Source organism: Clostridium sp. C2-6-12 (assembly GCF_009928485.1).
Classification (GTDB): domain Bacteria; phylum Bacillota; class Clostridia; order Clostridiales; family Clostridiaceae; genus Clostridium.
In genome coordinates this window covers 1-57,671 of the sequence record NZ_JAABNP010000027.1, presented here as the reverse complement: position 1 = coordinate 57,671, position 57,671 = coordinate 1, and the positions used below count along the sequence as shown (strand labels likewise).

Genomic DNA, 57,671 nt, shown 5'->3' with positions numbered 1-57,671 from the left:
CGATTGTTGCTAAATAAAATGTTGGATTTTCAGTTAAAAATTCAAATACTTCATTCATTATAATTGCTCCTTCCACTTCTATGTGATAAAATCATTCTGTACATTGATAATAAAATATTACAAAAAAATTAACAAGTACGATTATTTTTAATACATAGTATCTTTAGAGATACCAAGGAGATTAACCATGGAAGAAAAGTATGATTTATTTGGCAAATGTCCATATGTAACAGCACAAAAGATTATTTCTGGCAAATGGGCAGTTGTAATTTTGCATAATTTAAGTTCAAAAACTCTTCGATTTGGTGAACTGCAAAAGTTAATGCCAGATTTAACTCAGGCAACACTTACAAAGCAGCTTCGAAGTTTAGAGGAATATGGAATGATAAAGAGATATGTTTATCCACAGGTTCCACCTAAAGTTGAATATTCTTTAACAGATATAGGTAAGGAATTTCAATCAGTACTAGATAGTATTTCACTTTGGGGAGAAAAGTATATTGAGCACATGAAAAATGAATAATAAATTGTGAATGATTAATGAAGAAAAGGATGAGTGAAGATGGAAAAAAACTTAAGTGCGGAAGAAATATGGGAAAAGTTATACACTTATAAAAAGAGCAGCTATGCTGCAATCAGGAACTTTTAACAATCATTCATCATTAATTACACAATATCATTATAAAAAACTATTATTTAGAGCAAATATATTAAAATTAAAGGCATGAGTTTAGTAAAATTATAAATATTAAAGATAAGAAAAGGATGAAGTAAAGATGGAAGAGAACTTAAGCTTAGATAATTTAAGTGCGGAAGAAATATGGGAAAAGTTATATAATAAAGATTTGAATTGTAAGAAAAATATATTAGAATATATAGATATTGCCAAAATATTAAAAAAGGGCGAAGCAGACCCAGAAAAGATTCAAGACACTTATAATTTTATTTATGATAATATTGAGAAGATGTCAGATAAAGTTAAGCCTAATACTATTATGTATCTTCAAAATGAATTAAAAAATCAGTTCGGTAAATATGTAGTTGATAAAGAACCTAAAGAAGAAAGTGCCTTTATTAAATTTTTTAAAGAGGCATATCCTGTAAAAGATAGAAGAAAAGATTTTACTTGGGTTATGATGAATATTAACAACATAGTAGAGGAACAAATTTGGACTACATTAATTCATATTAACAGGGAATATGTATGTAAGAGAATTAAATTAGAAGAAGAAAAAGAAGATATAATTAAAATGATAGAAAAGATAACAAAGAAAAACAATATAAAATTTATTAATAAAATAAAAAGTTTAGATAAGTTACTAAATAATTTAAATATAAAAATAGTAAGTGATAAAGATAAATTTAAGGTTAAAAAACTAACCAACAATTAAAAGAGCTGCTATGCAACTATGGAAGGATTCGCTATGCCACAATTAGGAACTTCTCTGGAATAATGAATTTAAAATTAATTAAGAGTTAAAAGTAAATAGGTAAATTAGATAAATTTATAAGAAAATTTTGTCAAATAATAAAAAGAGAATTTTAATAATTCAAAATGGATTATTAAGATTCTTTTTTATTGAAATTTTTTAGATAAAACCACGTAAATATGGTAATATATCAATATACGATTAATAAAAAGAACATAAATATAAATATGGAGAAATTTATGGGCAGAGATAATTATATTGCAGATACAATTAATGAAATAAAAGAAGTACTAGAAAAAAATGAATATAGAACAAAAAGATATAACAAGGATATGGATTGGTTTAGAGAGCGAACAAAGATATTTGAAGGTGACATAATAAGAGTTGCTATTATGGGAATAACCAGCAGTGGAAAATCCACTTTAGTTAATGCGCTTTTAGGTGAAAAAATATTGCCAATGGCAATAAGACCAAGTTCAAGTATTATAATTACAGCAGCAAAAGGTGAAAGAAGACAAGCTACTGTTTATTTTAAGGATAAAAAGCCAGAAATATTAGAGGGAAGTAATCTAAATGAAGAAATTATTGGAGCTTATGCAGATGAAAGCAGAAACCCCGATAATAAGTTAAAGGTAACCCAAATTGACATCACTACTCCTGAATTTTTGTTAAATGAAAATATCCATATTATAGATAGCCCAGGACTAGATGCATGGGAGTTAGAAAGTCATGAAAAATTGACTTTGGAAATATTACTTCCAACTATAGATATCTGCATATTTTTAACTACTGTAAAAGCTAATAGTGATTTAGCAAATGCTGAAAAGATTAAAATTGTAAATGAAAAAGAAAAGCAGATAATTTTAGTTCAAAATATGATAGATTCCATTGAAGAAAAGCTTGGGAAAAATGGAATAGTTGAAGAAGATAAGTCTATTATTCTAAAAAAACATAAGAAGAGGGCGGAAAATCTTTTAAGAGAAGCAACTCATAATGGTGAGGGGTTTGATGTGATTCAAATATCTGCACTTAATGGTTTAAAGGGAAGGCTGAACAAGGATGAAGAAGTATATAAGTCTTCAAATATAGACTATTTTGTAAAAGGAATAGAAGATTGTACACAGAATATATTCCCAAAGCTTAATAAGCAAAGAACAGAAAGCTATATAGAAAGAATCAACGATATAATAAGTACTGATAGAGAAATAATAGAGGGAAACACAATTGAAGCAATAGAAGCTTTAAGAGATGTGAGAATTGGAGATATAAATGAACTTGCTGAAAGTTTCCAAAATGCACAAGAGAAAATATTAGAAAAGATTAAAGAAATTGAAGCTGTTATTTTGGAGACAATAAATGAAATAGCCAATACTACTTCGGAGGAATTTGAAAGTTACTTAAATATAGTTGAGAAAATCAATAATAAAAACTTATATATTGAAAGTGACATTTTAAACATAGTTAAAAAATGTGAAAAGAAGAAAAATGAAATTTATCAAAAGCTTAATTTAGATAGTAGAGATAGCTATTCTTTACCTAGCATGGAAGGCAATAGCATATATGTTAAGCATAAATACGAAGAAAAGACTATGTTATTTAAGAAAGAAGGCGTATTTAATAGAGGTAAGAGATTGCTATCAAATATATTCGACAAAGAGTGGGGATACACGGAGGTTGAATATGATGAAAAGGTGGTAGATAAAGAAGCTACCATTGAAATTGCTCAGGATGTATGTAATAAAAATATGATGTATTATTTGAGCATTTTAAAGGATTGGAGTACTCAATATAATAAGTCTATAAATATTTTTTATGATGAAGCGGCTAAAAGATCTGAGGAATACGAAGAAAAGAAAAAGCAAAAGATTCAAATTTATGATATTGAAGATGTAAGTAAGAATTTAACTCAAATTAAAGAAAAACTTAATTCTTTATGTTTTGAATCTGAAAAGCAAGTGAAATCAGATGGCGATTTAGAAGAAATGAGAGAAGCATACTTAATTTCAACAGCTCAATATAATCTTTATAAATTATCTAATGGAATAGTGGACAAAAATTATTTAATGGTGGGTAATTATTTAAGAGAAAAGAATAGGAAAAAATTAAAGGAGGAAGCTGTTGAAATACTATGGACATGGGATATAGAAGTATGTGAGCAATTTATTTCAAGAGTCTTTGGAATTTATTTAAGTGACAATGAATATGAAATCTTAAAAAATGAGGGAATATATTGCTTTGAAAATACAATAATAGTTTATGAATTATGTAAAAATAAACTTGATTTTAATATGGTTGTTAATAAAGTTAAAGAAAAAACGTATAACATTTTTATTGTATTTAATGGAATTCAAATAGCAAATTCTAAGAAGCAGATTATAGAAAGTACAGATTTAAATTATTTTATTAAAGATGAAAATAATTCAATTATTAATTTGGTCATAGATTCCTGTAAAGTATTTATAAATGCAGATAATGTACGTGAACTTTTGACAGAGGTGAGTAATTTAAAACAAACTATTAAAAGTAAGTATGAAAAAGTCCAATATGGATATATATTGATTAATTCTAAAAATCCAATATATAATATGGCATTAATTGAATGTGAGGAAAAAGACAAGTTTTTAATAAGTGATTATAGAGAAATAAAAGAAAGGCTATTTGAAAATCCATTATCAAGAGGTACAGAAGAAAAAGAAACCCTTGAGGAAATTCTAAGCTATTTCTTAAATAAAGAAAGTTAAAAGTTAACTGACTCAAAGGGGAGATAATGACTATGGACGATAAATCGATTTTAATTCAAAGCGATGAAGTTACAAAAAATATAATGAGTGAAATTCAAGAGGATATGATAAATTCTCTTTCAAAGGTATCTAGAAATATGTCTGAAGAGGTAATAGAAAAGTTAAGACCTATAGAAAAGAAAATTAATGATTTAAAAGGAAGTCTTCAAGAATTTCAGGAGGAAGATTTTCAAGAGAAAATTGAAGAATTAAATGAAAGTTTATTAAAATTGCCTAAATTTATTGAAAATTCTTTAGAAGGTGCAATAAATAATATTGTAAAGGAACAAAATAAACAGCTTTTTCAATCTATAGAAGAAAGACTAGCTATTTTAGGTTTGAAAATAGTAAAAGATACTGCTAATACTAGAGAAGCTATTTTAAGCAAGATGGATGAAATTAAGGTAGATAAAGTTGAAGAAAAAGTAGATGCAATGGAAAAGATTATTGAGGAAAAATCAGAAGCTTTAGAAAAGTCCTTTGAAGAAAACAAGGATAGCAATACTGTTATTTTAAATAAAATTAGAAGTATAGATGATAAAATAGAGGATAAAGAGGCTTTAATTGAACTTATAAATAATGTGCAAGAGGAACTTAGTATAAAGATGGAAATGATTCAAGAAGAAGTACAATGGGGAAATAAGTCCTTCTTTACTAGACTTTTTGGAAAGAGGAGATAAAAATTATGGCTTATATAGATTTAATACGAGATAAGAGATTTAATGATTTACTTGAAAAATATCTTAATAGAGAAAGTCAAGGAGTAGATTATAAGGAATATTTTAAGCACTTTTTTGAAAATTTAAATAAGAAAGAAATAATTGTTCCTGTACTTGGAATTCAAGGAGCAGGTAAAAGCAGTTTTTTAAATTCTATTTTAATGGAGGATAATATATTACCAACAGATGTAGATGAAACTACCTGTGTGCCAGTTGAAGTGAGATATGGAGAGAATGTAAATGAAGCTGTAATATATTATTTACATGGTCACAATGAAACTGTAAGTGTTGATAATCTAGAAAAGTATGTTCATAATGATTATAATCGAGCAAATAATCTTCAAGTTTCTAAAATAGTACTCCATAATAATAGTGAAGTTTTAAAGGATAATATTGTCCTTGTAGATTTGCCAGGGGTTGGAAGTTTAACACCTGAAAATCAAAGAACTACTTTAGAGTATGTAAATAAATTAGTTGCAGGGATTTTTATAATAAGAACTAATCCTCCAATTACAAGAACAGAAAAAAACTTCATAAATGCTTTATGGCCAAAACTATCTAACACTATTTTTGTTCAAAATAAGTGGAATGATGAAAGTATTGAAGATGCAAATGAAGCAAAAGAGCATAATGAAAATGTATTAAGTAGTATAAGTTATGCTCATAATGAGGAAAAAGAAATTAATGTTAATGTAGTAAATGTATATGAAGCTGTTAAAGCTAAATTTACTAATGATAATAACCTATATGATAAATCAGGAATTGTTAAGGTTATAGAGAAAATAAAAAATATTTCTAAGGAATATGATAAAGAAGTATCAGAAGCTTTAAATCAAAAAGTTAAGGAAGCCTTAAAAAATATTAATGATAAAATAGATACTTATAAAATCTTGGCTTTAAACGAAAATAATGAAAATCAACTAGAAAAAGAAGCAAAAATCAAAGAAATAAAAGAAATACTATTAGAAAATAAAAAGAAAATAAGAAGTAGTAGAACTTATGCAGAAGAAGAAATAGATAATATCATTGAAACCTCTTCTAAAATAATAAGAGAAAACATTGAAAATTTAAGAATAGACTTAAGAAGAGTTGTAAATAAAGGAATTGTAGATGGAAACAGGCTAAGTTTAATATATAAGGAAATGTCGGATAAAGCTATTAACAACATAATGGATGAGGTTTTAGCATTAATTACTAACCTTATTAAAAATTTAAATAATGAATTAGGAGAAATAACTATTAAAGGTTTTGACGGGACTTATGAAAATATATCCTTTTTTAATAGAGAAAGTTCAATTAAATATGAAAAGTCACTTCCAACAGTACTGGGAGTATCAACTGGTGTAGCTGGAACTATAGGAGCAGTTGGATTACTTGGACCAGCAGGAGTTCTTGTAGGAATGGGAATAAGCTTAGCTTTCTCTTTAATTGGAGATCATATGCGTAAAAAGATAGTAGAAAATAGGGCGAGCTATACCTTAAAGGATTTAGAACCAATGATAGAGGACTTTGAAAATTATTTAAAAGAAGAAATAATTGGTGATTTAAGAGCAAAAGCGCAAGAGGTAGATGATTCTATAAAAGAATTAAAAGACAGATTAGAAAGAAATTTAAAGAAAGATATGGAATTTATAGAAAGGCAGTATGAAACTGCTTATAGTGAGGAGCATATCTTAGTATTAGAAGAAGATTTAAAACTTTTAAAAGAATTAATCAGCGGCATAGAGAATTAAAAGGAGATAAAGAATGGATATTTTTAAAAGTTGTGTAGATAGACAAAAAAGAATTGACAAGGTAGTTGAAATTCTTGGAAATGATTATATTTCAGCTAAGAATTTATTAGTGAAAGAGAGAATAATAAATCCAACTCATTATGTTGTGATGCTTGGAGAAACCAGCTCTGGAAAAAGTGCTTTAATAAACAGTATTTTTGATAAAAAGGTATTAATAGAAAGTGTTAGACCTACTACAGGTATTGTTACTGAAGTTGTTATAGATAGTGATGCTGAAGAAGCTTTAATTGGAATAAAAAAGGATGCAAGTAGTGAAGTTTTGGATAAGGAGCAATTTGAAGCTTTTACAGCAAAACCTGAGGAAGCTTTAAATAGGTTAAGATATATAGGGCCATGCAAAAATGCCAAGTATGATGGTTTAAGACTTTTTGACACTCCTGGATATGGTTCTTTAATAAGTGAGCATGAAGAAGTCCTAAAAGAATTTATACCTGAAAGTGATATTATTGTTTATGTAGTATCATATAGAAGTGGCCTTGGAGATGATGATTTTCAATTTTTAAAATATGTTGGAGAAGTAATAAATGACAAAGTAGAAGTTGTATTAGCTATAAATATGTGTCCTAAAGAACTTGATGAAGATAATAAGAGAATAATAGAAATTCAAAAAGCTGTTAATGAATGTATCCATAAAGCGGTAAAAACATTTCTTATAGAAAGCAACAGTCAAAAGAATCCAGAAACAAGCAAGCTTTGGGATTATATTTATGAAAGAGTTAATGCTTCTGAAAAGATAGAAGAACTTTCTGAAACTCTGAAAAATTATCAAAATTATGTATTGGGAGAGTGTGACATAAAAATTAATTCTAAAATTGCAAGTATCCAATGTGAAAAGGAACAAGTTCAAGAAAAAATTAATATAATAAAAGATTTCTTGGATAAAAAGCAATATATTTTAGGAAATATAGATGATGAATTTGCAAGAATAAAAGTAAGAGCTATAAAACTTATAGATAAATCTGACATTAAGGTTAAAGAATTAATTGAACAATATATTTATGATGAAAGTAAATGGACTATGAAGGAAGAAACTTGCTCTTTAATGCAGCATTATTATGTTCCTAAGCTAACTAATGAAGAAACTGAAAATTTGCTTAATTATATAGAAGATGAAATAATTTCAATTGATAGAACAGTTGACAATATTCTAAATGAGGAAATTAAAAAGCTTGAAAGTAATGTTAGAGTGAATATGCCTTCTTATACAGAAGTTATGGAAGGGATTATTGAAAAACATATTGGTGATGCAATAAAACAAGCAATGGGAGAAATGTTCAGAAGAACTGTTAAAAAGAGACCAGGAAGAGTTAAAAGATATAATATATATAGCAGAAATTTAAAAAAGCTTTCTAGTGCTTTAGAAAAGACAACTATTGGAGAAATAAATAATAATTTAAATAACCTATTAAAAACAGTAAAAGCTACATCTATAAAAGGAATTACTGAATATTTAAATGTATTTACAGATTCAATATTTTTCTTACATGATTCATTGACATGGCAAAGCAAAATATTAGAAATCTCAAGGGAAGCCGTAGATAATTGGGCTAATGATTTAGATAAGGCTATAAGAAAATATTTGGATGAGTTAAAGGAATCTAAAAAAGAAGAAATTACAACTTTATTTGAAGAACTTAATGAAGAGTTCACAAATAATCAGGAAGAATTAAAGCATATAAGTTCAGAGGAATTAGTGAGACTTAAGAAGGAAATTGAATTCTTAATACATAAATGCCTGCTTATAACTTTATAATCATATTTATTAATCTCAACAGTATTGAAGATATTGTTGAGATTTTTTTATATTATGATTTGGCAGTAATTAGATTTTGTATATAATTTTAGCCAAGTTATCATAGAAATCTCTTTAGAAAAACAGGATAAAGATTACAACTGTAAAGAATTTTGGCTTTAACGGGTTATTCCAACATGTTATATTTATTCCAGATTAATCTAATAAATTATAGCTATAAAATATTATATTTGGAGAAAAGCTATGAAAACAGATAAAAATAAATTAATTTGGAATATAAAACCGAAGGAAACACCGTTAGTTATAAGAAATTGCAATAAGTGCAATAAGAAAATGGAGTTTTATTGCAGCGAATTATTTAGAGTAAATGCTCAAAAGAAAAGCATAGATATATGGCTTATATATAAGTGTACTCATTGTGATACTACTTGGAATATGCCAATTTTTTCAAGAATTCCACCCAATAGCTTAGGTGTGGAGCTTCAAAAAAGGTTTGAAAATAATGATAAGGATTTAGTTTGGGAATATGGATTTAATTATGATGTTTTGAAAAGAAATAATGCAGAAATTAAATATAATATGGATTATATAGTTGAAGGTGATGAAATTGATGAAGAAGCAGAAGGACAAGTTCAAATATTAATTAAATCAAAATATAATTTAAATTTAAGAATGGATAAGTTTCTACAAAATCATTTGGGAGTCCGGAGAAAAAATCTAGATAAGTTATTTGAAGATAATGTTATACAAATAAAAGAAAAAGATATTACTGATGTAAAAAAATATAAGATAAAAAATGATTTGGAAATATTACTAGATTATAAAAAAATAATAAATTTAAATTATTAATATTAAATTAAGGTAACTATTTGATTTTATATAAAGTTAAATGGTTACTTTTTTGTATTAGATTATATGGTAATATAGTTAGTATTGTGATAAATTAAGAATAACTTAATTTTAATTTAAGTCTAATTTAAAAATGGTACGATAATATATAATTAGAGAATTTATATTGTAATATTTATTTAAAAGGAATTATATATATTATTTTTTAATAAATTAATAAATAAAGAAAAACAGGAGAATGTTAAAATGGAGATGGATTATAATAATCAAGAAAAAATTATTAAAAAAGCAATGAAAAATGATTTTAATAAATTAGGAATATCATTAATAGCTCAAGGTGTAATTGCAAATGTAATTATATTTACAGTTTTCATAGGAGCAATGATAGTTAAGATGATAAAAGATAGAGGGATTGGTTTTGAAGAGTTAGATCAAATGACTAAAAATCCTAGTTATCTTGGAATGTTAAGCATATTTTCAGTTATAGTAGCATTTATTCCAATATTAGTTTATAGAGGAAATAAATTTTATCAATATGACTTAAAAGCTGAAAACAAAAGATTTACATTAAAAACTATATTTATAGGGTTTGTAGTAGTATTAGCAGTAAATAATGTTTTAGGAGCCTTTGCGAATGTTTTGGAATTAGGTCTTAATTCGATTGGATTAACTGCTGCATCTGCTTTGGAAGATTTAGAAATATTAAATCAATCCACACCATCAATGATTATATACACATGTATAATAGCTCCAGTATTTGAAGAGTTTCTTTATAGAGGTGCTGTCCTTAGAAGTTTTGAAAAGTATGGCAGAAGGTTTGCAATTATAGTTTCAGCAATGTTGTTTGGCTTAATGCATGGTAATTTTTATCAAATATTTATGGCAGCAGGTATTGGAATTATATTGGGTTATTTAGCAACTGAATATTCAATAAAATTAACGATTATATTACATATGATCAATAATACATTTGTTGAAATGACAACTTTGCTTAGTTCTCGCATAGGTGAAAACGCAAATAATATTATTAATATTATTATGATAGTCGTTTCATTTATTGTATTAATTGCAGGCATAATGTATAAAAGAAGAGCTATTAAGGAATGGCTAGAAAATAATAAAATGGAAAAGAAAATTATGCTTAGATTTATTACTTCAATTACAATACTTATTATAGTTGCATTTGATTTAATTATGGTTATAAGCAGTATTAAACCAATTTAAGCTTAGCTGAAAAGTATTGTTGTCTTACATTTTATTTTTGCACAGAGATGGAGGATATAACAGATATGAAACATAATAAATATATATTAGAAATACTGCTTATTTTAATAGCAATTGGGACAAGTGTATTAAATGTCAGCATTGCTTTGGCAGATGAAAATAAAACTTATGATGGTAAAAATATAATATATAATTATTATGTAAAAGAAAAAGGGCAATAGGTTAAATGGTGCATTTAACCTATATTTAAGCATTAGTGTGAATAAATAGTTATTTACATAAACATAATATTAGGATATAATTTTCAATGAAATATTACTAGGGGTGCCTTAAAAAGCTGAGAGAGCATTTGCTCAACCCTTCGAACCTGAAGTGGTTAGTACCAACGCAGGGAAGTGAGTTTGTCTATTATACTAATTTTACATTGAAAAATAGTAAATTTATATAAGAAATAGTTCAAGCTTTCTATCTTTGTGATGGAAAGCTTTTTTGCGTTTTTACAATAATATATAAAACATATTATTTTATTAGAATTTAGGAACATTACAATTGGTTATAGTTTTTAGTATTATATAGCTTACGAGATAAATCAGCGTAAGAGAAAAGTTACATAAGGAGGATGATATAAGTGCTTGAATTTAAGAAAGTTACTTTTAAATATTTAGAAGATGATTACACAATGCTTGATAACTTATCCTTTTCAGTTGAAAAAGGTGAATTTATTTCAATTATAGGTGCCAGTGGTTGTGGGAAAAGTACCATTTTCAGATTAATAAATGGATTAGAAAAAATGCAGAGTGGAGAAATATTAGTAAATAATACTATTATTGCAAATATGAAAAATTATAGCGCGTATATGCCTCAAAAGGATTTGCTTTTTCCTTGGAGAACCATAGGTGAAAATTTAGCTCTTCCTTTGGAAATAAAGAAAATTTCTAAAATACAAAGGGAAGAAAGTGTAGATAATATTCTAAAGGAAGTTGGACTTTTAGAATATAAAAATAAGTTTCCCAAGGATTTATCTGGAGGTATGAGGCAGAGAGTATCTTTTGCTAGAACTCTTTTAACTGGCTCTGAACTATTACTCTTAGATGAACCTTTTAGTGCATTAGATTCTCTTACAAGAATTTCAATGCAGGAATGGCTTTTGGAGGAATGGCAGCATTTTAATAAAACCATCTTGTTCATAACCCATGATGTTGAAGAAGCTATATTTCTTTCAAAAACAATATTAGTAATTCAGGATAGGCCTATAACTCATATGGAAAAGATAGAAATTCCTTTAGATTATCCAAGGAGTAGAAGTGATTTACAAAGGCCTGAAATTATAGAATTAAAAGAAAGCCTAATAAGCAGGCTTAGACAGAAGGTGAATATATGAAAAAGAATTTACCATCAATTATATTGCTCTTAGTATTAATTGGATTGTGGCAGGTTATTTCCCAGGTAATAAATGCGCCTTATATATTGCCATCACCAATACAGATTTTAGTGAAATTATGGATTCTTCGAGAACCATTATTTTTAGTACATCTTCCAGCCACTATGGGGGTAACTGGACTAGGACTTGTTATTTCCATTGTTTTTGGTTTAGGTCTTGCAATAATTATGGATATGAATGAAAACATAGAAAATGCATTATATCCAATAATAATAGCCTCACAAACTATACCTACAACAGCTATTGCACCACTTTTTGTGCTTTGGTTTGGTTATAGTATATGGGGAAAGGTTTTGGTAACAATACTAATAACCTTTTTCCCAATAGCCATATCTGTTTATGATGGCTTTAAATCAACAAAGAGGGAAATGGAAGAACTTTTAATTACTTATGGCGCTAGCAAAAAAGATATTTTTATAAAGCTTAAGATTCCAACAGCTTTACCACATTTCTTTTCAGCTATAAAAATGGCAGTGCCTTTAAGCATAATTGGTGCAGCAATAGCAGAGTGGCTTGGAGCACAAAGCGGGCTTGGTTATTTTAGTAAAAGAATGATGAGCCAATTAGATGGAGCGGGAGTATTTGCACCTATAGTATTGTTGTCAGTGGCAGCTATGATTGTAGTTGCAATTATAAATATACTTGAGAAAAAAATAATCAACTGGAGGAAGGAGATTTAAAAATGAACAAAAGAATTTTAGCATTTGCTATGTCGTGTTTAGTTACTTTTGCATTGGTTGGCTGCAACCAGGCAGCATCTAAGCCAGAAACAAAAGAAAAGAAAGAACTTGAGGAGGTAAGCGTTGTTTTAGACTGGTATCCTAATGCAGTTCATAGTTTTATTTATACAGCTATTGAAAAAGGCTATTATGAGCAGGAGGGAATAAAGGTAAACATAGAGTTTCCTGCAAACACAAATGATGCAATTGCACTTACTGCAGCTGGAAAGGCTGACCTAGGAGTATATTATTTGCAGGATGTAGCAATGGCAAGAGGAAATGAAAATATTCCTGTAAAGGCTGTAGGAACAATAGTCCAATCACCATTAAATGTAGTGATTTCAGCAAAGGATAAAAATATTAAGGGTGCTAAGGACCTTGTAGGTAAAAAGATAGGTTATGCTGGAACAGCACTTTCTGAATCAATTATTTCTACAATGCTTGAAAATGTAGGTCAAAAGAAAGAAGCAGCTCAAACAGTTGATGTAGGTTTTGATATTATGAGCTCTATGACAACAGGAAATGTAGATGCAACTATAGGTGGTTTTATAAATCATGAAGTTCCAGCTTTAGAAGCTCAAGGTTTTCAAGTAAATTATTTCTCACCAACAGAATATGGAGTTCCTAACTATTATGAACTTGTATTTGTAGCAGGAGAAAATAATCTTAATAAAAATTCAGATAAGATAAAAAGATTTTTAAAAGCATCTAAAAAAGGTTTTGAGGACATGAAGGCGAATCCAGATGAGTCTCTTAAAATACTAATGAAAAATCAAAATACAGAAAACTTCCCACTTACTGAAAGTGTTGAAAAGAAGAGTTTTGATATTTTAATTCCAGTTATGGAAACAAAGGATGCAGAATTCTTATCACAAGATAAGAAAGTATGGCAGGACAACATAGATTGGCTTGTGAAAAAGGGATTACTTAAAAAGTCATTTGATGCTTCTGAAGTAGTTGAAAATTTAAAATAATTTAGAGCTGTGCACTAGAATGTGAAACTAGTGCACAGCTCTTTTTAGTTCGTTCAAAATTGAGAAAGACTTTGAGCTGAATGTATGTTGTGTAATGACAAGTAAAGTAATCATTCTTATTATATGTGATAGGTTTTAATAAAAAGTCAAGAAGGTTATCGTAAAATGCATATTTTTAGGCGTAAATTGAAAGATATAGGAAATATTAGATTTTAAGATTGATTTTGTGTGTTTTAAGACAAAAGCATTTATCCTAATAAAGTTTTATGAGACTATTGTAAATAACTGAGTTGTTACATAAATAGATTGAACAGCAATCATTGAATAGTTTTTTTATGGAAGGATGGTAAGGTTGGAAAAAAGAGCGGATGAAAAGATCTTAGATTTTTTAAATGAAGTAGAAAAAAGAGAAGCAAGGAAAGATATTTGTAGTGGTCCAGTTAGAATTGGAGACAGATATTATGTGTTTGTGGAAACAGAATTCTTTGATGAAAAATTGAAAGTATATATTCCAAAGGATTTTGAGGACATGCCTTTAAAAGCTAGAAAATTCAAATATCCATCAGAAAGCAGACCTGACATAATAAGATGTAATGATAGTGGAAGTACGTGTATAACATTAAAGATAATTAATAGTCCTTTAGATGAAGAGCATGTAAAGAAGCTAAAAGACGGAATGAAAGTGATAATAAAAAAGACAAACCCAGCAAATGTATTTTATGAGGATGGAGTATTAGAAGTTGATTCTAAAAATATAGGATTTTTTGAATTTAAAAGTTATGCAATAGATGATTCCTTATATAATATGATGTTTTTTTTAGTATTTGAAGGTAAGACCTTAATGGGGACTTTTAGTTGTAAGCATAGAGATAGCAAGGAGTGGAGGGATATAGTATTCCAAGTTATTAAAACTGTAAGGGTAGTAAAAGAAAATGAGGGAGATGAAAATTAATGAGTGAAGAATATGTTTATACTCAAGGAGATGTTTTAGTAGAGCCTTTTGAATTTCAAAAAATAACAAATCTAAATATTATTAGAGAATTAAATGAACATACAAAGTTTAGTATTAGTGGAATTATAAGTGATGAGAATGTAGATGAATATGTTGAAAATACAGGAGCAAATGAAACTATAAAAGTTTCAATAAGAGATGATGAAGATAATATAATCACTTTATTTGAAGGAATAGTTACTAAGATTGGAATTAAAGCAGAAAATAATGTAAGAAATTTAGAAATAGAGGCGTTAAGCAAAACTTTTTTATTGGACATAAGAAAAAATAGTGTTTCATATCAAAATGAAGACTATACGTATTCTGATATTTTTGATCAAATTAACAGTAACCATGATAATGTGATAATAGTAGATAATGTAACTAACGGAGAAAAGATAGATAAATTCTTAGTTCAGTATAAAGAAACAGATTGGGAATTTTTAAAAAGGTTAGCTTCATATTTCAATGTGGGATTAGTTCCAGAGTGTCAAATGTCAGGTACAAAGTATTCCATAGGTGGTGCAGGAGAAAGTAAGATTTATGATATTGGGGAATATAATTATTCAATAGAGAAAGGCCTGCAGGAATATAATATTAAAGATTCCAATGAAAATTATAATTTACAAGATACAGATATAATAAGCTATGAAGTGACAACTAATAAAATAATGAAGTTATATAATAAGGTGAATTTTAAAGATAGACAGTTATTAGTATATAAATGTGAAACTGAAATGATAGGAGGTGTAATTTCAAATAACTACATCTTAAGAAATGAAAATGGGATGAAGTTAAAGAGAATTTACAATGATAAAGTAGTTGGTATTTCACTTCAAGGAAAAATATTAGATACTCAAAAAGATAAAGTTAAAATTTCTTTAGAGATTGATGGAAGCCCAGCAGAAAAAGAAGGAATAAGATGGTTTGAATTTGCTACTATATTTTCGCAACCAAATGGGACAGGTTGGTACTGTATGCCTGAAATTGATGATGTGATTAGATTATATTTTCTGGATAATGTGGAAAAAAATTCATATGTAATAAATTCTATGCATTATCCATCTTTAGATCCAGATAGTCGTACAGATACAGATGTAAAGAGTATAAGTACGAAATATGGAAAGCAAATAGTAATGAAACCAGGTTCTGTTGAGATAATTGCAAATGGAAATCTACTTATGAGAATGATAGATGATGAAGGCATAGAAGTAAATAGTGATAAAAAGATAATACTTGATGCTGGAGATGACATAGAAATAACAGGTGGCGGGAAAGTAACTATAAACGGAGATGCAGGGATTGACTTAACGCAAGCAGGTGCAAATATGACAATACAAGATGACATAACAATGAGTGGTGGAAAGGTAAATATTCAAAGTTAGAGAAGCTTTGTTGGTGTTAAAGATATGATAATACAAGTTGATAAAGAAAAAGTATTAAAAGAATTTGAAGAGAAGTACGTTAAAGGTAGATATATTACTGAATTCAAAAAAATCTTAGAAGAATATACAGAAAATAAAGAAGAAATTGAAGAAAATTTATCCGAAGTATTTAATTCTGTTTGTAAAGAAGCTATTTTACTTCAAGAGAAACAACTAAAAGGAGAAATAAAATATATATATTTCTCAATGATTAGAACAATGCTTCTTGAGAATAAAGGAAGCTGGAGAATTGATTTATATGATGAAAATTGGTTTTTAGATAAAGAAGAATGTTCAATAAATATAGATTTGAATTTTATTTATGAACATTTATTTTATCATATGGAAGAACTCTTGGAGAAGAAAAAAGAATATGGAAGAACGATTAAAGAAAATGATATACAAATTATAAAACAGAAAGAAGCAAATGCATATCATTGTTTTGCTGTATATGTAATTAAAGATTTATTGAAGATATTTTTAGAAGATTTAGCATACAAAGAAATGAAAAAGAAAGAGGATATAGTAATTATGGCAGGTGAATATATGGATGCTGCTATTAAAATACATCCTCAGTAAAATAAAAATATGGAATAAGTATGGAAAGGAAAAGTATGGATTATTTTTTGTTAAAGCAAGATGAAGAGCATATAAATACACCCAAATTACTTGATGTATTTAATTCAATTGATATTAGAAATATTAATTTATTGAATGCTCACAAAATCGAAGATATTTTAATATTTAATGTTAATTGTGATGACAAAACTGAATTTTTGGACATTCTTGATAGAAATTTATTTCTTATTTCAGAAGACATGAAAAAAATAATCGAAAAGTATGATTCAGGAATTATATTTAAAATTATTCCACTAATAGATTTGCCTCATGAAAGACAAGAAAACTACTATATGCCAATATTTGAGGAAATTGAATGTCTAAGTGAAAAAGCAGAACTAAATTTAAATAAGACAGTAGTAAAAAAAATTATATTGGATAAAGAAAAAATCAAAGGAAAGAAGATTTTTAAAATAAAAGAATCAGTAAAAAATTTGATAGTAGTAAGACTAGATGTTGCTGAAAGTCTGCTTAGAAGAGAATTTAAGGGAATATGTTTAGAAAGATTAGAATTAGACAATTAAAAATATAGGAGATGATAAGTATGGCACAAGGTGCTGCTTATGTAGTTAGAGGAGCAAAAATGAAATGCAGTAAAGGAAGTAGCTTGCCACAAATAAACCTACCTGCAAGTCATGGATCATATGTAAATGGAAAACCTGTAATAGTAAAAACAGATAGAATTGTTGGCTCTAATATTGGTTCCTTCGGAGTTTGCAAGTGCACTAAGAAACCATGTATACCAGCTATATTAAGTGATTGGATGATTGTTAAAGAGGATACAATAATTGATGGAAAGCCAGCAGTAACAACAAAATCAGTGCTTATATGTGGAAAAGGTGGACAAATCAAATTTGTTTCTGATGGTCAAGACTAGGAAGAAGTTGAGGGAGAGTGGAGTAAATAGATGGGAGATATACATGCATTAAGAGTGAAATCAAACTATAACTTAATGAAGGTATTAGATATTGAAATTGAAAATAAGCCCAATGAACATGGATATTTATATTTAAAGTGTTTAATATCTGAAGAAATAAATTTTGATTCAGTTATCAAAGCCTCAACAGAAGATGAAATATATGTTTATGAAGAACAAGAGGGTGCGACTCAAGATACTGATATTAATCAAGTTGATGAAAGAAATAGTAAAAGGTTATTTGGTGGAATAGTTATAAATATTAAGACAACCAATGTAGGTGGAGTTTATTATTTGGAGATTGAGGCTTTAACTTCAAGTTCAAAATTAGATATAAAAGAGAAAAGCAGATCCTTTCAAAATGTTAATATGACATATGATGCTCTTATAGGTGAAATATTAAAGGATTATTCAGGCTTTACATTTACTCAAAATGTAGGGAAAGGACAAGCAATAAGCAAACCATTATTTCAATATAAAGAGACTGATTGGAACTTTTTAAAGAGGATTGCAAGTGAGTTAAAATCAGAGTTATATTGTGATATAATTAGTTTGAATTATATGTTTTATTTTGGAATTCCAAATGAGTATAGCCATGAATTAAGTAATGATACAGAGTATGGTGTGTTTAAAGATATTAAAAGTTTTTATGAAGCTGGTGGATATAATGAGGGATATGATGATACTGACTATTTTTACTATGAGATTGATGTAAAAGATATCTTGGAAATTGGAGCAACAATTAATTATAAGGGAAAAGATTTATACGTTAGGCAGTATAAAGCCTATAAAGACAAAGAAGATATTTTTTATAAATATAAACTATGCATGAAAAATGGAGTATGGCAAAATACGATTTACAATAATAAGCAAAAAGGAGCAACTATTGAAGGTGAAGTTATTGAAATAGAAAATGAACTAGTTAAGCTTCATTTAGATATAGATGAAAATCAAAATAAAGAAGAAGCTTTTAATTTTTCTTATTTACCTCCATCAGTAAATATAATGTATGCAATGCCGTTAGTTGGAGAAAAAGCAAGACTTTATTTTCCAAGTGAAACCAGTGAAGATCCAATTGTTACAGGATGTGTACGAAAAAATGGAGATACCTGCGAGAAAACTTCTGATACATCAAAAAAATACTTTGAAACGGAACATGGAAGCGAAATAGCAATGCTTCCAGATGAATTAAGTATAAAAGGTGGAAGTAAAAAAAACTTAAGTATAAGTTTCAAAGATAAAGTTGGAGTAATATTTACAAGTCCAAAAAAATTAAGTCTAAATGCAGGTGGGGAAATAGTAATTAATACACCGAAAAATATAAGAATAATAGCCCAAAGTCAAATAGTAATGACAAAGAGAAATGCAGCACACGGTGTATCTATTGAAGGTGAATTTCATATTAAAGGAAATAATGTAATACAAAATGGAAGCAGCAGAGAAGCTTACTCTCCATATATAAAAGGAGGTAAGTGAAATGTTTAGTTTTGAAGATTTAGTAAGTGGCGTAGAGGGGGCAATTTCTGATGTGGCAGATGCAGTATCTGATGCCGTAGATTATGCTTCGGACGCAGTTTCAGATGCCGTGGATTATGTATCGGATGCAATAGATTATGTATCAGAAGAAGTATCTGAAGCAGTAGATTACGTATCGGATGAAATATCAGATGCAGTAGACTACGTATCAGACGAAGTATCTGATGTAGTGGACTACGTTTCAAGTGAAGTATCCGAAGCAGTAGATTATGTGTCAGATGTAGCTGATGAAGTATCAGATGCTGTTCTTGGAGCTACATCAACAATTGCGGATGCCTGCGAAGATTGGGCAAGTGATGCTGAAGAATTTTTTGAAGAAAATTATAAAGCAGTGGTTGGAGCTTTTATTGCAACATTTAGTTCTGATTCATCAGGTGGAGAAAGTAATTGGAATGATCATTCGAGTAATGAAGATATTAATAGTTTACCAGAATACGATCCTATATCTGCTAGACTTAAAGAGAACAAGAAAACTAGAGCTAAGAAAAAAGGTGCAAATGGAGAATATTTTGCAGGGACAATTGATGACTTGGGGAACTTCATCCCTGATGATATAGATGGATTTTCTGATGATGGATATGAAGCTTATAAAAAATCAATGTATGACTATGCTAAGGAACATAAAACTACTGATGGAGCTTATGCTATGGATTGGCAAGTTGATGCATATAATGTCCACAATGGACCATGGAAGTATAAATTTAAAGCTTTATGGGATTATTTTGATGATAGATGGCCTGTTTCAGACACTTTCGCACAAATGTATGAACAATCATCCATAAATCAAGGTTTTGATCCAGAAGAATCTAAAGTATGGGCGAAGATTTATGGAGGTTTTTCTTCTGGTATGCTACTTGAAAATGGTATAACTCAATCAATTGTTGGGTTTAAATCTTTTAATAAAGGGTTTTCTTATGAAGATGATATTATTATTGGAAGTGGAGCAGGAAATATTAAGAAGGCAGGAAGCAAAAATTCAAGTTTGAATGACTTTGAAGCGGAAACTGCTACAACAAAACAAAAAGGAAATTTTGGTGAATTTAAATCAAATAATAACTTATTGAATAATCAGAGTATAAAAGATGCTGGATATGACTTGAAATTAGTTGGCAGGGAGGCGCCATCAGGTTTAGATGATAAAATAATAAAAGGAATTGATGGATTATATGAAAATACTAATGCGGATTCAAATATAAAATATGTTATTGATGAAGCCAAGTTTGGTAGTTCAAAGTTAGGAAAAACTAATGATGGACTACAGATGTCTGATGATTGGATAAAGGGGAGTGATCGTATTCGAAAAGCTGTAAATGGGGATAAGGATTTAGCTGACGATATTTTAGAAGCATTAGATAATGGACAAGTTGAAAGAGTATTATCAAAGATAGATAGTAACGGAAATGTGGTAACTTACAAGTTAGATAGTGATGGTAAAATTATTGGAATTTGGCCATGATAAATAAAGGAGAAATAATTTATGTTACGTGATAATTTAAAAACATTAGTGTATTTTGAAGATGAAATAAATAGTGCAGAAAAATATATACAGAAAAGAAAGCAGAAAATAATAGATTTAAAAGAAGATATAAAAAATGGCATAAAGAGATTTCCAAAAGAGAATGAAGAGATAATTTATTCCACATATCAAACTAATGCAGGCTATGAAATAAAAAAAATATGTGCATTATATTCAGCGGGTATGTCTATAGAATATTTGAATCAAGATTTTGAATATACAATAGTTTGTATGGAAAACTATGGTGATCATAGAATTGGTTATTTAAATCTTCTATGGATGATATCTTTAGGAATATTATTAGAAACTGATAAAGAAAATATAATAAGATTATCAAGGCTCGTAGATAAAGAAAATATTGAAGATGCTGTAATTGATTATCTATTATGTGCAAGTGATATTAGATGGAGTAAAATTAGAAGTGTTTACAATAAAGAAAATCCATATTCAAAAACTAGGGAAATTATAGAACTTGCAGAAAATGATAAAAATGAAGCATCTAAGAGAATGCAAAAATATATGGAAAAAGAATGGTTTAAAGGTCATTATGATTATGAATGGAAAAATGCACACAAGGAACCTGGATATGTAGGCTTTTGGAGCTTTGAAACAGCAGCATTAGCAAAAATATTAGAACTTGATGATACAGCATTGAAAGAAAATAATCATTACCCATATGACTTAGCTCATTATAAGAATACAATGAAATTTAAACAAATTTCAATAAGTAGATTTAAGGATGACAATAAAATTGAAGATGAAGAAGAATATAAGGAAGGAATTGAAAATAATCCTAAATTGGAAAGAATTATTCCAATAAAATGGCAATCATTTATTAATGAGCTAATATACGATTATGAAAATCTATCTAATAGCAGATTTTATGAAAAATATAAAAAAATTATTGGACTAAATCAAATATGGCCTTTATTTGATGAATACCAAGAGGAAAATAAAGGAAGAAAACTATTGGGAAGTTTGATTGTTTTTGCAATGATAGATAAAGGATATATTCTACAGTTAGATTATAAGGAAGATTTGGAAGATTACTATTCAAACATAAAAAATTATTGGAATAATTCAGAAACGAAGTTAATTCAATTTGTATTAGATAGTGACCAAAATTATTACGCATTAGTACCAAAAGATGCAAATGTTGAAAAAATGTATGAAGTTGTTATTGAGGATGTGAAACTAATCCAATAAATTATAATTGTTTTAAAGTTAGAAAAAATCAATATATAAAATTTCTATCAGATTTGGTAGGAGTATATATTGATTTTTTTCTGTTATTACCACCTACAGTCAATATAATGTATGTAATGCATTTAGTAGGAGAAAGTTTAAGGTTTTATTTTCCAAATGAAAGCAGTGAAAAACCAAAATAGAGAACCCAAATCTATGATTTGGTGTGAATAACTTACTCAGCGAACGAATGTGAGTCGAGTTTCCTTTTCATTTCTGATAAAAAAAATGGAGATACTTGCGAAAAGACAGCGGAGCGGAACCATCAAAAAGATATTATGAAACAGAACACGGCAGTGAAATAGCAATGGTTCCTGATGCATTAACAATTACAGGAGGGTGTAAAGAACCATTATTCGTAAGTTTTGAAGATAATGTAGGAGTAACTTTTACAAGTCCTAAAAAACTAAGCTTAAATGCAGGTGGAGAAATAGAAATAAATACACCAAAATATATAAGAATAAATGCAACAAGTCAATTAAAGATGATAAAAGGAAATACAACTAATGGAGTTTCCATAGAAGGTGAATTCCATATTACAGCAAATAATGTAATAAAAAATGGAAGCTGTAGAGAAGTATTTGCTCCTTATAAAGAAGGGGGCAAATAATATGGACTTTAACTTTGGAAATTTAGTAAGTGCTGCTGTTGGAGCAGTAACAAAAGTAGTAGATGCAGTAGTTGATTTCTTTTCACCAGCAGCAGAAGCGTCATAAGCAGGAGAGACATCAGATTCAGGAGGAATCCTTGGAACGATAAAAGGATTTGCAGTTGATCTAGCAGAATCAGTACTTGGAGCTGTACCAGGAGTTGCAGATGTAAATGGGGATGGAGAAATTGATGATGAAGAAGATGAGAAAATATTAAATGAAGTGCTGAAGGTAATGTTGGGTGGTTTTATAGGTTCGTTTGGTTCTAGTTCAAATGGTGATGATAATGAAAAAAAACAAGATGATGAAAAACCAAATTTTCTAGAGTCTTTATGGGACAAAATATATACACCTAATCCAATACCAGACTATTCAAATGAGGAGTTAAAGGAAAGATACCCTGGGCAATATGCAAGACTAGCTGCAAGTCAAGCGGATAATGAAAGAATACTTAAGGCATCGCCATATATAGCAAGAATGACACCTGTGTTAGGAGAAGGTATAATTGGATACCAATCTATAGGTGGGCATGATATGTGTACTAATGAAGAACTTTCAACAACTGAAAGAATATCAAATGTATTGTTTTTGGGGCTTGGAAAAGTGGGTCAATTAAAGAAAGTAGGGAAAACTACGCAGGGGTTAAGTAAAGCTGAAGATTTTGCAAAAGAACCGTTTTTACCAGATGAGTACTATCAAAAACTTGATAATAAGCTTGCAAAAGCTATAGCTGCAAGAGATGCTGAGGTAGCAACAATACAATCATTAAGTAAAACTCAGCAAAGTAAGATTGCAACAGTAGTTGGAGGTGTAGATTTAAGAACGGGAGAAGTTGTAGTAGGTGTAAAAAATAGTATAATAAATAAGGGAAATGCTATCTGTGCAGAGGATTTAGTATTTAAACAACTTGGAGGGAATATTAATTCAAACATTATAATGACTCTAGCGATTAGACCAAGGGCAGGAGCCATTATACCAGTATGTACTAGATGCCAGACAAAATTTCCAGTAAATCAATTTATAAAAGGGACGGTGTTTGATTAATGAAAGAAGAAAAAATAAATTATGGTTCGGAATTGTGCATGCAATTTTCTAACGAAGAGCTTTATAAAGGTATTATAGCCAAATTTGATAATAATCCAGATGTAATTATAAGAACTTTATCTGATGATGATCAAGAGGTTGAAATAATGTCAAAGATACCAATTCAATTCATATGTTTTGATGGAGATAAACAAGATTTATTTATTAGTTTTTATGGAAATCAAACTTCAATTTTTGTAAAAGATGAAGAAATAATGTTTATTGATGAAAGCACAAAAGGTAGATATACAACAAGTGATACGTTTCAAAATGTTGTATATGAGGGAACATTACGCAACCTTACTCATGTTGAGATGTTAACTCTATTTACTGAAGTTATTACATGCTTTATTGGCGCAATAGAAGTTGAAATAATTGAGAAAGAAGTTCCGAGTGATAAACAGTATAAACAATATGATTATTATAAACCACATAGCTATCAAATAAATGTAAAAAATAATAATTTAGATAGAAATAAAAAAGTTTTTGAAAATATTACTATAAATTATTAACTTCAAGAAAGGTATTTTTCAAGGATTAAGCAAATATAAAAATTGATGAATGCCTTAACATATCAATTATTGTAAGCGGTAAATAACTAATCACAATGACTGTTCTTTACCGCTTTTTCGTCATGTAATAAAACTAGATGCTTAAAATAGTAAAACAAACTGCTTAAAAAGAAATTAATTATAGGTGATTGAATGCTAGTAGAAGAATTGAAAATTAATAGCATAATAATAATTCTGCAGTGAGCTTGCCTTGCATACAAGAAATAATTGAATCAATGATAAATCCAGAAGATCATCTGTCAAAAGAACACTGGATGAATAGTTTTGGAACTGCATCGATTTTTTGGGGATTGAAGGGAAATAAGCCTGTTGTAGGGAAATCCATGATGGGTGAGAGTAATCTCAAGAGAGCAGATATACGATCGTTACCTACAAAAATACCGTATGAATTTATGGATAATACAGTAGAACATATATTTAATGGAAAAATCGAAAAAGCAGGTGCTCCTAGTGAATATGCGACGGGATGGCATTACCAAGAACACTTTAATCCCAAAGGAAACAAAATAATACAGATTTTAGAACAAGCTGATGAGTATGGAACGATTATTGCAGATGTAGAAATTAAAGGCATACCAAAACAAGATCCGTCATCATTTTTCAGTAATAAATTCACCACAAATGAAGTGGATGATATGATTAATGAAGCACATATGACCAAGCAAAAGGTATTTGGAACAAGAAATTGCTATAGAGGTGTAGCTGCTAACGGTATGACTATAGAAATGTTTTTAGCAGGAGATGGTACTAATATTAATGATATAATTACAGCATATCCGAAGCATACGAGCACTTTGACATAGAAATAAAGGAGGATTCCGAAATGAATTTGAATATAGATATAATGGATAACGATATGTTAGCGAAAAATAAAAATATAGAGTTTATAGGTGAAGAAAGAGGAAATGATTCTAGGAATATTAAATGCTTAAACTTTCGATATAATGATAGAAGATTTGAAACTGAAATAAAGATAATTTTAGAAGAAAGTGAAGAAGGTTTAGATTTTCAGTTGATTTTCGAAAATATATGCAAAGATATACAAATAGATGATAGTGTTATGCAAGAAATTATAATCGGAATAAGTAATATTTCGAGGAAGATAGAAGATAAGGTAATTTCACTAGATAATACCATTAATATGAATTTAGATACTATGATTATTGATGAAAATATATTGGAAAACTGCTATATAAATGATGGAATGAGTAAGTTTATACTTGAAATGTACGAAGAATTTAAGCCTAATAAGGTAGAATACAATGATTATACTAATAAATTATTATTATTTGGAGTAAAAGGTGCTGAGATAGCTAAGTTATTTAATAATCTTTTAATAGCAACAGTTACTAAAACAAGAAGTGGTTATCTTATTAATTTTTGTGATAAAAAAGTAAATCGATCAAATACATTTATTAATAATTTCGCTAATAGCTTATCGAATAAAGGTATTCCAAGTTTATCAATACCATTAATATCTTTAGATTACTTGTGGGTAGATTAGCCTACCACTTTAGCATCTACATCACAGCGATTTAGCTATTAAATTTTAAAACCATTGAAATCAGTAGTATTTTTAGTAATTTAAAACGTGTATCAAATTCGGAAAATTTTCACTATAAATGAAACCTCATTTTTGTTAAACTATTAACCGAAATGAGGTTTTCCAATTGAGAAAAAATTACTTTGAAAAATTAGTGAAATATATGAAGAATGTTTATCATATAGAAAATGGACTAAACAAATTAACTGATGGAAGAATTAATCCAACGTATGATACAGCACAGGTTGCGACACTTGTGCTGTTAGTTTTTTTACTTAGAATTAAAAGCTTTAATGAATTAAATTTGATGATTAAAAATAATGAATTCAATAAACTATTTCTGAAGGGGACGAGATTGCCACTTGTTGATACTATTAGAGATACTCTTAAAGTTATTGATTTTAAAGGCTTGAAACAAATAAATGAATATATACTAAAAAAGGCAGTAGAAAATAAAGTTTTTGAAAATGGAACCATTGATGGATATACAGTGGCCGCTATAGATGGAACAAAATTCTTTGGAAGAATAAGAAAAGTTGCCCAGAATGCTTGAGAAATAAAGCTCATTGTTTTCACAGTGGAGCTGTCATGTCAATAGTTGGAGAGGGCCAAAAACTTGTGATTGATTTTGAAAATTATAGGCCCGGACAAGATTCAGAATCAAAGGATGAAGGAGAAGGTGAGATTGGAGATAAAGATTTGGCAGGAGGGATAGAAGGAAAAGCAGGGGTGTTGAATGCAGATGGTGAAGCTTATTTGAAAGTGGGAAAAGATGAAAGCAATGGAAAATGGGATGCGTGCATTAAAGGAAAAGCACTAGCATCGGTTGCTGAAGGTTCAATAGAAGGAAAGCTTAAAATACGTGATTTTGAGATCGATGTTGAAGGAACAGGATATGCACTTGGTGCTGGAGCAGAATTCAAAGGTGGGCTTGAAAAAAACAAGCTTAATTTAACAGCGAAAGCAGCACTTCTTTTTGGAGCAGGGGTTTTAGTATCAGTAGGGTTAGAAGATAAAGATAAAAAATAGATTAAAATAAGGAGTAATAAGCATGCAAAAGTCAAAACAGTGGACATTAGGATTTGGAGAATTAAAATATCTCTTTTTTAATAAAAAAATATGCAAAAAGTGTGGGTCAAAAATGAGAAAAATTACTACTGAGGAATATACAGGAGTAGAAAAGTGGATGGATGATGAGGGAATAAAATCTGAATCAGAAAATTATAAAGTTAGATATTATTACTATTGTGAGCAATGTAATAAAACATATTCAGTGGAAGAATTATCAACTGATAAATAGTATTAAAAATTGTAGCTAATAGGTTAGTTTAAAGTGTTAAATAATCGAAATAAAATAATAAAACAGCAAGAACACAAAAAGAAGCAAGTGATGAAAATGAAACATAATGGTGATATTCAGTATGTTTATATTCATAAGGAAATTTGAGCTTTGGGAGCTAATTATTATTTAATCATGAACAAATAGAAAGAGTATATTTTATAGTATTTCAAGATAATATTATATATAGGATGGTAAGAATGAAGCAAATATTTATAGATATATTTAAAAGACATTTATTAAAAGAAGAAGAAATTTTATGGTTTGGAAGACCTAATGTTAATAAAATATTCTCGAAAAAAGATGCTTATTCAATATTTGTTGGAATTGGATTTGTTGCTTCAAGTTTAGTTTGGATAGTATTTGGAATAAGGATTATGAGTGGGGTGATGGTTCAAAACACTAATAAACCTATGCCATGGCAGGTTTGTTTTTTATTAGCAATACCATTTGTTGTAGTAGGATTTTATAATCTAATTGGAAAAGCTATTATTAGGAAACATAAAAAAGAAAAGACGTTTTATGCTATAACAAATAAACGTTTATTGATACTTGAAGTTGGAGCTAAAGAAAGAATAATTTCAAAATATATTAGTCGAATTAATAAAGTTGATGCTATTATACGTAATAATGGAATGGGTACAATAGAATTTGGCGAAAACTATCCTGATAGTGAATTTAGCGACATAAATGATGTACAAAACGTTTATGAATTAATAGATAATTTAAGAAGTAAAACTAACTAAAAGTATTTTAATAAAAATATTCTTCTAAGACTAAGAAACTAGCTGGAAAATAAAGTGAGATAGTTTCTGCTTTTTTGAAGATAGCTTTTGGGGAAAGGTGCTGATGTGTGGGGATCTTCTGCAATATATGATGGATTGACATCATATTACAGGATAAATAATCAGGCTTTGAAATTTAAGATTGCAGATAAGGTTAGATTAATGTTTGGAGTTAATTGTAGATCAGAAGGCGCAGATAATTATACTAAAAAATATGTTGATCATGCCCCCAAAAAGCAGATATTGGGTAAGAATGCATGAAGATGGGAATATCGAAAATATAGATATTGGAGGACCAAGAAATGAAAAAAATAATTAACGCAATAGTTAGAATATTAATTTCTATTGCCGTAATAATTCTGATACCAATAATTATTTTAGAAATTCCCATAAAGCATATTGAAATGCAAATAGATACTACTGAGAGGGAAAAGCAAGAGTTGATTAAAGATGAAATTACACAAATTTACGTTCATAATTATCCAGAAGATCCTGGTTGGATTGTATATGGGAAAGATGGTGTAATGTTTAAGGGCGGGAACAAAGTAGATCATACATTTATTGTGGGAAATTTTTCCAATAAAATGAACTACGATTTAATTAATACGAATACATTTGTACTTAATGGTAAATATATAGGTAAAAAAAAGTATAAAGATGTGATAGCTGGATGCTTTTACGTAGAAAGCTGGGGAGTACTTGGAAAACTTAAAAGAGAAAGTGGTTGCTTTGAGAGTTTTTCTAAATCAAGCTTAACAGTAGCGGATAAGATATTTGAAAATCCAATTTTAGTATACAATATTGATGAGTTTGAGGATGTAGAAGATTATGGAGCTTTAAAGTAAAGGAACTCTAGAAATTATTATAAATGCAGAAAATTTAACCAAAGCAATGATTCCTAATTTTTAAGAGGGACATGATTGTATATAATTGATACAAATATGAAATTTGTGAAGAAAATGTAAATATATCTTCAAAAAAAAGGAAAGTTGAGAGCAGTTGGTGCAACGACTGAGGCTGGAATAGATCAAAGTAAACTTAAGGTAACAGCAAAAGCTGCTGCAATTTTAGGCATTGACTTTCAGTGTTGGTAGGATTGGCAGATTAGGAGGAATATAAGCTTGGGAAACATAAAACAATGGTCATTTAGCTTTAGAGAATTAAAGTTTTTTTTATTTAATAGGAAAATTTGCAAAACTTGTGGAACAAAAATGAACAAGGTAACAAGTGAGAAATATATAGGAATGAAAAAGTTCAGTGGTATTGTGACAGGTTTATCATATGATAAAACATATGAAGTTACAATTTCATATTATTGCCCAAAATGTGATATAAAATATTCATTAGAAGAATTAGCTTGACTCATCCTTTTTTCAATTTTGTTGTTGAATTAGATAAAATATAAATAATATAGTTAAAAGTTTTAATTTCATGTGAGTAGAATAAGAAGTTTTGTATATATAATTACATAAAAACAGACTATTTTAAATAAAGTTTGCTTTATAATAGACAAAAGTAATAAATATGGTAAAATTGTAAGTAGTATTACATGGATTAAATTGACAATTGTATTTGCAATGAATCTATTAAATAAGGAGACAATAAATGAGTCATAAAATTTTAAGTAAAGAAGAATTAAAACAACTAATTGAATATAATTATGATATTGGTAAGGTTAAAGAGATAAGGCCAATATTGGAAGGGGCATCATCTGAGTGTTTTCACATTATAACTGAATCAGATGAATACCTTTTTAAAGATATTGAGATGATTTTTATGAATCATTCAGATAAAGAATCGTTAATAAGCAATGTTTTATTAGAGAGTGGAATACCAGTAGCTAAATTTTACAAAACGAAAGCTGATAAATACTTATTGGAAGAAATGGGACATACCTTTCATTTGCAAAGTTTTATTAAAGGTAAAATTTTAAAACAAAATACTGCGCCCTACTGGTTTATGGTTGAAAGTGCAGCAATGCTCGGAAAAATTCATAGGGCTCTAGAAGTTATTCCTAAGTTAAATGAAGGAATAGGAAAGGAATTTTTTCAGTACCTAACTCCAGAGAATGCAAAAGCATCATATGAAAATTCTCTAAAAACAGCTATAAAAAACAATGAAAAGCAAAATATTATTGATTTAGAATATAGAATCAAGCTTTTAGATAAGATAAAGTATATTAATTTAGAAATGGACAAGTTTACCTATAAAAACACTCATGGGGATTATTTTATTAGTCAGATTCTTTGTGATGAAAAATCAATTAAAGCTGTAATTGATTTTACTGCTAATTGCTCTCATCCAGCCTGCTGGGAATTAATCAGATCATACTCTTATGCAGATCCTAATTGTCTCAATGGGGAAATAGATTTTAACAATCTTAAGGAATATATTTGCAACTATATGAAATATAGCAAACTTAATGAATATGACATTAAAATGATGGCTTATTTGTATTATTATCAACTTGCAGTGTGTGATTATTTTAGTCAGTATTATGATTCTAGTAATTCTAATAAAAAGATACTTTGTGATTATGCTCATTGGTCAACCATGCTATGCAGATGGTTTGAAGATAATGTTGAAGAATTATCAAGAAAATTAGTAGAAGATCTTTATTAATTATGCTATGAGAGTTGTATAATTAGATGAAAATAAAGACTAAAAATATAATGACTTCGGGAGAGAAAAAAGTTGAAAATATTATTTATAGAAAAATGACAGTTGAAGAATGTGAACAAATTAAACAAATGAATCCATCACAATACATTGGTAAAGCATGGAGAGAGGTAGATGGAAAGCGAAAATTGGTTGAAATAAATTATCAAGATTTAGATTGGCCAAATGGATACGAATATCATTTTAACTCTTTAAGAAACACCATATTAAAGGATGGTGTTGCTTGGGGAGTTTTTGATAATAGTGATAGGCTACTAGGCTTTGCAACTATTAATCATAATTTTTTTGGAGATAAGTTTAAGTATGTTTTACTGGAACAATTATTTATTACTTTAGAGCATAGAGATAAGGGCATAGGAAAGAATTTATTTAAGTTTTGTGTAGAGACAGCAAAGGAATGGAAAGCTGAGAAGATTTATATTTGCGCAGGCTCTGCTGAGGAAACAATTGCATTTTACTTTGCAATTGGCTGCAAGGAGGCTGTGGAAATAAATAAAGCTTTATATGAAAGTCATACAAGAGATTATCAATTAGAATTTTCAATTTAGATATATAATAAATACTATTATATAAGATTAACTTAGATTATAAAAAATTAAGAGAACCGTGTTTGGTTCTCTTAAAATATATGGTTATATAAAAAACGTTTGAAACTTATTAACTACTTTTTCTAACGCGCCTTGATGTTTTTATTTCTACATAGGAATCTCCAGGAATATTTTCTACGAATTTAAGAAATTTAATAATTTTAGTATCCCTCTTTAGAGCTTCAAGACTATAATAATGGGTTGCCAATTCACGATTAGTAAACAAAGCATGAATTTGTGTATGACAAGTCTTGCATAAAGAGAGAGTTTCGAATTTTTTACCACCCTTTTCTAGAGGGATTAAGTGGTGTTTAGTTATAGTAGAAACACTTCTATTGCATAATTCACATATGTGTACATGGTATCCCGTCATAAAGCCCTCCTCTTGAAAATTATATAATTTCAATTAATATCTGCTATGAAGTAAACCTAACCTAATTAAGTTTTCATTCATAACTAAATTATATCAAATAGCTAGATAAAATCAAATTTTGTTTACAATTTATGAAGAAATTTTTATATGAAATTAGTGAAAGAATATGAATAAATGTAAACAATAAATAAAAATGTCTATTTATTAATAGACAAATACAATAAAAGGTGATAATATAATTACAAGGATTATATGTGAAAGGAAGTATTGGAGACTATGGATATAAAATCAAATGAATTGTTTTGGAGTGCTTCGGTAGAAGAAGTGAAAAAAGGTTATATAGAAACAGAAGAAGAGTATAAATGCATAATTTGTGAAGAAGAATTTCAAAAAGGACGCATATATGAAATAGAGGCTGAATTATTTGATGCAAGAAAGACAGCAGAATTTCATATAGAAAAGAAGCATGGTTCTATGTTGGAATCCTTAATTGGAATGAATTCTGCATTTACAGGCATATCAGAGGTTCAAAGAGAATTAATGAAATTAATCTCGCAAGGCTTATCTGATAAAGAAATTGCAGTGGAATTAGGGGTAGCAGCCTCTACTATTAGAAATCACCGCTACAAATTGAGAGAAAAGGAAAAGCAGGCAAAATTATTTCTAGCAATGATGGATTTGCTTTCAAAAAATACAAACAAGAAAATTAATAAGCTAGACAATGAAGTTATATGTGATCCGCATAAAACAGCAACAACCTTAGATGATAGATTTAATATAACTGATAAAGAAAAAAACGAGGTAATTAAAAATTACATGAACGAAAATGGAGCTCTAAAAAATTATCCTGCTAAAGAAAAGAGAAAAATAATTGTATTACAAGAAATAAGTAAGAATTTTTCTAAGGGAAAAACCTATTCGGAAAAAGAAATTAATAGAATTCTCAGCAGAATATTTGAGGATTATGCAACTTTAAGGAGAGCTTTAATTGAATATGGTTTTATTGAAAGATCAAATGATTGCAGCAGTTATTGGGTTAAAGAATAATTAGCACAAATATTAAGGAGCATTAATTGAAATGAAAAACAGAAAAAACTTTTATATGTATGGAGGCGGTAGGTTTATCTCTTTTATTGGAAGTGGGATTCAGGCTATGGCACTTCCTCTTTATATAGTGGATTCAACGGGATCAGGTACACTTATGGGGATATTGTCCATGTTTACTTTGCTTCCAATGCTTTTTATGTCACCTTTTTCAGGGGTAATGGGTGATAGATGGAATAGAAAAAATATCATGATAGCTATGGATTTTGGTAGAGGTATACTTGCAGTTTTTTTAGCTATTCTTGTAATAATGGGAAAGTTTAATTTGTATAATTTATTTTTTATGCAAATATTGATTTCTGTGATGGATAGTATGTTTAATTCCTCATCTGCTGCATTAATGCCTGATTTAATAAATGAAAATGAACTAATAGAAGCAAATTCTATTAAAAGTGGTCTTGATGCGGCTGCCACAATTTTAGGACCTATATTAGGTGGATTAATTTATGGAATATGGGGAATAAAAATGGTTTTTTGTATGAATGGCATATCTTTCATTATATCAGCAATATTTTCTATGTTGATTAGTTATAATAGAAAAACAGTTAATGCAGAAAAAATATCCATGAGGACATTTATAAACAGAAATTCTGAAGTGTTAAAGTTTATTTTAGAGAAAAAAGGATTGTTTCAGCTTTTTGCTTTTGCCATGTGTGCGAATTTCTTACTTGCACCTTTATTTGATATAGTAATGCCCTATGTGCTAAAAAAGGAAGTTGGCTTTACCTCACAGCAATATGGATATGTAATGGGATTTTTAGCAGTGGGCTTACTTTTAGGGAATGTTGCAATATTAACTTATTTTAAAAAATTAGGTTTGAGGAAGCTTATGAGGTATGGTTTTGTTATTGAAACGGCTTTAAGGGTAATAGTTTGTGCTTTAATGCTTCCATATATAATAAGCCTTTATGGGGGTGGAACTTGGACTTTATTAATATCAATTGCAATTATTTCTATGATGATGGAATTTTTTAATGCATTTGTAAATACAGCTATTTCAACCAATCTTCAAAATCTAGTACCAGCAGAAATGAGAGCACGATTTTTTTCGATAATGGGTATGTTTTCCCAGGGGGCTATTCCATTAGGAACTTTATTATTTGGAATTCTATTAGACAGAATGAAGTACTATGAGATTTTAATAGCTATTAATGCAGTAGTCATTGTAATTGTTACAATTTTTCTAACAAAAGCTTGTGATGAAGCTTATGAAGCTAAGATATAGGAAAAAATAATTTAGTTATAATATAAAATTCCAATATTGACAGTTATATTAGTAAATGCTAATATCAAAATAAGAAAATTAAATATTTAAGAGATTGTTACAGAATATGCTGGCGAGACTCATGCTTAATAAATTAGTTTTTATTAATTTATTATTAGTCATGTGTTTCGCCTTTTTTGTTTTATCTATTATAAATTATTTAACAATAACTACTTTAACAGGTTTATAAATTATCTATTAAAATTTAGTTTAGATAATTTAAATATAATAAAAGGGGAGATACTAATGAAATTTACTAAAAAAACAAGACTCTTATTGGCATTTGTATTATCAGTTACAGTTGCTTCAAGCTCTTTAATGGGGATTCCTGTTAAAGCTGATGTAAACGTTAAAACAAATGTGCAAAGCCAATCTTTTAAAGATGGATCTTTGAAATATGTTCAAGGAACATTACAAAATACTAAGTATGGGAAAGTGCAAGGGTTTGAGGAAAACCAAGGTAAAACTTTAATTTGGAAGGGAATTCCTTATGCAAAGGCTCCAGTTGGAGAACTGAGATGGAAAGCACCCGTAAATCCAGAAGTTTGGGAAAATACATTAGATGCAACTAAAGATGGAAAAATGGGTGTACAATTAGCTAATGGAAAAATTGTAGGAAGTGAAGACTGCTTAAATTTAGATATTTACAGACCAAACACAAATCAAACTAATTTACCAGTATTACTATTTATTCATGGTGGTAATAACCAAACAGGTACAAGCACTGAAATTAGTGCCAAGAAATTAGCTGTTAATGCTAACTGCATAGTTGTATCTATAAATTATAGATTGGGTGCTCTTGGATTTAATAGTTTGCCAGCACTTAAGACAGGTAATAAACTTGAAGACTCAGGAAATTATACTTTATTAGATATAAGCAAATCATTAGATTGGATAAAGGAAAATATAAAATCTTTTGGAGGAGATTCAGATAATATTACAGCATCAGGTTTTTCAGCTGGTGGTAGAGATATTATGGCAATGCTTATATCGCCAATCTTTAAGGATAAATTTCAAAAAGCAATTTCCTTTAGTGGCGGTATGACAACAGCAGAACCAGAAGAAAGTACAAAAGTAATTGCAAAAGCTATTGCACCTTTAGTGGTTCAAGATAAGGTTAAGGCTACAGAAGAAGAAGCATATGCATGGCTTCAAACAGATTCAGTAGAAGTAAGGAACTATTTGTATAAGCTTTCAGCTGATAGATTAGCTAAATTAATGGGAAATGCAGGAATTAGAATGAGCGTATTCCCTCACTTATATACTGATGGAACTGTTTTGCCAAAGGAAGGTTTTGAAACAAAGAAATATAATGAAGTGCCTCTAATTATGTTAACAGGTTCCAATGAGTTTTCTTTATTTGGGAGATATGATAATAAATTTGCAGCTATAGATGATAATACTTTAATGACTAATAAGGAATTAAATAGTGAATTAAAATTTGCATTAAAATATGGAAGTAAGTTATATGAATTATTTAATGCAGAAGAATCAGCTGAAAAGATGATTGATAAATATGATGCACCAATTTATACTTGTGATTTTGAATGGGGAACAAACAAAGAAGTAGTTGGGGACAAAATGGCAGAGCTTGCAGGAGCATATCATGGAGTATTTCTTCCATTTTTAACTGATGAAGTAACTGGTTTTGGAGCAATGTATAAGGATTCTTTCAGTAATGCAGGTGCTAAAGATTTAGGAGAAAAATTTACTAATTATATTTCGAATTTTTTATGGGATGGTAATCCTAATGGACAAAACTTAGTTCAATCTGAATGGAAACCATGGATGAGTGCTAAGAAAGGGCCAACACAATTAGTATTTAATGCAGATAAAAATAAAGCTAGTATAACTATGTCAGAAGATAGAATTAAATATGAAGATATTTTAAAAGAAATGGAAGCAGATACTACTGTTTCTAAAGAAGTTAAAGACAAATTAATAAAAGAAGTTTTAAATGGCCGTTGGTTTAGTAAAGGACTTGATGAGCATTTTCAAAATCCGAGTCTTTGGGTAAAATAAAATTTAATATATAAAATGAATGTACTGTATTTTATTAAAAACTAAAATATAGTACATTTTTTGTTTAAAAATATGAGAGTGTGCTATTGGATTTAGTAAGTTGAGTTCGGAAAAGTGAAAAAAATGTAGAAAAAGATAGACAGATTTAGGGGAAAAATGTATTATTAATATAAGAAGAATTATACAATAAAGGAAGTAAGTAAGATTTTTTATTTCTGTAAACGTTGTATTATAAAAATGTAATTATTGATTTGTTGTTTTTGTTTGTCTAAATATTTCCTTGGTAAAGTAATGTTTATATAAGTTGGCTCAAAGATATATTATATAAGGGGGATTTTTATGAATACTTTAGAGTTAAAAAAGAAAGCATCAATTAAAACAAAATTACTTGGGATTATCATTCCAATGATGGCTATAACATTAACATTACTTATTGTCATTTCTTATTACAGATCTAAGACTATTATAACTAATTCAGCCAATGAATTGCTACAAACTTCGACAAAAAAGCAAGTTGATCAAATTGAAGGATGGCTAAAAGAAAATTTGGCAGGATTTCAAGCTGCTAAAACCTCAATAGAAGGTACATCATTAAATGACAATGACTTGCAAAATTTACTAAATAAATATTATGGATATAATTCGAATTATCCAGATGGATTATACATTGCAGATGAAAGTGGGAAACTTCTTAAAGCAGAAAAATCCACAAAGTCAGATAAAGATATACTTAATTCAGTTTGGTATAATGAAGGACTTACACGTATTAATATGGCCTTTGGATCAGCATATAAAAATGAAAATGGTAAAGCTATGATAAGTGCTTCGGGAATACTTAGAAATAATTCTGGCAAAACAAGGGTTATATCAGCAGATCTTTCTCTTGATAAGATTTCTATTATTGTTAATTCGCTAATTGAAATGAATAATGCTGAGGCGTTTCTAATTGATAATAATGACAAAACAATATTAGCTCATAGAGATAATTCATTTATTTCAACTAAGCTTGACACTAATAATAATGATAAATTTCTTAAAGCAGTTGCAGATAAAATTTCAAAGGAGGACTTTAAATCAAGTGAACTTGAAGGTAATATGGTAGCGTTTCAAGGTATTGGTGGAACTAATTGGACTTTAGTATCATATGTTCCAACAAGCTCCATTTTCTCGGAGCTAGTAAGGCTTCGTACTTTCATGATAATAATTGGCGTTGTATCTGTTCTTGCATTAATTGTTTCAGTAGAAAGAACAGTTCATGTGGTTATTAAACCTATCAAGAAACTTACAGAAACTATTGTAGCGATGACTCATGGTGATTTTACAGTAGATGTTGAAGTAAAAGGAAATGATGAAATTTCTATAGTATTAAAGAGTGTTAAAGAATTTATAGCAGTAATGCGTAATATGATAAACAGCATTAGTGTAGTTTCAAGTAAGATGAATGATCAGGCAGAAGGCAGTACAATAATTTCAAAAGATTTATATAATTCTTCAAAGCTTCAATCTGAGTCTATGCAAAATCTAAATCTTACGGTAGATCAATTATCAAGTTCAGTTAATCAAATAGCAGAAAGTACTACAACTTTAGCTAATGTTGTTAGTGATACTAGAGATGATAGCATGAAAGTAAATGAAAAGATGAAGGAAACTATTAATGCTTCTGAAAAAGGTAAACAAGACATGGAAAAAGTAGATGTAGCTATGAAGAATATAAGAGATTCAATAGGTTTACTTGAAGAAGCTATAAATAAAGTTGGTAAATCTTCCAATGAAATTACTAACATTGTAGGGGTTATTGGAAGTATTGCAGAACAAACTAATCTTTTATCATTAAATGCATCAATAGAAGCAGCAAGAGCAGGAGAAACTGGAAAAGGATTTGCAGTTGTAGCAACTGAAATTGGAAAGCTTGCTAAAACAAGTTCTGAATCAGTTAAAAATATTTCAGCACTTACAAGTGAAATTAATAAATTAGTTTCAGACACTGTAAATCAATCGCGTGAAAGTTCAGAGTATATAAATGAAAGTAGTTACTTAATAACTAATAGTGTTGATACCTTTGACAGCATTTTTGATACTATTAACGAGACCAATAATTTAATTCAAAATATGAATGAAAAAGTAAGTCACTTAGATGATGTTGCAACAACTGTAGCTGCTATAGCAGAAGAGCAAGCAGCAAGTTCAGAAGAAATTTTAGCGACTTCAGCTGTAATGGTTTCTCAATCAAATAACATTACTAATAATAGTAAAAAAGTAGCAAGTGATGCCGAGCAGTTGTCGAACACATCAGATGAATTAGGTAAGCAAGTTCAAATGTTTAAAATATAAGTTATTTTAGCTGTGGTGTAAATCACTATCCTATAGCTTTAAAGTTTTAACTGTAAAATTAAAGTCTTAAGGGGGATTGAATGTATGAAAAAGAAGGTAGCTATATTATTAAGTATATTTATGATATTTATGATATTTTCAGGATGTAGGTCAAATAATAGTTCGAATTCAAACGATAAGAAGGTTAAAGTTCTATTTTCAATGTCAGATAATTCAGATGCTTTTAGGCACATATTAACAGAAGAAGCTAAATCTTATGCTCAAAGTAAGAATATTGAATTGGTAATCAAAGATGCAGAAGGTTCTGTAGAGAAACAAGTAGAGCACATGAAAGAAGCTGTTTCTGACGGATATAATGCTATAATATGTGGTATAGTAAATCCAGATACAGCCTTGCAGCTTAAAAAATCTGCAGGTGAGCTTCCTATAATATTTATAAATAGTGCACCTAATGATGATTTGTTAGAAGTAAATAAATATATTTTTGTAGCTTCCAATGAAATGGTAGCTGGAAGATTTCAAGCTGAAACAGTGATAGAGTCTTTAAAAAATAAAAGTGAAGCAAAAATAGTTTTATTTAGAGGAGAAGAAGGGCACTCAGCTACGATAGGCCGTACCAAAGCTGTTAAACAAACTTTTAAAGAAAAAGGAGTGAATGCTAAGTTTGTATTTGAGGATTCTGCCAATTGGAGCAGGAAAGGTGCTAAGGAAATGTTTAATGTATTTTTATCTACACATAAGGAATTTGACGCTGTAATCTGTAATAACGATGAAATGGCACTTGGCGTAATTGATTCCCTTAAAGAAAATAAAATTGATCCTGCCTCAGTTCCTGTTTTAGGAATAGATGCGACACCTGATGCTTGTAATGCAGTTCTTGATGGAAATATGAGGCTTACTGTATATCAATCTGCTAAGGGGCAAAGTAAGAGTTCAGTAGATGTTGCTATTCAGTTAGCTTCAGGAGGATGTTTGGATAATATAGAGAATTTGGCTGAAGATAAAATGCATATTTGGGTACCATTTGAAAAAGTAGATAAGAATAATGTTAAGCAATATATAAAATAGTTATTTAAAGATTAAAAAAATTAATAATCACTAAGTATATTATAAAAAAATCTGGAGTTAAACTTTAATTGAATTTTAATCAATTTCAATTAAGTAGAGTTTAATACAGATTTTTTTATTGATCAAATCTCTTGAAATAATTTAGAAGAAAATTAAAAATTATATAATGAATATTAAAATTTAAAGAACAAATAATATAGAAGTAAATCTTATATTATTTGGAGGTGTTATTGTGTTTGAACATAAAAAACAATTATTACACGAAGTAAAAGTTGAAAGGCCTAATCCTCAATATGCAGTACTTATGCAAGAGCAATTAGGCGGAGGAAATGGAGAACTTAAAGCTGCAATGCAGTACATTTCTCAAAGTTTTAGAATTAAAGATCCTGAAATAAAAGACTTGTTTATGGATATTGGAGCAGAGGAATTAAGCCATATGGAAATGGTGGCTCAAACAATAAATTTATTAAATGGTCATGAAGTAGATAATCAAAAAGTAACAAATGGTGAAATTCAAACTCATGTTGAATGTGGATTGTCACCAGTGCTTATTAATTCATCTGGAGAACCATGGACAGCCAATTATGTTACTGTCACTGGAGATTTAGTTGCAGATTTATTATCAAATATAGCCTCTGAGCAAAGAGCTAAGGTAGTATATGAATATTTATATAGACAAATTCAAGATAAAGAAGTTAGAGCAACAATTGATTTTTTGCTCAATAGAGAAGAAGCACATAACGCATTATTTAGGGAGGCACTAAATAAAGTTCAAAATACAGGTTCTAATAAAGATTTCGGTGTAACTGAAGATTCGAAACTTTATTTTGATTTATCTACACCAGGACCTTCACATGAAGCTCCAAATCCAACACCGCCAGCATTTGAAAATCCAAGAAAATAAATTTTAATCCATTGATCCCAGCATCACAAAAGGATATTCAAGCAATTGGAAATATTTTTGATGAAGTTAAGTAATGATATTATAACTATACATATTTTTATAGCAGTATATTTTAAGAGTATCTATATAATTTAGATACTCTTTATTAATGTACTCATCTTAAAATTTAGAAAAAAATTTGTGAAATAAAAAATAAAACTAAAAAGTTAAAATTAATAGAGCTCAATGAAAACAAGGATTAGCAGAATATAATGTCTAAATATACAGTAAAAAGCATAAAAAAGAAAAAGAGCGTGTGATAATTATAAATGTATTCGTATTCATAGATTAATTTCAATATTTTTCATCAAATATAAGAAGTATTAGAATATTGCTTTTGAACTAGCTAATAATATACAATAATCTGCGTATGATAATATAGGGGGAAAACAAATGCTTACAAAGTTTTTAGATGTTTTACTAGGAGAACCTTTAGCCAATGAACAAGGATGTCATGAAAAATATAACATTCCTTTTGGATTGGCAATTATGGCAAGTGACGCTGTATCATCAGTAGCATATGCAGCTCAGGAAATTCTTTTTGTTTTAATAGTTCTAGGAGCAATGGCGTATCAATGGTTAACATGGACTTCGTTTATGATCATAGGATTATTGATAGTATTGACTATTTCATATATTCAAATTATCAGAGCTTACCCTCAAGGTGGAGGCGCTTATAAAGTAGCAAAGGAAAATATAAGTGACAAAGCAGGGTTAGTTGCTGGTGCAGGACTTATACTTGATTACATACTTACAGTTGCAGTTAGTGCTAGTGCTGGTGCTGATGCTGTTATTTCAGCATTTAGCGGGTTGAGTCATTATAAAGTTACATTTGTTGTAGTAATAATAATAGTGTTAATGATTTTAAATTTAAGGGGAATAAGTGAATCTTCAAAAATTTTCGCTATACCAACATATATTTTTATCTTTAGCATGATTTTTATGATAGTTTATGGTTTGTTTAAGTTCTTTGTATTAAAAGTACAACCACAACCTTTATTTACAATTCCAGCTACAGTTACAGAAGATGTATCAGTATTTCTTATTTTAAGAGCTTTTTCTTCTGGATGCTCGGCTTTAACAGGCTTGGAATCAGTAAGTAATTCAGTTCCCAATTTCAATGAACCAAGCACAAAAAATGCAAAAATTGTAATGATATTATTAGCATCTTTAATATTTTTTATATTTGGAGGAACTTCAATACTTGCAATATTCTATACAGCTGTACCAATTCAAAATGGACCTACCGTTATTTCTCAAATAGCTACTGGAATATTTGGAAACGGAATAATGTATTATGTAATACAATTTAGTACTGCTGTAATTTTGCTTATGGCATGTAATACAGCTTATACTGGTTTTCCTATGCTTATGTATATAGTGGGGAAAGATGGATATGCTCCAAGACAATTTACTATTAGAGGAAAAAGGCTTAGCTTTTCTTTTGGAATTGTAGCTTTGTCATTAATAGCATGCTTTTTAGTAATTGTATTTAAAGCAGATACTCATCACTTGATTCCATTATATTCAGTTGGAGTATTTACTTCCTTTACTTTAGGACAATTTGGAATGGTGAACCATTGGAGAAAAGATAAAGAAAAAGGCTGGAAGAAACGTGCTGCTATTAATGGGACAGGCGCTGTGGTTTCTTTTATAACAGCAATAATTATTTTAATAGAAAAATTCAAAGATGGTGCATTTATAGTTGCAATTTTAATTCCAATAATTATAATAGTTCAATTGAAAATTAAGCATCACTATGATAAAGTTGCTAACGGTTTAAGTATTAGTAAGTTAAACTTAGAAAAGGTAGACTTGAGAAGAAAATTTACTCATATTGTAGTAGTTCCAATAGCTAGTTTAAATAAGGCAACTATAGGTGCTCTTCAATACGCTCAAAGTATAAGTGAAAATGTCATAGCTTTAAATATTTCAACAGATAAGGAAGCTATGGAAAAACTAAAGGCTAGATGGGCAGAACTTGATACTGATATATTACTTGTTTCAAAATATTCTCCATTTAGAGCTGTTGTTACTCCCCTTTTAAGAAATATAGAGTTAATTGCAAATTCGGCAAGTTCAGATGAAAAGATAACAGTAATTGTTCCACAATTTATAACGGATGAACGTTTTGGAGGAATACTTCATAATCATACAAGTTTCTTTGTTAGAGAAACGTTGCTTAAAAATGATAATATAGTTGTATCTACATTCCCATATCATTTATCGAATGAAGAAGGTTCTAAATAAAAATATATATTTATGATTTCAGCAATGTGCTATATTGATTTGTTATAATTAATGTAGCACATTTTTTATAAAAATATTTCAGTTTAAAATTTAATTATATTGTTGTAAAATAGTAGTATTGTCAAAGATAAAAATATCTATGAGATTTTGATTTTTACATATAGTATATAAACGAGGTGATTTAAGTTGGCTAGAACTAAAAGCAAGAGTAATGCTACCAAAGGTAAAAAAGACGAAAACGCAGTGAATCCTGATATAGTAGGAGTAGCTTATATAGCAACAGGAATAATACTAGGAATAGCAATATATTCTTCTTTGGCTGGAATATTATCAGCTTTAGCCCAAAGAGTATCTAATGCAATCATTGGAGTTGGAGCTTATACATTACCAATTTATTTAATATATTTTGGCTTTCAATATATAAAAACAAGAGGTGATATTAAATTTAATAAAACCTTTATTGGAGTGACAATATTGGTTGGAGTTATCATGCTGGTATTTGGAACTATTAATATTCAAAGTTTAGATATTGATAGTGATTTTTTTGAAAACTCTAAGCTGATAATTAGTGATAATACTAAAACTATGCATGGTGGAATAATATCTTATCTTATATGTTATCCATTATATAAAGCTATAGGAGCACTTGGAGCATATATTATCCTTCTTGCCTTTTCAATAATTGCCATTATTTTAGTTTTTGATATAACTTTATATGATTTAGGATTAAAAGCTTACAATAAAAGTGAAAAAATAAGAGAAAGCAGAAATAAAAAGCTAAAAGAAAGAGAAGAGATTCAAGAAAAGCAAAAACGGGAGAACTTTATAAATATAGTTGAAAAAGATGAAAGCCAACCTAAAATTCAAAATGAAAAGGAAGCTTTTTTATCTGGAGTAAACAAAAAAATAAAGATTTTAGACTTTATGAAGGAAACAGGTGAAGAGGAAGAAATTAAACCGCAAGTAAAGTCGGAAATTTCTTCTGATATTCAAATAGATAGTTTCTTGGAAAAAAATATACAAAATCATGGACGCAAAAAGGAAAGTCTTGATAATGAAGTTAAGGATGTAGTTAATAAAGAAATTCAAGAGCAAATGTCAGAGAAAAAAGAATTAAGAGAATATAAGCATCCTAGTGTGGAATTATTAAAATTAAATGCCAATACAAAGTTAAATAGTAGCGATAAAAAAGAATTAATAGAAAATGCTAATAAGCTTGAAGAAATTTTATCTAATTTTGGTGTTGATGCAAAAGTGACTCAAGTAACAAAAGGACCATCAGTAACAAGATTTGAACTACAACCAAGTCCAGGGGTTAAAGTAAGTAAAATAGTAAATTTAGCAGATGATATAGCACTAGGTCTTGCGGCATCGGGTATTAGAATAGAGGCACCTATTCCTGGGAAGGCTGCTGTCGGTATAGAGGTTCCAAACGGGAAACAGACACCTGTATTCTTAAGAGAAGTTTTAGAAAATGATGAGTTTATTAATTCAAAGAAAAAGTTGGCTTTTGCATTAGGAAAGGACATTTCAGGAAAGTGTGTTGTAGGAGATTTGAGTAAAATGCCTCATACCTTGATTGCAGGGGCAACAGGTTCTGGGAAGAGTGTCTGCATAAACTCTCTTATAATAAGTATACTATATAAATATAATCCAGATGAGGTTAAACTTCTTATGGTGGATCCAAAGGTTGTTGAATTAAATGTATATAATGGAATTCCTCATTTGTTAATTCCTGTAGTTACTGACCCTAAAAAAGCTGCAGCAGCATTAAATTGGGCTGTAAATGAAATGACAAACAGATATAAACTTTTTGCTGATTCTGGAGTTAGAAATATGGAATCCTACAATGATTTATATAATAAAGGTGCTATAGAACAAAAGCTGCCTTATATAGTTATTATTGTAGATGAGCTTGCTGATCTTATGATGGTATGTCCTAATGATGTTGAAGACTATATAGGCAGATTAGCACAAATGGCAAGAGCTGCTGGTATGCATTTAGTTATTGCCACTCAAAGACCTTCCGTTGATGTAATAACTGGGGTAATTAAAGCTAATATACCATCTAGAATTTCCTTTGCCGTATCATCCCAAATTGATTCTAGAACTATTTTAGATAGTTCAGGAGCTGAAAAACTTCTTGGAAAAGGAGATATGTTATATTATCCAGTTGGAGAAAGTAAACCATTAAGAGTTCAAGGCTGCTTTATATCAGAAGAAGAAGTAGAGCAGGTTGTTTCATTTATTAAGAGTGAGCAAGGTGACACCAATTATGAAGAAGACATAATTGATCACATTAATAATGCTTCAGATTCTAAGTCTCCAGATTCTAGTGAAAATAGCGATGATGTAGATGAACTACTTAATGAAGTAATAAACGTAGTGGTGGAATATGGTCAGGCGTCAACTTCCTTTATTCAAAGAAAATTTAGAATAGGGTTTAACAGGGCATCTAGAATTATGGATCAATTGGAGGAAAGAGGAATTATTTCTGAAAAAGATGGAAGCAGGCCAAGACAGATTCTTATTACAAGACAGCAGCTTTTAGATGAAAATAATGATGAGCAATAAAATTAATTTTGTGTTAACTTTTTCTTTCATAAGTATTAAGTGAGGAAATTAAAGGGTTTATAATAACGTAGATAATAAAGCGATAGCTTGTAATATATAGATTTAATTTGCTATAATTAAATCTATTAGAATACAGGAGGATAAAAGACTTGAACGAAATAAAAATTGAAACAAAAAATGTAACAGATAAGTATAAAGTAGGATTAGTTAGTTTAGGCTGTGATAAGAATAGAGTTGATTCAGAAATAATACTCGGAAAAATGAGTAATGAGTATGAAATAACCAATAATCCTAAAAATGCAGATATAATTATAGTAAATACATGTGGATTTATTGAAAGTGCAAAACAGGAATCCATTGATACCATTCTTGAAATGGCAGACTATAAAGTTAACTATAATTGCAAGCTATTAATTGCAACTGGATGTCTTACCCAAAGATATGGAGAAGAATTAGGTAAATTGATACCAGAAATAGATATAATGCTTGGAGTAAATGACTATAATAAGATAAATGAGATTATAACAGAATTTATAGAGGGAAATAAATTAGCTTTAGAACTTTTAAATTTCTCAGATGAAAATATTAATGAAGGAAAAAGAATTCTTACAACTCAAAAAGAAAGTGCCTATATTAGAATTGCAGAAGGTTGTAATAATTTTTGTACATATTGTATAATTCCTAAAATAAGAGGAAAATTTAGAAGCAGGAAGATGGAAAACATCATTAATGAAGCTAAAGACTTAAGTGAAAGTGGAGTAAAGGAAATAATCCTTATAGCTCAAGACACTACTTTATACGGCAGTGACATATATGGAGAGAAGAGTCTTCATTTATTAATAAAAGAATTAGCTAAAGTTGAGGGCATTAAATGGATTAGAATTCTTTATTGTTATCCAGAAGAAATATATGATGAGCTTATTGAGGAAATGGCAGTTAATGAAAAGGTAGTAAAATATTTAGATTTACCAATTCAACATATAAGCGATAATATTCTTAAGCTTATGGGAAGAAAGACAAGTAAACAGGATATAATTAATAAGATAAATAAAATAAGAGAAAAAGTTTCAGATGTTATTTTAAGAACTACATTTATAGTTGGTTTTCCTAAAGAAACAGAAGAAGATTTTAAGGAAATTATTGATTTCTTAAAGGAATATAAGTTAGAAAAGGTAGGTGTTTTTACATATTCTCAAGAAGAAAACACTCCAGCTGCAAAAATGGATGGTCAAATTGAAGAGGATGTAAAAAACAGAAGAGCAGAAGAATTAATGTTGGTTCAAAAAGAAGTTTCAGAAGAAACAAATAAATTGAAAATTGGGAAATTATATGATATTCTTGTTGAGGGATATAATGGAGAATATTATTATGGAAGAAGCTATGAAATGGCTCCTGAGATAGATGCAAATGTTTTATTTAAATCACCAAAGAGTATAAAAGCTGGTGAGTTTGTAAAAATCAAAATAGTTGATAATATGGATTATGATTTAGTGGGAGTTGTTGTTGATGAATCTTGCAAATAAGTTAACCTTAGGTAGGATATTTTTAGTTCCTGTTTTTTTAGTATTTATGGCTAAAGGTATACCATATGGAAGTTTTATAGCTACATTTATATTTATTTTAGCATCATTAACTGATAAATTGGATGGTTATATTGCTAGGAGTAGAAATCAAATAACTAACTTTGGAAAGTTTATGGATCCTTTGGCGGATAAACTATTAGTTACTGCAGCTTTAATTTCTTTAGTTGAATTAAAGGTAGTACCAGCATGGGCAGCGGTTATTATAATTGCAAGAGAATTTGCTGTTTCTGGTTTAAGATCAATAGCGGCGGCTCAAGGCAGAGTTATAGCAGCTAGCTGGTGGGGAAAAATAAAGACTGTAATACAAATAGTTGCAATAATTTCCTTGTTGTTAGAGGTTAACATTCGTGATGCTAGTAAATTTCATATTTTTACTATAAATGATGTTTTTTTACAGCAATGCATTAAAATTGGGCCTCAAATATTACTTATGATTGCTGTTGTTGTGACTTTACTATCTGGATATGATTATTTCAAGAAGAACAAAGAGGCGGTTTCAATTGATAAATAGAGATAGGGTTTTGATTTAAATTATATATTATTAATTGTGAAACAAAATTATTAATTAAAAAATATATATAATAAATTTCATGTTTAAAAAATAAAAAAAGTGGATATAACTAGAAAGATTCCTTCTTTAGAATAAAGTTCGAAGAAGGAATTTTTCTTAGATTAATTATTGACTATGGTTTAGAATTAATTTATAATGTATATAGAACATAAGTTCGATAGGAGGAGTTAAGTATTATGGGAAATATAGATTCAGAAAAATTAAAAGCAATTGAAAGTGCGATGAGTCATATAGAAAAGCAATTTGGAAAAGGATCAGTAATGATGCTTGGTGATCATAGCAATTCAAATATGGAAGCTATATCAACAGGTTGCTTAGATTTAGATATAGCATTAGGTATAGGCGGAGTTCCTAAGGGAAGAATTATTGAAATTTATGGACCAGAAAGTTCAGGTAAAACTACAGTTGCACTTCAAATAGCTGCTGAATCACAAAAAAAAGGTGGAGCAGTAGGATATATTGATGCTGAGCATGCACTAGATCCTAGCTATGCGCAAAAACTTGGAGTTGATGTAGAGAGTTTAATTATTTCTCAGCCTGATACTGGAGAACAAGGTCTTGAAATAGCAGAAGCTTTAGTTCGTTCAGGAGCAATAGATGTATTAGTAGTGGACTCTGTTGCAGCTTTAGTTCCTAAAGCAGAAATTGAAGGAGAAATGGGAGATTCACATATTGGTCTACAAGCAAGACTTATGTCACAAGCTTTAAGAAAACTAGCAGGGACAATAAATAAGACTAATTGTGTAGCTATATTTATTAATCAGTTAAGAGAAAAAGTTGGAGTTATGTTTGGTTCGCCAGAAACAACAACTGGAGGAAGAGCATTAAAGTTCTACGCATCAGTAAGACTTGATATTAGAAGAATAGATTCTATAAAGCAAGGTGATGCAGTTATTGGTAATAGAACTAGAATTAAAGTGACAAAAAACAAAGTAGCACCGCCATTTAAACAAGCTGAATTTGACATCATGTATAATGAAGGTATTTCTAGAAATGGAAACATAATAGATGTTGGAGTAAAAGAAGAAATAGTTCAAAAAAGTGGAGCTTGGTTCTCGTATGGTGATGTAAGATTAGGTCAAGGTAGAGAAAATGCTAAAATTTATCTAAAGGAAAATCCAGAATTAGCATTAGAAATAGAAAATAAAATAAGAGAAAAATATAATCTTCCATTGGCAGTATTATCTAAAAATGCAGTAAGTGAAGCTAAAGCTGAAACTGCTGTAGATAAAGACACTAAGGATGATGAAAAATAAAATATATAAATTAATAAGAACAAGTCTTTATGGTATTCCTATCATAGAGGCTTGTTTCTTATTAATGTGAAAATTGCTTGTAAATAAATCATAACTATATATATGATAAATATGGTGTTTAATATATTATATAAACTCACATCTAAATAGCTTATACTTATAGTAAACACAGCTTAAATTTTATAAATAAGGAGAAGTTTGTATGGTAAAATATCTTATTCATTATTTTTCAGGAACAGGAAATACACATTATATGGTTAAAGCTATAGAAGAGAATTTAAAAGACAAAGGTTATCTTACAGAATTATTAAATATTGAAAGTCCTAAACGTATTAACTTGAAGGATTATGAAACTCATATATTTTGTTTTCCTGTCTACGGTTTTGGAACACCTTCAATAATGATTAAATATATTTCTGACATAAAGGTTAATGTAAATGCTAATGCAGCAATTATTTGTACTTCTGCTGGATTTGAAGGACAAGCTTTGAGTCATGTTAATGGTTTGTTAAGGAAAAAAGGATTTAAAGTCATTTATATGGATATGGTCCCTTTTACTTATAATTGGACTCAGTTGTTTAATCCGCCAAATAAAGAAATTGAAGAAAATGTATTTAAAAAAGCTGATTTAAAAATAAAAGAAATAATTGATAAAATTACAGAAAATAATTATGAGCACAAAAAAATGAACGTACTTGGATTGAGTTTTTCATGGATTATATTTACCATATTTAGAAACTTAGGCAGAAAGGTTTTGGGAAAGACTTATATAGCAGATGAATCATGTGTTAGTTGTGGTAAATGCAAGAGAATTTGTCCTGCAAAAGCAATTAATATGTATGAGGGAAGACCAAACTGGAATTGGAATTGTGAAAGCTGCCAAAGATGTATTAATATGTGTCCTAAAAAATCGATCCAATTGTCAATTGCAAAATTATTAATTTTTTTGATTTCAGAAGTAATTCCTATTTGGATTTTGATGAAAATAAATACTTATATATATTCCTTGTCAATAATAACTAATATAGCTTTATACATTATAATGTTTTTGGTTAATACTATTGCTGCTGGGAGGATTATTGATATTATGGAAAAAGTTCGGATTATCAGGAAAATATTTGAAGTTAGTTATACTAAGAAATATAGAAGAAACGTAGCAACAGATTTTAAAATAGAGTAATCAGAATACTATAAAGCCTCTATTGAAAGGAATAAAGAAGTTATATTATATAAAATAATCATTTGATAATATGGATTAAAATTTCAAAAATATATTAATAATATGGATAAAAATAGTTATTTCAAACAAAAAGACGAACGATAGATTGATAAAAAATAAAAAAATTCACAAAATCGCGAAAATAGTCTTGATTTATAATTAATTTTATTGTAGGATTAATAATGTAAAAAGAGATATGTTGCGTGCTGAATCATCTTTTCTTAATTAGAATCTTTAAGGTTAAATATTCTAATTAAATTTAAGATATTAGTATGCATATATGATAAAAAATTAAACCTATATATGCTTAGAAATATGGTCTAAGTGTTTCTACCGGACTACCGTAAATTGTCTGACTATGGGTGTTTATAGATATGATTAATTATTTATAAACCCCTTTGTGATTGCAAAGGGGTTATATATTTGTTAAGTATCTATGAAATTCTAGTTTTATTCTTTATTATTAGTGTCAGTGTGATAGCTGATGAAAAATATTATTTTTGAGAGTAATTTTATACTTCTCGCAAAAAATAGGAGGAATTTTAAATTGGACAATTCATTAAAAAAATCGGTAAGCACAGCAGAAAATGAAAATGGTATTTTGGAAAAAGTATTCAAATTATCAAAAAACAACACAAATGTAAAGACAGAAATGTTGGCAGGGTTAACTACTTTTTTAACAATGGCGTATATATTAATCGTAAATCCAAGTATCTTGAGTCAATCAGGGATGGATATATCAGCTGTATTTACAGCAACTGCATTAGCTTCTTGTATTGGTACTGTAATTATGGCTTTTGTTGCTAATTATCCATTTGGTATGGCACCAGGTATGGGGTTAAATGCTCTATTTACATTTACAATTTGTTTAGGAATGAAATTTACTTGGCAAACAGCTTTAGCTGCTTCTTTAATAGAGGGATTTATATTTTTAGCACTTAATTTATTTAAAATTAGACAAATAATTATTGATAGTGTTCCACAAACATTAAAATATGCAATTAGTATTGGTATTGGATTTTTTATAGCGTTTATTGGATTACAAGATTCTAAAATCATTGTTGCTAATCCAGCTACATTAGTTGGTATAGGAAATTTAAAAGATATAACAGTTTTATTGGCTTGTTTAGGAGTAATTATAATATCGGTATTATATTATAAAAATGTAAAAGGTTCATTTATTATTGGAATGTTTTCAATATATATACTTGGTATGATATTTGGAGTTGCTAAAGTACCAACTGGAATAATATCTATGCCTCCATCAGTTGCCCCAGTATTTATGCAATTTGATTTTAAGAGTGCAATGGTAATAGGAATTATTCCTGCAATTCTATCTATGTTATTTATAGATGTATTTGATAGTATTGGAACTTTAATTGGTTTAGCTTCAAAAGCAGGTTATTTAGATGAAAACGGAAATGTTCAAAATGCAGATAAAGTATTAACAGCTGATGCAATTGGTTCAACAATTGGTGCATGTTTAGGAACTTCTACACCTGTAGCTTTTGTAGAATCAGCAGCTGGTATTGCTGAAGGTGGAAGAACTGGACTTGCAGGACTTACAATAGCAGGATTATTCTTCTTATCATTATTCTTTTCTCCAGTTTTAACTGCAATACCAATGTTTGCTACTGGCCCAGTTTTAATAGTTTTAGGACTAGTAATGATGGAACCAATAACAAAAGTTGATTTTTCAGATTTCACTGAAGGAATGCCTGTATTCTTAACATTAATATTAACACTTTTAACATATTCAATTACAGATGGTTTAGCATTTGGATTTGTATCTTATGTATTAATAAAATTATTTACAGGTAAAGCAAAAGATATTCCTGTGCCAATGTATTTTATTGCATTAGCTTTTATTGGATTATTTGCACTATAAAAATAACACAAAATAGAAATACTATATTTTAAATAAAAAATACTTTACGGTGGAAAGCTTACTACTGTAAAGTATTTTTTTGTGCTATAAATTTATAAAATATGGTATAATTATACTTTAAATAGAATGAAAATATAGGAGAAAAGAAAATGGATATAGAAATATTAAAAAAATACGCAGAGCTTGTTGTTAAAACTGGTATTAATCTACAAGAAAAACAACAATTACTTATAAATTCACCTTTAGAATGTGCTGAGTTTGCTAGAATTATAGCAGAAAAAGCATATGAAGCTGGTGCTATAAATGTAATTGTAGATTATCATGATGAGAATCTTGAATTGATAAGATATAATAAGGCCCCTAAGGAAAGTTTTGAAAAACAACCATTTCATTCAGCGTTTTCAAGAGAACAGCTTATAAAAGAAAAAACAGCATTTATAAGCATATCTGCTAGAAACCCTGAACTATTAAGCAAAGTAGAACCTGATAAGATTTCTACCTTAGCCAAGACAAATAGTAGAACATTAAGAAAGTTTAGCAATTCATTAATGAGTAATGAAGTTCAATGGTGCGTTGTTTCAATTCCTACAAAAGCATGGGCTAGAAAGGTGTTCCCTGATGTGGCTTCAGAAGAGGAAGCGGTAGAAAATCTTTGGGATTCAATTTTCAACATTGTAAGAGCTGATAAGGAATCTCCAGTTGAAGCTTGGAAGGAACATTTAGAAAATTTAAAGAAGAGAAAAGATTATTTAAATGAAAAGAATTTTAAATACCTGCATTATAAGTCAGAAGGAACAGATTTAACTGTAGAGTTGCCTAAAGACCATATATGGTTAAGCGGGGAAGAAGATACTAAGGATGGAATTAAATTTGTAGCTAATATACCGACAGAAGAAGTGTTTACATTGCCTAAAAGAGATGGCGTAAATGGATATGTTACAAGTAAAAAGCCTCTTATATATGGTGGAAATATAATTGATAATTTTAAATTAATGATTAAAGATGGAAAGATAGTAGATTTTACAGCTGAAAAGGGTGGAGAAATATTAAAAGGACTTTTAGATACTGATGAAGGAGCAAGATACTTAGGAGAAGTTGCTTTAGTTGGTTATAATTCGCCTATATCAAAATCAGGATTAATATTCTACAATACATTATTTGATGAAAATGCATCTTGTCATTTTGCATTTGGAGAAGCTTATCCAAGCTGCTTAAAAGGAAGCGAAAATATGACAAAAGAAGAACTTTTGGCAAAAGGAGCTAATGATTCCCTAACTCATGTTGATTTTATGATAGGCTCGGCAGAACTTGGAATTGTAGGTGAAACTGAAAATGGAGAAAAAGTTCAAATTTTTAAAGCTGGTGAATGGGTGATATAAATTTATTTTTAACTTAAATTAATGTATAAATGCTAATGTTTAAATAAGGTGGGAAAAATTAAAATGATTAAAAATGTTATATTTGATATTGGAAATGTGTTATTGGATTTCGAACCAAAGGAATATGTAAAATCAAAAGTAGTAGAAGAAAAAGTTGAAGAAGTTTACGAAAGCATTTTTAAGAGTGAAGAATGGCCAATGCTTGATAGAGGAACTATTACGGAAGAAGAAGCTAAGAATAATATAATAAGTAGAAAAGTAGAAAATACAGAATTTATAAACTCCGTGTTTGAAAATTGGTATGATATATTAACTCCAATTGAAAGCAATGTTGAAATACTAAAGAGATTAAATGAAGAAGGGTACAAAGTTTTCTATTTATCAAACTTTCATTTAGCTGCTTTTGAATATGTTACAAAAAAACATGATTTTTTTGGATTGTTCCATGGAGGAGTCGTTTCATATAAAGAAAAGCTTCTTAAGCCTGAAAAAGAAATATATGAAAAAATTCTATGTGAATATAATCTTGAACCAAAGGAAACTGTATTTATTGATGACATGGAAGTAAATGTTCAAGCTGCAATAAATAATGGAATGAAAGGGATTGTATTAAAAGATCCTATTGAATTAAAAGGTGAGTTGGAAAAATTAGATATTAAGATTTAAATATTAGCTAAAATAATTTTATATATTAACATAGTTTTGTGTATATTTTGTTACAAATTGAATATAAAACTATTATTTTAAAGAAAACCATAAACAATATATTAATAATATGGTTTTCTTTTTTATTGTAAAAGCTTTATTGACTTAACTAAGGGATTAATGTAATATAACAAAGATAAGTATGTTATAATTAGGGGTGAAGAAATGAGAAATATTATAACAAAAGTAGTATCGGATGGAATAGCAGAAGAAGTTGGAATTGAAGTAAATGATGTTTTACTTTCAATTGATGGTACTGAAATAAAGGATATAATTGACTATAAATTTTTATCAGCAGATGAAGAAATAGTTTTAGAAATACAAAAGCCAAATGGTGAAGTATGGGAAATTGAAGTGGAAAAAGAATATGGAGAGGACCTTGGAATAGAATTTGGCGGAGGTATAATGGATAAAGCAAAATCTTGCAGCAATAAATGCATATTTTGTTTTATAGATCAGCTTCCTAAGGGAATGAGAGAAACATTATATTTTAAGGATGATGATTCTAGATTATCTTTTTTACAAGGCAATTTTGTAACCTTAACTAACATGAAGGATGAAGATATTGATAGAATAATACAATATCATATAAGTCCTATTAATGTATCAGTTCATACCACTAATCCAGAACTTAGAGTAGAAATGCTAAACAATAGATTTGCAGGAAATGTTTTTGAAAGAATGAAGAAGCTTGCAGATGCAGGTATTGTAATGAATGCACAAATAGTTTCAGTTCCAGGAATTAATAATGGAGATGAACTAAATAGAACTATTTCTGATTTGTATACATTATATCCTCAAATTTCAGATGTGGCAGTTGTGCCAATTGGAATAACTAAATTTAGACAGGGATTAAAGCATGTAAATACATATACTAAAGAACAATCTATAGAAGAAATAGAAAATGTTAAAAAACTTCAACATATATATATTGAAGAAACAGGAAAACCATTTGTAAGATTGTCAGATGAATTTTATTTAGTTGCAGAGGAGCCAATTCCAAATCAAGAATTTTATGATGATTATCATCAAATAGAAGATGGAATAGGCATGGTAAGATGTTTTAGAGATGCCATTGATAGTACTTTAGAAGATTTAGAATTGGGTGCTTGTGGCAGCTTTTCTATTGTTACAGGAGAACTTGCTTATGATGAGTTGCTAGAGGCTAGCAACAAAATAAAAAAGAAAAATTCTAAAATACAGCTTGATGTTTACAAGATTAAAAATAATTATTTTGGAGAAACAATTACTGTAGCTGGACTTTTAACAGGAACTGATATAATAGATCAAATGAAGGGCATAATAAATAGTAAGTATTTAATTTTATCTAACAATATGTTTAGGAAAGGCTATGAATTAGCAGATTCTGATGAGCAAATCATGTTAGATGATATGAAGATAAAAGATATTGAATCTGCTTTAAATGTAAAAGTTATAGTTGTAGATTACACAGGAGAAGATTTAATTGAAAAACTAAATCAATATAAATAGGAGGAATTAGAAATGGGAAAACCGATAGTTGCTATAGTAGGAAGACCAAATGTTGGAAAGTCAACATTGTTTAATAGATTAGCAGGAAAAAGAATTTCAATAGTACAAGATACACCAGGAGTTACAAGAGATAGGGTGTATGCAGAAGCAGAATGGTTAAGTTATAACTTTACTATGATAGATACAGGTGGTATTGAACCTGAAAGAGATGATATTATTGTAAAGCAAATGAGAAGACAGGCAAATATTGCAATTGAAACAGCAGATGTAATAGTATTTATCGTTGATGGTAAAGAAGGCTTAACTCCAGCAGATAATGAAGTTGCAACTATGCTTAGAAAGAGCAAAAAGCCAGTAGTTTTAGTAGTTAATAAAGTAGATTCGTTAAAAGAAGAAGATAATGCATGGGAATTTTATAATCTTGGAATAGGTGATCCAGTAACAATATCAGCATCTCAAGGGTTAGGACTTGGAGATATGCTTGATAAGGTTGTTGAAAATTTTGATAAATCTATTTTTGAAGAAGATGATGATGAATATATTAGAATAGCTATGATTGGTAAGCCTAATGTAGGGAAATCTTCTTTAATTAACAAATTACTTGGAGAAGAAAGAGTAATAGTTTCAGATGTACCAGGAACAACTAGAGATGCAATAGATAGTTATTTAGAAACAGAAGAAGGTAAGTTTATCTTAATTGATACAGCTGGTCTTAGAAGAAAGTCAAAGGTAAAAGAAGAAATAGAAAGATATAGTGTTGTAAGAACTTATGCTGCAATTGAAAGAGCTGATGTCTGCATACTTATGATTGATGCAACAGAAGGTATTACAGAGCAAGATGAAAAAATAATAGGTTATGCTCATGATATGAGAAAAGCTATTATGGTTATAGTTAACAAATGGGATCTTGTTGAAAAAGATGATAAAACATTAGATAAATTTAAAAAGGAATTACAAGCTAATTTGAAATTCTTAAGTTATGCTGAATATTTATTTATTTCTGCACTAACAGGGCAAAGAACACATAAAGTTCTTCAAGTGGCTAAATATTGTTATGATAATTATAACAAGAGAATTTCAACTGGTATTTTAAATGATGTTATAAGTAAAGCTGTTCTTATGAAGGAACCTCCTACAGTTGGAGTTAAGAGAATGAAAATTTACTATGCAACTCAAGTTGCAACAAGACCACCAAAATTTGTGTTTTTTGTTAATGATGAAAGTACTAGACAATTTTCATATGAGAGATATTTAGAAAATCAATTAAGAAGTAGTTTTGATTTTAAAGGAACAGGAATACAAATAGAATATAGACAAAGAAAGGAATAATTATGAGTAAAATTACTTTTCTAGGCGGTGGAAGCTTTGGAACAGCGTTAGCTGTTTTACTAGCAGAAAAAAGCAATATTGTTAGTATATACGATAGAGATAAGAATATTGTTGACGAAATAAATACTAAAAGAACAAATGAAAAGTATATGAAAGATATAATGATTCCAAGTGAAGTAACAGCCTTTGATAATATTGATGAAGCAATAGAAGGGGCCGAATATATAGTTTTATCAGTGCCTTCTCATGTTATTAGATCTATGTGTAAAATGATAAAAGGAAAAATTTCTAAGGATGTATGTATTATATCAATTGCAAAAGGAATTGAAGAAGGTAGTGACAAAAGATTATCAGTTGTAATTGAAGAAGAATTAGATAATCCTGTGGTTGTTTTATCAGGACCAAGTCATGCAGAGGAAGTAAGCATGAAGCTTCCAACTACTATTGTAAGTACATCTAAAGATATGGAATTTGCTGCAAAGGTTCAAGATTTGTTCATGAATTCCTATTTTAGAATTTATACCAATGATGATCTTGTAGGCGTTGAAATCGGTGGAGCAGTTAAAAATATAATAGCTTTAGCAGCTGGTGTAATTGATGGACTTGGATTTGGTGATAATACAAAAGCAGCATTACTTACACGAGGCATGAAGGAAATTTCAAGAGTGGGTATTGCTCTTGGAGGAAAAGCTGAAACATTCTATGGATTAACTGGTATGGGTGATTTAATAGTAACTTGTACATCGATGCATTCTAGAAATAGAAGAGCTGGACTTTTAATAGGAAAAGGGATGCCTGTAGAAGAAGCCTTAAAGGAAATAGGTATGGTTGTTGAAGGCGTAAAAGCATGTAGAGCTTTTTATGAACTGAAAGAAAAGATTAATATATCAATGCCTATAACAGATGGGCTTTATAAAGGTTTGTTTGAAGGAAAAGATCCTAAGGCTATTATTGATGAACTTATGATGAGAGATAAGAAAAGTGAAACATTTTAATAGTCTTTAATTCAGTTAAATATTATGAGTTTAGAGTTAAATGTTGATTAAGAAAGTGTAAGTTTTTTCTGAAATTTGATAAAGAGTGGTTATGCCACTCTTTTTTGCGTGTGCCCAGCATGGGCACGTACTAATCGGTGAAAGTCCGTAATGGGGGCTG

The 57,671-nt window shown here is 28.9% G+C and carries 54 protein-coding genes and 2 riboswitches (1 of these 56 running past the window's edge); of the genes, 52 read left to right on the top strand and 2 right to left on the bottom strand.

Annotation, left to right across the window (positions count from 1 at the left end; translation table 11 throughout):
* Positions 1 to 58: the beginning of a pyridoxamine 5'-phosphate oxidase family protein gene (locus GXK56_RS19720; protein ID WP_160690570.1), read on the bottom strand. 341 nt of this gene lie to the left of the window's left edge; only the first 58 of its 399 coding nucleotides appear in the window; the start codon lies at positions 56 to 58; its stop codon lies off the left edge, out of view.
* 129 nt (positions 59 to 187) lie between these two features.
* On the opposite strand from GXK56_RS19720, the gene GXK56_RS19715 reads away from it, so the two are divergent.
* The 34 genes from GXK56_RS19715 to GXK56_RS19550 all read left to right on the top strand — a co-directional run bounded on the left by GXK56_RS19715 (position 188) and on the right by GXK56_RS19550 (position 31,127).
* Positions 188 to 523: a helix-turn-helix domain-containing protein gene (locus GXK56_RS19715; protein ID WP_160690568.1), complete on the top strand. Its 336-nt coding sequence runs from the start codon at positions 188 to 190 to the stop codon at positions 521 to 523.
* 253 nt (positions 524 to 776) lie between these two features.
* A complete protein-coding gene (locus GXK56_RS19710; RefSeq protein WP_160690566.1) occupies positions 777 to 1,391 on the top strand; it encodes a hypothetical protein in 615 nt (204 codons plus the stop codon).
* A 278-nt stretch (positions 1,392 to 1,669) separates the two neighbouring features.
* Positions 1,670 to 4,171, top strand: coding sequence for a dynamin family protein (locus GXK56_RS19705; protein WP_160690564.1), 2,502 nt, complete (start codon positions 1,670 to 1,672; stop codon positions 4,169 to 4,171).
* Positions 4,172 to 4,203: 32 nt separating this feature from the next.
* Positions 4,204 to 4,890: a hypothetical protein gene (locus tag GXK56_RS19700; RefSeq protein ID WP_160690562.1), complete on the top strand. Its 687-nt coding sequence runs from the start codon at positions 4,204 to 4,206 to the stop codon at positions 4,888 to 4,890.
* A 5-nt stretch (positions 4,891 to 4,895) separates the two neighbouring features.
* Positions 4,896 to 6,662: a dynamin family protein gene (locus GXK56_RS19695; RefSeq protein WP_160690560.1), complete on the top strand. Its 1,767-nt coding sequence runs from the start codon at positions 4,896 to 4,898 to the stop codon at positions 6,660 to 6,662.
* A 13-nt stretch (positions 6,663 to 6,675) separates the two neighbouring features.
* Entirely contained in the window at positions 6,676 to 8,475 is a 1,800-nt protein-coding gene (locus GXK56_RS19690; RefSeq protein ID WP_160690558.1) for a dynamin family protein, read from the top strand.
* A gap of 243 nt (positions 8,476 to 8,718) precedes the next feature.
* On the top strand, positions 8,719 to 9,324 hold the full coding sequence (locus GXK56_RS19685; RefSeq protein WP_160690556.1) for a DUF1062 domain-containing protein: 606 nt from the start codon (positions 8,719 to 8,721) through the stop codon (positions 9,322 to 9,324).
* Between the two features lie 246 nt (positions 9,325 to 9,570).
* A complete protein-coding gene (locus tag GXK56_RS19680) occupies positions 9,571 to 10,548 on the top strand; it encodes a type II CAAX endopeptidase family protein (RefSeq protein WP_243156190.1) in 978 nt (325 codons plus the stop codon).
* A 65-nt stretch (positions 10,549 to 10,613) separates the two neighbouring features.
* Positions 10,614 to 10,769 carry a hypothetical protein gene (locus GXK56_RS19675; protein WP_160690554.1) on the top strand — a complete coding sequence of 52 codons (156 nt, stop codon included), beginning with the start codon at positions 10,614 to 10,616 and terminating at the stop codon, positions 10,767 to 10,769.
* A gap of 89 nt (positions 10,770 to 10,858) precedes the next feature.
* Positions 10,859 to 10,959, top strand: a riboswitch (TPP riboswitch).
* Between the two features lie 217 nt (positions 10,960 to 11,176).
* Positions 11,177 to 11,929: an ABC transporter ATP-binding protein gene (locus GXK56_RS19670; protein ID WP_160690552.1), complete on the top strand. Its 753-nt coding sequence runs from the start codon at positions 11,177 to 11,179 to the stop codon at positions 11,927 to 11,929.
* Positions 11,926 to 12,669 (top strand): ABC transporter permease, encoded by a 744-nt coding sequence (locus tag GXK56_RS19665; protein ID WP_160690550.1) that lies wholly within the window; start codon positions 11,926 to 11,928, stop codon positions 12,667 to 12,669. Before GXK56_RS19670 ends, GXK56_RS19665 begins: the two co-directional genes overlap by 4 nt.
* A 2-nt stretch (positions 12,670 to 12,671) precedes the next feature.
* A complete protein-coding gene (locus tag GXK56_RS19660; RefSeq protein ID WP_160690548.1) occupies positions 12,672 to 13,682 on the top strand; it encodes an ABC transporter substrate-binding protein in 1,011 nt (336 codons plus the stop codon).
* A gap of 352 nt (positions 13,683 to 14,034) precedes the next feature.
* Positions 14,035 to 14,634 carry a hypothetical protein gene (locus GXK56_RS19655; RefSeq protein WP_160690546.1) on the top strand — a complete coding sequence of 200 codons (600 nt, stop codon included), beginning with the start codon at positions 14,035 to 14,037 and terminating at the stop codon, positions 14,632 to 14,634.
* Positions 14,634 to 16,058, top strand: a complete 1,425-nt coding sequence (locus GXK56_RS19650; RefSeq protein WP_160690544.1) for a phage tail protein — start codon at positions 14,634 to 14,636, stop codon at positions 16,056 to 16,058. Before GXK56_RS19655 ends, GXK56_RS19650 begins: the two co-directional genes overlap by 1 nt.
* A 24-nt stretch (positions 16,059 to 16,082) precedes the next feature.
* A complete protein-coding gene (locus GXK56_RS19645; protein ID WP_160690543.1) occupies positions 16,083 to 16,676 on the top strand; it encodes a hypothetical protein in 594 nt (197 codons plus the stop codon).
* 35 nt (positions 16,677 to 16,711) lie between these two features.
* Complete coding sequence (locus tag GXK56_RS19640) at positions 16,712 to 17,239, top strand: hypothetical protein (RefSeq protein WP_160690541.1); 528 nt, start codon at positions 16,712 to 16,714, stop codon at positions 17,237 to 17,239.
* A 20-nt stretch (positions 17,240 to 17,259) separates the two neighbouring features.
* Positions 17,260 to 17,592 (top strand): DUF4280 domain-containing protein, encoded by a 333-nt coding sequence (locus GXK56_RS19635; RefSeq protein WP_160690539.1) that lies wholly within the window; start codon positions 17,260 to 17,262, stop codon positions 17,590 to 17,592.
* A 30-nt stretch (positions 17,593 to 17,622) separates the two neighbouring features.
* Positions 17,623 to 19,107 (top strand): late control protein D, encoded by a 1,485-nt coding sequence (locus GXK56_RS19630; protein WP_160690537.1) that lies wholly within the window; start codon positions 17,623 to 17,625, stop codon positions 19,105 to 19,107.
* A 1-nt stretch (position 19,108) separates the two neighbouring features.
* A complete protein-coding gene (locus GXK56_RS28295) occupies positions 19,109 to 20,623 on the top strand; it encodes a hypothetical protein (protein WP_160690535.1) in 1,515 nt (504 codons plus the stop codon).
* A gap of 21 nt (positions 20,624 to 20,644) precedes the next feature.
* Positions 20,645 to 21,889: a PoNi-like cognate immunity protein gene (locus GXK56_RS19620; RefSeq protein WP_160690533.1), complete on the top strand. Its 1,245-nt coding sequence runs from the start codon at positions 20,645 to 20,647 to the stop codon at positions 21,887 to 21,889.
* Between the two features lie 277 nt (positions 21,890 to 22,166).
* Complete coding sequence (locus GXK56_RS19615; RefSeq protein ID WP_160690531.1) at positions 22,167 to 22,538, top strand: hypothetical protein; 372 nt, start codon at positions 22,167 to 22,169, stop codon at positions 22,536 to 22,538.
* Between the two features lie 262 nt (positions 22,539 to 22,800).
* The gene (locus GXK56_RS19610) at positions 22,801 to 23,622 is read left to right on the top strand and encodes a pre-toxin TG domain-containing protein (RefSeq protein ID WP_160690529.1); all 822 of its coding nucleotides are present in this window, start codon (positions 22,801 to 22,803) and stop codon (positions 23,620 to 23,622) included.
* On the top strand, positions 23,622 to 24,173 hold the full coding sequence (locus GXK56_RS19605) for a hypothetical protein (protein ID WP_160690527.1): 552 nt from the start codon (positions 23,622 to 23,624) through the stop codon (positions 24,171 to 24,173). The genes GXK56_RS19610 and GXK56_RS19605 overlap by 1 nt, the downstream gene beginning before the upstream one ends.
* Positions 24,174 to 24,448: 275 nt before the next feature.
* Positions 24,449 to 25,036 carry an EndoU domain-containing protein gene (locus GXK56_RS19600; RefSeq protein ID WP_160690525.1) on the top strand — a complete coding sequence of 196 codons (588 nt, stop codon included), beginning with the start codon at positions 24,449 to 24,451 and terminating at the stop codon, positions 25,034 to 25,036.
* Between the two features lie 20 nt (positions 25,037 to 25,056).
* Entirely contained in the window at positions 25,057 to 25,737 is a 681-nt protein-coding gene (locus GXK56_RS19595) for a hypothetical protein (RefSeq protein ID WP_160690523.1), read from the top strand.
* 166 nt (positions 25,738 to 25,903) lie between these two features.
* Entirely contained in the window at positions 25,904 to 26,329 is a 426-nt protein-coding gene (locus tag GXK56_RS19590) for a hypothetical protein (protein WP_160690521.1), read from the top strand.
* A 35-nt stretch (positions 26,330 to 26,364) separates the two neighbouring features.
* On the top strand, positions 26,365 to 26,805 hold the full coding sequence (locus GXK56_RS19585; protein ID WP_207710278.1) for a hypothetical protein: 441 nt from the start codon (positions 26,365 to 26,367) through the stop codon (positions 26,803 to 26,805).
* A 22-nt stretch (positions 26,806 to 26,827) separates the two neighbouring features.
* Positions 26,828 to 27,076 carry a hypothetical protein gene (locus tag GXK56_RS19580; protein ID WP_160690517.1) on the top strand — a complete coding sequence of 83 codons (249 nt, stop codon included), beginning with the start codon at positions 26,828 to 26,830 and terminating at the stop codon, positions 27,074 to 27,076.
* A gap of 239 nt (positions 27,077 to 27,315) precedes the next feature.
* A complete protein-coding gene (locus tag GXK56_RS19575; protein WP_160690515.1) occupies positions 27,316 to 27,861 on the top strand; it encodes a hypothetical protein in 546 nt (181 codons plus the stop codon).
* An 87-nt stretch (positions 27,862 to 27,948) separates the two neighbouring features.
* A complete protein-coding gene (locus GXK56_RS19570) occupies positions 27,949 to 28,161 on the top strand; it encodes a hypothetical protein (protein WP_160690513.1) in 213 nt (70 codons plus the stop codon).
* Between the two features lie 41 nt (positions 28,162 to 28,202).
* Complete coding sequence (locus GXK56_RS19565; RefSeq protein ID WP_160690511.1) at positions 28,203 to 28,745, top strand: hypothetical protein; 543 nt, start codon at positions 28,203 to 28,205, stop codon at positions 28,743 to 28,745.
* 276 nt (positions 28,746 to 29,021) lie between these two features.
* Positions 29,022 to 29,261, top strand: coding sequence for a hypothetical protein (locus tag GXK56_RS19560; protein WP_160690509.1), 240 nt, complete (start codon positions 29,022 to 29,024; stop codon positions 29,259 to 29,261).
* A 244-nt stretch (positions 29,262 to 29,505) separates the two neighbouring features.
* The gene (locus GXK56_RS19555) at positions 29,506 to 30,522 is read left to right on the top strand and encodes a phosphotransferase (RefSeq protein ID WP_160690507.1); all 1,017 of its coding nucleotides are present in this window, start codon (positions 29,506 to 29,508) and stop codon (positions 30,520 to 30,522) included.
* Positions 30,523 to 30,548: 26 nt separating this feature from the next.
* A complete protein-coding gene (locus GXK56_RS19550) occupies positions 30,549 to 31,127 on the top strand; it encodes a GNAT family N-acetyltransferase (RefSeq protein ID WP_243156189.1) in 579 nt (192 codons plus the stop codon).
* A gap of 109 nt (positions 31,128 to 31,236) precedes the next feature.
* Here the strand turns inward: GXK56_RS19550 and GXK56_RS19545 are convergent, their stop codons facing one another.
* Positions 31,237 to 31,539 carry an HNH endonuclease gene (locus GXK56_RS19545; RefSeq protein WP_160690505.1) on the bottom strand — a complete coding sequence of 101 codons (303 nt, stop codon included), beginning with the start codon at positions 31,537 to 31,539 and terminating at the stop codon, positions 31,237 to 31,239.
* Between the two features lie 276 nt (positions 31,540 to 31,815).
* On the opposite strand from GXK56_RS19545, the gene GXK56_RS19540 reads away from it, so the two are divergent.
* The 18 genes from GXK56_RS19540 to GXK56_RS19455 all read left to right on the top strand — a co-directional run bounded on the left by GXK56_RS19540 (position 31,816) and on the right by GXK56_RS19455 (position 57,511).
* On the top strand, positions 31,816 to 32,586 hold the full coding sequence (locus tag GXK56_RS19540) for a DUF2087 domain-containing protein (protein ID WP_160690503.1): 771 nt from the start codon (positions 31,816 to 31,818) through the stop codon (positions 32,584 to 32,586).
* Between the two features lie 31 nt (positions 32,587 to 32,617).
* Positions 32,618 to 33,868 (top strand): MFS transporter, encoded by a 1,251-nt coding sequence (locus GXK56_RS19535; RefSeq protein ID WP_160690501.1) that lies wholly within the window; start codon positions 32,618 to 32,620, stop codon positions 33,866 to 33,868.
* A 285-nt stretch (positions 33,869 to 34,153) separates the two neighbouring features.
* Positions 34,154 to 35,929, top strand: a complete 1,776-nt coding sequence (locus tag GXK56_RS19530; protein WP_160690499.1) for a carboxylesterase family protein — start codon at positions 34,154 to 34,156, stop codon at positions 35,927 to 35,929.
* 339 nt (positions 35,930 to 36,268) lie between these two features.
* Positions 36,269 to 38,260, top strand: a complete 1,992-nt coding sequence (locus GXK56_RS19525) for a methyl-accepting chemotaxis protein (protein WP_160690497.1) — start codon at positions 36,269 to 36,271, stop codon at positions 38,258 to 38,260.
* A gap of 84 nt (positions 38,261 to 38,344) precedes the next feature.
* Positions 38,345 to 39,328, top strand: coding sequence for a substrate-binding domain-containing protein (locus GXK56_RS19520; RefSeq protein WP_160690495.1), 984 nt, complete (start codon positions 38,345 to 38,347; stop codon positions 39,326 to 39,328).
* 232 nt (positions 39,329 to 39,560) lie between these two features.
* Entirely contained in the window at positions 39,561 to 40,232 is a 672-nt protein-coding gene (locus tag GXK56_RS19515; protein WP_160690493.1) for a manganese catalase family protein, read from the top strand.
* A 432-nt stretch (positions 40,233 to 40,664) separates the two neighbouring features.
* Positions 40,665 to 42,521, top strand: a complete 1,857-nt coding sequence (locus GXK56_RS19510) for an APC family permease (RefSeq protein WP_160690491.1) — start codon at positions 40,665 to 40,667, stop codon at positions 42,519 to 42,521.
* A gap of 186 nt (positions 42,522 to 42,707) precedes the next feature.
* Positions 42,708 to 45,095 (top strand): DNA translocase FtsK, encoded by a 2,388-nt coding sequence (locus GXK56_RS19505; protein ID WP_160690489.1) that lies wholly within the window; start codon positions 42,708 to 42,710, stop codon positions 45,093 to 45,095.
* A gap of 158 nt (positions 45,096 to 45,253) precedes the next feature.
* Positions 45,254 to 46,618, top strand: coding sequence for a 30S ribosomal protein S12 methylthiotransferase RimO (gene rimO / locus GXK56_RS19500; RefSeq protein ID WP_243156192.1), 1,365 nt, complete (start codon positions 45,254 to 45,256; stop codon positions 46,616 to 46,618).
* On the top strand, positions 46,602 to 47,189 hold the full coding sequence (gene pgsA, locus GXK56_RS19495; RefSeq protein ID WP_160690487.1) for a CDP-diacylglycerol--glycerol-3-phosphate 3-phosphatidyltransferase: 588 nt from the start codon (positions 46,602 to 46,604) through the stop codon (positions 47,187 to 47,189). Before rimO ends, pgsA begins: the two co-directional genes overlap by 17 nt.
* Before the next feature lie 236 nt (positions 47,190 to 47,425).
* Positions 47,426 to 48,505 carry a recombinase RecA gene (gene recA, locus GXK56_RS19490; RefSeq protein ID WP_160690485.1) on the top strand — a complete coding sequence of 360 codons (1,080 nt, stop codon included), beginning with the start codon at positions 47,426 to 47,428 and terminating at the stop codon, positions 48,503 to 48,505.
* Positions 48,506 to 48,707: 202 nt separating this feature from the next.
* Positions 48,708 to 49,685 carry an EFR1 family ferrodoxin gene (locus GXK56_RS19485; RefSeq protein WP_160690483.1) on the top strand — a complete coding sequence of 326 codons (978 nt, stop codon included), beginning with the start codon at positions 48,708 to 48,710 and terminating at the stop codon, positions 49,683 to 49,685.
* A 316-nt stretch (positions 49,686 to 50,001) separates the two neighbouring features.
* Positions 50,002 to 50,103, top strand: a riboswitch (purine riboswitch).
* A 168-nt stretch (positions 50,104 to 50,271) separates the two neighbouring features.
* The gene (locus GXK56_RS19480; protein ID WP_243156188.1) at positions 50,272 to 51,612 is read left to right on the top strand and encodes an NCS2 family permease; all 1,341 of its coding nucleotides are present in this window, start codon (positions 50,272 to 50,274) and stop codon (positions 51,610 to 51,612) included.
* 149 nt (positions 51,613 to 51,761) lie between these two features.
* Entirely contained in the window at positions 51,762 to 52,991 is a 1,230-nt protein-coding gene (locus GXK56_RS19475; protein ID WP_160690481.1) for an aminopeptidase, read from the top strand.
* Positions 52,992 to 53,054: 63 nt separating this feature from the next.
* Positions 53,055 to 53,657: an HAD family phosphatase gene (locus tag GXK56_RS19470; RefSeq protein WP_160690479.1), complete on the top strand. Its 603-nt coding sequence runs from the start codon at positions 53,055 to 53,057 to the stop codon at positions 53,655 to 53,657.
* A 204-nt stretch (positions 53,658 to 53,861) separates the two neighbouring features.
* Positions 53,862 to 55,187 carry a DUF512 domain-containing protein gene (locus tag GXK56_RS19465; RefSeq protein WP_160690477.1) on the top strand — a complete coding sequence of 442 codons (1,326 nt, stop codon included), beginning with the start codon at positions 53,862 to 53,864 and terminating at the stop codon, positions 55,185 to 55,187.
* Between the two features lie 12 nt (positions 55,188 to 55,199).
* Positions 55,200 to 56,516 carry a ribosome biogenesis GTPase Der gene (gene der / locus GXK56_RS19460; RefSeq protein WP_160690475.1) on the top strand — a complete coding sequence of 439 codons (1,317 nt, stop codon included), beginning with the start codon at positions 55,200 to 55,202 and terminating at the stop codon, positions 56,514 to 56,516.
* Positions 56,517 to 56,518: 2 nt separating this feature from the next.
* Positions 56,519 to 57,511 carry an NAD(P)H-dependent glycerol-3-phosphate dehydrogenase gene (locus GXK56_RS19455; protein ID WP_160690473.1) on the top strand — a complete coding sequence of 331 codons (993 nt, stop codon included), beginning with the start codon at positions 56,519 to 56,521 and terminating at the stop codon, positions 57,509 to 57,511.
* Positions 57,512 to 57,671: the final 160 nt, after the last annotated feature.

Excerpts from the sequence above, each read along its gene's own strand:
- GXK56_RS19600 (WP_160690525.1), top strand. The coding sequence starts at position 24,449 with ATGATAAATCCAGAAGATCATCTGTCAAAAGAACACTGGATGAATAGT.
- GXK56_RS19525 (WP_160690497.1), top strand. The coding sequence starts at position 36,269 with ATGAATACTTTAGAGTTAAAAAAGAAAGCATCAATTAAAACAAAATTA.
- GXK56_RS19645 (WP_160690543.1), top strand. The coding sequence starts at position 16,083 with ATGATAATACAAGTTGATAAAGAAAAAGTATTAAAAGAATTTGAAGAG.
- GXK56_RS19475 (WP_160690481.1), top strand. The coding sequence starts at position 51,762 with ATGGATATAGAAATATTAAAAAAATACGCAGAGCTTGTTGTTAAAACT.
- GXK56_RS19465 (WP_160690477.1), top strand. The coding sequence starts at position 53,862 with ATGAGAAATATTATAACAAAAGTAGTATCGGATGGAATAGCAGAAGAA.
- GXK56_RS19585 (WP_207710278.1), top strand. The coding sequence starts at position 26,365 with ATGTCAATAGTTGGAGAGGGCCAAAAACTTGTGATTGATTTTGAAAAT.
- GXK56_RS19555 (WP_160690507.1), top strand. The coding sequence starts at position 29,506 with ATGAGTCATAAAATTTTAAGTAAAGAAGAATTAAAACAACTAATTGAA.
- GXK56_RS19545 (WP_160690505.1), bottom strand. The coding sequence starts at position 31,539 with ATGACGGGATACCATGTACACATATGTGAATTATGCAATAGAAGTGTT.
- GXK56_RS19640 (WP_160690541.1), top strand. The coding sequence starts at position 16,712 with ATGGATTATTTTTTGTTAAAGCAAGATGAAGAGCATATAAATACACCC.
- GXK56_RS19620 (WP_160690533.1), top strand. The coding sequence starts at position 20,645 with ATGTTACGTGATAATTTAAAAACATTAGTGTATTTTGAAGATGAAATA.
- GXK56_RS19455 (WP_160690473.1), top strand. The coding sequence starts at position 56,519 with ATGAGTAAAATTACTTTTCTAGGCGGTGGAAGCTTTGGAACAGCGTTA.
- GXK56_RS19700 (WP_160690562.1), top strand. The coding sequence starts at position 4,204 with ATGGACGATAAATCGATTTTAATTCAAAGCGATGAAGTTACAAAAAAT.
- der (WP_160690475.1), top strand. The coding sequence starts at position 55,200 with ATGGGAAAACCGATAGTTGCTATAGTAGGAAGACCAAATGTTGGAAAG.
- GXK56_RS19710 (WP_160690566.1), top strand. The coding sequence starts at position 777 with ATGGAAGAGAACTTAAGCTTAGATAATTTAAGTGCGGAAGAAATATGG.
- GXK56_RS19530 (WP_160690499.1), top strand. The coding sequence starts at position 34,154 with ATGAAATTTACTAAAAAAACAAGACTCTTATTGGCATTTGTATTATCA.
- GXK56_RS19685 (WP_160690556.1), top strand. The coding sequence starts at position 8,719 with ATGAAAACAGATAAAAATAAATTAATTTGGAATATAAAACCGAAGGAA.
- GXK56_RS19650 (WP_160690544.1), top strand. The coding sequence starts at position 14,634 with ATGAGTGAAGAATATGTTTATACTCAAGGAGATGTTTTAGTAGAGCCT.
- GXK56_RS19635 (WP_160690539.1), top strand. The coding sequence starts at position 17,260 with ATGGCACAAGGTGCTGCTTATGTAGTTAGAGGAGCAAAAATGAAATGC.
- GXK56_RS19705 (WP_160690564.1), top strand. The coding sequence starts at position 1,670 with ATGGGCAGAGATAATTATATTGCAGATACAATTAATGAAATAAAAGAA.
- GXK56_RS19535 (WP_160690501.1), top strand. The coding sequence starts at position 32,618 with ATGAAAAACAGAAAAAACTTTTATATGTATGGAGGCGGTAGGTTTATC.
- GXK56_RS19575 (WP_160690515.1), top strand. The coding sequence starts at position 27,316 with ATGAAGCAAATATTTATAGATATATTTAAAAGACATTTATTAAAAGAA.
- GXK56_RS19605 (WP_160690527.1), top strand. The coding sequence starts at position 23,622 with ATGAAAGAAGAAAAAATAAATTATGGTTCGGAATTGTGCATGCAATTT.
- GXK56_RS19470 (WP_160690479.1), top strand. The coding sequence starts at position 53,055 with ATGATTAAAAATGTTATATTTGATATTGGAAATGTGTTATTGGATTTC.
- GXK56_RS19510 (WP_160690491.1), top strand. The coding sequence starts at position 40,665 with ATGCTTACAAAGTTTTTAGATGTTTTACTAGGAGAACCTTTAGCCAAT.
- GXK56_RS19565 (WP_160690511.1), top strand. The coding sequence starts at position 28,203 with ATGAAAAAAATAATTAACGCAATAGTTAGAATATTAATTTCTATTGCC.
- pgsA (WP_160690487.1), top strand. The coding sequence starts at position 46,602 with ATGAATCTTGCAAATAAGTTAACCTTAGGTAGGATATTTTTAGTTCCT.
- GXK56_RS19520 (WP_160690495.1), top strand. The coding sequence starts at position 38,345 with ATGAAAAAGAAGGTAGCTATATTATTAAGTATATTTATGATATTTATG.
- GXK56_RS19550 (WP_243156189.1), top strand. The coding sequence starts at position 30,549 with ATGAAAATAAAGACTAAAAATATAATGACTTCGGGAGAGAAAAAAGTT.
- GXK56_RS19680 (WP_243156190.1), top strand. The coding sequence starts at position 9,571 with ATGGAGATGGATTATAATAATCAAGAAAAAATTATTAAAAAAGCAATG.
- GXK56_RS19715 (WP_160690568.1), top strand. The coding sequence starts at position 188 with ATGGAAGAAAAGTATGATTTATTTGGCAAATGTCCATATGTAACAGCA.
- GXK56_RS28295 (WP_160690535.1), top strand. The coding sequence starts at position 19,109 with ATGTTTAGTTTTGAAGATTTAGTAAGTGGCGTAGAGGGGGCAATTTCT.
- GXK56_RS19630 (WP_160690537.1), top strand. The coding sequence starts at position 17,623 with ATGGGAGATATACATGCATTAAGAGTGAAATCAAACTATAACTTAATG.
- GXK56_RS19595 (WP_160690523.1), top strand. The coding sequence starts at position 25,057 with ATGAATTTGAATATAGATATAATGGATAACGATATGTTAGCGAAAAAT.
- GXK56_RS19660 (WP_160690548.1), top strand. The coding sequence starts at position 12,672 with ATGAACAAAAGAATTTTAGCATTTGCTATGTCGTGTTTAGTTACTTTT.
- GXK56_RS19695 (WP_160690560.1), top strand. The coding sequence starts at position 4,896 with ATGGCTTATATAGATTTAATACGAGATAAGAGATTTAATGATTTACTT.
- GXK56_RS19580 (WP_160690517.1), top strand. The coding sequence starts at position 26,828 with ATGCAAAAGTCAAAACAGTGGACATTAGGATTTGGAGAATTAAAATAT.
- GXK56_RS19690 (WP_160690558.1), top strand. The coding sequence starts at position 6,676 with ATGGATATTTTTAAAAGTTGTGTAGATAGACAAAAAAGAATTGACAAG.
- GXK56_RS19540 (WP_160690503.1), top strand. The coding sequence starts at position 31,816 with ATGGATATAAAATCAAATGAATTGTTTTGGAGTGCTTCGGTAGAAGAA.
- GXK56_RS19485 (WP_160690483.1), top strand. The coding sequence starts at position 48,708 with ATGGTAAAATATCTTATTCATTATTTTTCAGGAACAGGAAATACACAT.
- recA (WP_160690485.1), top strand. The coding sequence starts at position 47,426 with ATGGGAAATATAGATTCAGAAAAATTAAAAGCAATTGAAAGTGCGATG.
- GXK56_RS19675 (WP_160690554.1), top strand. The coding sequence starts at position 10,614 with ATGAAACATAATAAATATATATTAGAAATACTGCTTATTTTAATAGCA.
- GXK56_RS19665 (WP_160690550.1), top strand. The coding sequence starts at position 11,926 with ATGAAAAAGAATTTACCATCAATTATATTGCTCTTAGTATTAATTGGA.